Genomic DNA, 57,671 nt, shown 5'->3' on the forward strand with positions numbered 1-57,671 from the left:
AGCCGCGCCGGGCCTGGCCTGTTCCCCGCCATGATCAGCGGCATGCTGCTGGTGATCGGCGTGGCGACCGTGGTCCGGTCGTTCCTCGTGGAGGGCGTGCCGCTGGAGTTCAACTTCAGGAACATCGGGCTGATCCTGGCCAGCCTCTGCGGCTTCGCGGTGATCTCGATGTACCTGAACATGATCGCGGGCATCATCTTCATGGTCTTCTGCTCCGGCTTTGCCGCCTCGTCCTACTCGTGGGTACGCAACGCCAAGGTCTCCGCCGGCCTGATCGTCATGGCGCTGGCGCTGCAGAAACTGCTCGGCCTGAACCTGCCGCTCTACTGAGAAGAAGAAAAAGACCATGGAAGTCCTCAACAACCTGGCGTTCGGCTTCTCGCACGCCCTGACCATGCAGAACCTCCTGTTCTGCGCCATCGGCTGTACCGTGGGCACGCTGGTCGGGCTGCTGCCCGGCCTCGGCCCGCTGGCCACCATCAGCCTGCTGCTGCCGCTGACCTACTCCATTCCGACGACCGGCGCGCTCATCATGCTGGCCGGCATCTACTACGGCGCGCAGTACGGCGACAGCGTCAGCGCCATCACGATGAAGATCCCGCATGCGAGCAGCATCGTGGCCTGCATCGACGGCTATGCAATGACGCTCAAGGGCCAGACCGGGCTGGCGCTGTTCACGGCCGGCTTCTCGAGCTTCATCGGCGGCACGGTGGCGATCCTCGTGCTGTCGTTCCTGGCGCCCGTGCTCGGCGAGGTGGCATTCCTCTTCGGCCCCGCGGACTACGTGGCCATGATGCTGGTGGGCTTCGTGTGCGTGAGCTTCGTGACCACCGGCAGCCTGCTCAAYGGGCTGGCCATGTGCATGATCGGCGTGCTGCTCGGCACCATCGGCACCGACGTGAACAGCGGCGCGCAGCGCTTCACGCTCGACCTGCCCTTCCTCGTGGACGGYGTGGGCATCGTGAGCATCGCGCTGGGCTGCTTCGGCATCGCCGAGATCACCAAGAACCTCGACTCGCGCGAGGAGCGCTCGCCCTTCAACGGCAAGATCAACCTGATCCCGACCTGGGCGGAGTTCAAGCGGATCATTCCGAGCGCCCTGCGCGGCAGCGTGGTCGGCTCCTTCCTGGGCATCCTTCCCGGCGGCGGCCCGACCATYGCCCAGTTTGCGGCATACGCGATCGACAAGAAGGTCAGCAAGTACAAGCACGAGATCGGCACCGGCTGCATCGAGGGCGTGGCCGGCCAGGCCGCGGCCGACGAAGCGGCGGCGCGCACGAGCTTCATTCCGCTGATGAGCATCGGCATTCCGGAAAACGCCGTCATGGCGCTGATGCTGGCAGCCTTCATCATCAAGGGCATCCAGCCCGGCCCGAACATGATCGGCAGCCATCCCGAGCTGTTCTGGGGCCTGGTGGCCAGCATGTGGATCGGCAACGTGTTCCTGCTGGTGCTGAACGTGCCGCTGGTGCGCTACTGGCTGTCGGTGTTCAAGATCCCGTACGCCGTGCTGTTCCCGTCGATCCTGTTCTTCTGCTGCATCGGCACCTACAGCGTCAACAACAACCTGGAAGACGTCTTCATCACGGCGGCCTTCGGCTTCATGGGCTACATGTTCATGCGGCTGGAGCTGGATGCCGCACCGCTCATGCTCGGCTTCATCCTCGGCCCGATGCTGGAGGAGAACTTCCGCCGGGCGATGCTGCTGAGCCGCGGGAGCTTCGGCACCTTCGTCTCGCGGCCGATCAGCGGCACGCTGCTGGGCCTGATCGGGGCCGGCGAATGCATCTGCCGGTATTTGCGTGGCTATACTGCGCCCCGTCACGTCAAAAAGCGTGGTCGGGATTGGCCTCCCGTTGAAATCACTGCGACGTAGAAGCCGCAGTTTTTCCCCGCAGGGTCTGCGGCTTTGTCGTTCGTGCCTCCAGTTTTTGGCGGCTCGACGGGCGGGCGCGAGCCCGGCCGGTTTCACGCAAGTGGTTTCCCGGTAGGCCAACCCGTCGAGCTGCCGCCTCGGGTGCGTCGGTTTCAGCAAAACGAAACCCTTGGGAGGCCATCATGGCTGGAATCACTCGCGCATCCGCGCACGCCCCTTCATTTCCCGAATCTCCTGCAGCCACCAGCGTTGAATCGCTTGCGCTGCAGGCATGCGATGACATCGACAGCCTGCTGGGAGTGGAGCAGCTCGATGCGGGCCTGCGCGTGCTCGGCGCGGGCGACGGCATGCCGCGGCTGCCCGACCTGGCGTACTACCTCTACGTGCGTAGCCACATGGTGAATCCGGTCACGCGGCAGGTGTTCGAGACGCTGAAGAAGCACCTTCGGCTGCCGCGCACCGACATGCCGGCGTAGGGGCTGCGCGAATCGACTGGCTCGGGTTTATGCGCTGCAGGCGGCCATTTCCCTGAAAGCGTTGTGAGCGCCCCATTTCCTGTTCGGGAGGGCGTGAACAAGCCCTTGGAGGGCTCAGCCAAACGGCCTACTCAAAATGGGGGATGCCCGTCTGTAGGGCAGTGCGCGCAAACTCCCGCTCCTGTCGGCATCGAACCGAGACGTGGCGAAATCAAATCGCTAGAAGCAGAGCACCAAACAAGACCAATTGGCCAGCACTGGGAGGAAGAAATGAAAACTCCGACGCGCGCGTTCGCGGCTCGTCTAGCAAAGGCCTGCCGTGCCACGGCTGAATTCGTTGGCCGCCTTCTAGCCGCAATACTGCTGACGCATACCTTTCTGCTGGCAAGTGCCCAAGCCAATTTCCCCGCACAGGCGCTGTACACGGCGTACAGCATCAGGTATCCAACTCATGTGGCTTGGGGGCCCGGAGCCATGCCCGATGCCAATGCATGCATCGTCATGTACGCCGACTGGAACGCGGAGATTCAGTCAGATCCGGGGGCGTTCTATATCGTCGGGGTGGAGTACATCGGCTTCAGTGGCACCTACCCCTACATCTGCGCTCATAACGCGATCCGCCCTGATGGCAGCAAGGTTGAAGGGAGCGTGTGGCTTCAACAGACAACGAATGTCTGCCCCGCCTACAGCACTAACAACACACCCAACGGCGCATGGTGCAACTGCAACGCGGGATTCATCGAGCAGGCAAACAGCTGCGTCAAGCCTGACCTTGAGCCGAACTATTGCCCGGCCGATGGCCTATACAAGGGTCAACCCATCGTGCCCGCCACGGGCGAGAAGTTCAGTTTTCAGACGGACTGGACTGACACAGGACCCGCACCCCTCTCGTTTTCTCGGACCTACCGCAGCGGATGGACGTCTGATCCAGGCCGGCCGCAGGCGGGCCTGGGCTTTGTCTGGTCCCACAACCACTATGCCCGCCTCGACGCAACGCCGATCAGCAACCCCACCGACGTCTCGATCCTCAACTCCGATGGCACCGTTCGCAAATTCACGAAGGCCGTCAGTACGGGCCTCTGGACCGCCATCAACAGCAGCGACACTTTGAGTCAAACCGCTGGCGGCGCCTGGGCCTACGGTCACATTGAAGACGACACGATCTTCAACTTCAGCCCTGACGGCAAGGTCCTGTCCCGCCTGCAGCGCAATGGCTGGACGACAACCTACACATACAACACCGCGGGCCTGGTGGCGAGCATCACCAACCCCTTCGGGCGCAGCCTGGCGTTCACTTACAACGGCGCGGGGCAACTCGCCAGCGTGACTCTGCCCGATGCCAGAGCACTGCTCTACGCCTACGATTCCCAGAACCGCCTGGCCCAGGTGACCTATCCCGACGGGAAAAGCCGCAGCTATGTCTATGAGAACGCCGCCTTCCCGCAGGCACTGACAGGCGTCATCGATGAGTCAGGCACGCGATGGGCCACTTTTGCTTATGACAGCCTTGGCCGTGCGATCAGCACCGAACTGGCCGGCGCTGCCCAACGCTACCAAGTCAACTATGGCTCGACAGGATCGGCGACCGTCGTGGATCCGCTGAACAAGTGGCGAAGCTACACCTACGGATTCAACGCCGGCAAGCTCGCCGTCATCGGCAGCGGCTCAGGGCCATCGGAAACAAGAGAGCCCGATGCCGCAAGCCGTGTGCAGGATTCCAATGGCTTGATCACTTCTGAGACCGACTTCAAGGGCGCCGTCACCAACACGACCTGGGACACAGCCCGACGTTTTCCCATTGCGGTCACACGCGCTGTCGGGACGCCGGAAGCCCAGACCGTCACGACCCAGTGGCATGCCAGCTTCAGCCTGCCGACCCTGGTCACAGAATCAGGGCGCACCACTGCTTCGAGCTATGACGCCCAGGGAAATCTGCTGACGCGAACCGTCATCGATACGACGGTGTCGCCCAACGTCACCAAGATCTGGCAATGGACTTACAACGCCCAGGGTTTGGTTGCCACCCAGACCGCTCCGAATGGCGCGGTCATCAGCTACACATATGACCCCGCTGGGAATGTTCTGACGGCGACCAATGCGTTGGGACACGTCACCCAGTACGGCTACGACACGAGCAATCGTGTCGTAAGCCAGACGGAACCGAACGGTCTCGTCACGACCTTCACCTGGGATGCCCGTGATCGCCTGCTTACCCGTACTCTGGGTGGTCAGCAGACCACCGCGTTCACTTACAAAGCCACGGGCGTGCTCGAAACAGCGTCGCTTCCCGGTGGGCTTGCTTTCAGCTACACCTACGACGACGCACATCGCCTTGTGGCTTGGGCCCACAACCGGGGTGAGTCTGGCACTTACACACTCGACGGCATGGGCAATCGCACGGCCGAACAAGTCAAAGACAGTGCCAACAATGTGACGTGGAGCCTGGCACGCACCATCAACAACATCAACCGGGTATCGGGGAAAACCGAAGGCAGCAATCAGTCAAGTTACTTCAACTACGACGCCAATGGTGAGCTCTCGGATGAGTACAACGGTCTGAATCAGAGGGTCGCCGGATACGGCCTCGACAAATTGCGCCGCGTCACATCGGTGCTCAATGCCGCGTATTCCACGGCTACGCTGAAGTACAACGCCCTTAATGCCGTCACTGAAGCCAAAGATTTCAAGGGCGTCGTCACCAACTACACCCGGGACGCCCAGGGCAACGCCACCACCGAGGCCAGCGCCGACACGGGCGGTGCAAGCACCCAGTACGACAACCTCGGCCTGCCCAGCCGGATCACCGACGCCCTCGGCCAGGCCACCACCATCGCGCGCGACCTGCTCGGGCGGCCCACGAGCCTGGTCTTCGTCGACGGCAAGACCACCACCCTGCGCTACGACCTCACGGCCAACAGCAAGGGGTATCTGTCGGAGATCGTCGACCGCAGCGGCACCACCGAGTACACCCGCGATGCCTTCGGCCGCGTGATCCTCAAGAAGCAGACCCTGGCCAATGGAAGCATTCAGCAGGTCAGCTACGGCTACAACCCCAACGGCACCCTCGCGAGCATCGGCTATCCCGATGGAGGCACGCTCACCTATGCCTACGACAGCACCGGGCGCCTGACGGGCCTGAGCCTGAACGGCAACCCCCTCGTCAGCGGCATCACCTGGAACCCGCTGGGACAGCCCACCGCATGGACCTGGGCCTTCACCACCGGCAGTCCGCAGTTGGCGGCCAGCCGTGCCTACGACACCGCCGGGAGGCTGACCACTAGCGAGTTCAGCAGCTACGGTTATGACGCCGCAGGCCGCATCACCAGCGTCACACAGAACCTCTACCAGCCCGGCGACACTGACCCGACCCACAGCACCACCTCCAATGCCAACGTCACCTGGAGCGCGGGATATGACACCATGGGCCGCCTCACCAGCTTCAATGCAACAGGCAACACCGCAGGCTTCGGCTACGACGCCAACGGCAACCGATCGAGCAGTACCCGAGTCCTCAACGGCCAGACTACCAATCGCACCTATACGGTTGGCTCCACCAGCAACCGCCTCACCGGCTTTAGCCAGACCATCAACGGGTCGAGCAGCACCAGCGTCACCTACGGCTACAACGCCAACAGCGACATGCTCACGGATGGTCTGCGCAGCTACACCTACAACGCCGAGGGCCGTCTGGCGGCTGCCACCACCGGTGCCACCGATGTCAGCCCCACCACGCGCTATGCGCACAACGCGCTCGGCCAGCGGGTGTTCAAGACCGAGCCTCTGTACCCGCCGAGCCAGGGCGATGAGGCCGACCCAGGCTTCATGGCCAGCCTGATCGCATTCTTCACGAAGCTGTGGAGCCCGAGCACAAGCCAGGCAGAGCAACTGGGCTATGCCTACCTCTATGACGAGCAAGGCACGCTGATCGCCGAGGTGGGTAGCGGAGGTTCCTACAGTGCCGGGCAGAGCCAGTACATCTACCTGCCCACGGCCAATGGCCCGATGCCGATTGCGGCCGTCATCGATGGCACCACCTATGCCATCCACAGCGATCATCTGAACACACCGCGCAAACTGACCAACGCAGACGGCCAAGCCGCTTGGCAGTGGAGCTACAGCGCCTTCGGGGAAGACAAGCCCACCACCGCAAGGAACCGCTTCGGCAATACGGAGATCACACCCAATCCGGGCACGACCGGCGTCGCCGAGGTGAAGTTCAACCTGCGGTATCCGGGGCAGTATGCGGATGAGGAGTCGGGGCTGAGCTACAACTACTTCAGGAGCTATGACAGCAGAATGGGAAGGTACAGTCAACCGGATCCGATCGGACTCGATGGCGGATGGAACCGGTTTGGGTACGTGGATGGAAACCCAATGAGTTTTGAAGACCCCTTGGGGCTGCAACGGAGCGGATACGGCACCCCATACGGGCGACCGATGAGTCTGCCAAGCGCACGCGAAATCGCTCGAAGCGACGGCGCATTGCCCTCTGCGCCACCATCTATGGCCGAAAACGAAGGCATCGGGACACCTCGTTCCATCATGAACCAGTTCACCAACGAGCCAAATCCTTCGCCGCGACTGCCTGGTGACTATGTGGGAATCAATTTTCCGTGGAGCATGCCGAACTTGGCTTCAGTTTGCACGCGCTGGGAGCCCGTCCCTATATCGGTGACAGATGGGAAGATATGTCGTCGTAGTGATGAGGGTCCGCAACTCGTTCCTCTGAGATGCGTATCCTGGAAAACAGTTGAGGTGCGTTGATGAAACCAGGAAAAGCTCGACTCCTGATTCTTGCCGCGGCGATAGTGGTCGCCGGCCTGCTTCCTTGGCTCTTCGGTTATCTTCAACGAGATATACCGGGCCAACAACAAGTATGCACTCAAAAATGCGCAGCTTTTCAGAAAGACGGAGTCCTCGTCTATAGGGGCCCAGATACGCCCAAGGATGCCTACAAGAGCGTGGAAAGCGAGTGTGAGTGCCGCTGAATCAAGCTGTGCGTTCCTTTTGCTTCTCTGGCTGGATAGAGTGGGTTTCTTCGTTGTGCTCACTCTCGCCTGGCGAGCCCGGCGGATAGTGATACCAGTCTCTGTGCGGTGAGTACACATCGCAGAACAAGCATTGCGTGTGCTCCCAGTGGTGTCCGCAGCCTGGGCACACGCCGCGAGTCCAAAAAGTGTTCCAAGACGTGCCGCATCCTGGTTCGCAGTCCCAGCGATCCTCTGCCTGAGGCAAGTAGCCGCAAGCTGGGCAATGGATGCGAGGTTCTGAAGCCATATAAGACGTCACCGCTGCCAGCATTCTGCTTCAGACCCCACCTCGAGATCAATGCGCCCTTCGCGCAAGGCCAGCGCATCACTATCGGACTCGGGCACAAAGCGCAGACGCACAAGCGGAATGTCACGCCGCACCGCGGCGAGCAGCGGTGCCCTATATGTGAAACGCCGCCAGCCCACCCACCACAAGCCCCGCCGCCGCCACCCCGAACATCGCGCGCTCGAGCCATTTCTTCTTCGTCAGCAAGGCAATCGCAGCCAGCGCGATCGACACCTGCAGCACCGTGGTCGCCTGGGCCCAGCGATGGTGCTGGTGCATCTGCTCTTCAGACTGCGCGTCCCATTGGCTGGCCTCGGCCTCCAGCTTCTTCGCTGCCGTCTGGATGTCTGTCTTCTCCTGTTCGTAGCGCGCCACCTTGACCTGCCAGCCCTGCTTTCGGGCGTCGTCCGCCGCGGTGTCGCGTGCGAATTCGGCCAGCGCCTGCTTGGTGCTCTTCGACTGGAAGTAATTCCACTGGTTCGACGCCTCGGTCTTCTTGATCGCGGCGTTGTTCTTGTAGAGGCCGGCGTTGGCCTGCGTGGCACCCCCCATGTACGAGAAGATCGCGCCGAAGGTGGCGATCACGGCGGTGCACACCGCGATCTTGCTCGTCATGTTCATGCCGCCTGAATGAGCCGCGGCGCCGTCTTCGGGGCCGTGGCCATGGCCGCCGGTTGCGGCGTGTTCGAGTTCGTGATCGTGCGGGCCGTGCACGTGAAAGCCGTGTCCTGACATGGGGTCCTTGCTGTGAAGTGTTGGAATGTGGAGCGCGCGCGAGTATGCCCGGTCGCGCGGCACCCCAGGCGCCCCGCCGTCAGGTTCCGGTCCGCCACCCGTTGCCAGCATGGGGGCGGCCACAGCACACTTGCCCATGACCGAGGAAACGCCCCCAACCCCGATGCCCACGCCCACCCCTCGCCGCCCCGGCCTGGCCGACATCGTGGCGGGCGTCTCCATCGCAGGCCTGCTGCTGCCCGAGGCCGTGGCCTATTCGGGCATCGCGGGGCTGCCGCCGCAGGCCGGCGTGATCGCGCTGTTCGCGGGCCTTCTCGTCTACGGCCTCTTCGGCAGCAGCCGCTTCGCGATCGTCTCGGCCACCTCGTCTTCCGCCGCGGTGCTGTTCGCGGCCACCATGTCGGTGACGGGTGTCGATGCGGCCACGCGGCTCGCGATGGGCGCGGGCATCGTGCTGCTGGCCGGGGTGTTCTTCGTCATCGCCGGCATTGCCAGGCTCGGTGCGGTGTCCAGCCTGATCGCCAAGCCGGTGCTGCGTGGCTTCGCGCTGGGGCTTGCGCTGACCATCGTGGTCAAGCAGCTGCCCAAGGTGCTGGCGGTGCAGCCGGCGCACAGCGATTTCTTCCGGCTCGCCGCAGGGCTCGCGGTCCAATGGCGGCACTGGAGCCTTGCGGGGGCGGCCATGGCGCTGGTAGCGCTCGTGCTGCTGCGCGGCCTCGCGCGATGGCGCGCGGTGCCGGCGGCGCTGCTCGTGATCGTAGCCGGCATCGCGCTCGACGTGAGCGGGCTGTGCCATGCTTGGGGCGTGGCGTCGGTGGGGCCGATCTCGCTCGACTTCTCGCACCCGGGCGTTTCTCAGCTCGACCGCTCGCAATGGCAGAGCCTCGGCGGGCTGGCCTTTGCGATGGCGCTGATCCTCTATGCCGAGTCGTACGGCTCGATCCGCACCTTCGCGATGCGCCACGGCGACAACGTGTCGGCCAACCGCGACCTGCTGGCGCTCGGTGGCGCGAACCTGCTGTCGGCGCTGTTCCAGGGCATGCCGGTGGGCGCGGGCTACTCGGCCACGTCGGCCAACGAATCGGCCGGTGCGCAGAGCCGCGCGGCCGGCATCGTGGCGGGGCTGGTGGTGCTGGTGGCTGTGCTGACGCTGCTGCCGTGGATCGCGCACACACCGGAGCCGCTGCTGGCGGCCATCGTGATCCACGCGGTGAGTCACACGCTGAACCCGGCAGCACTGCGGCCGTACTTCCAGTGGCGGCGCGACCGGCTCGTGGCATTGGTGGCGGTGGCCGCGGTGCTGCTGCTGGGTGTGCTCGACGGCTTGCTGGTTGCCATTGGCGTGAGCCTGCTGCTGCTGCTGCGCGGCTTCTCGCGCACCACCGTCAGCTGGCTCGGGCGGCTGGGCGGGAGCCATGACTTTGTCGACACGGCACGCCACCCCGAGGCCGTGGTGCCGCCGGGCGTGCTCATCGCGCGACCCGAGGTGCCGCTGTTCTTCGGCAATGCGGATGCGGTATTTGCGTCGATCCGCGCGCGCATCGACGCGACGCCGGGCCTGCAACGCATGGTGCTGAGCCTGGAGGAGTCGCCGGACCTCGACGCGACCAGCATCGAGGCGCTGTGCGACTTTGCGGCCTATGTGCGCGTGCGTGGCGCGCGCCTGTCGCTGGCGCGCGTGAAGGACGGCGTGCGCGACCTGCTGGCCAAGGTGGATTCGCCCGACCTGAAGGCGCAGGTGTATGCGCCGTGGAGCGTGGACGACGCGGTGCAGTAGCCTTGGCGGGGCGGTACCCCAAAAGCATGCCGACTACTGAACATGGCGCTTCATGACAGTCAGATGTCCGCGGCGATCTCCCGCGTGATGCGCAGGAATTTCTCCACATCCGCGATGGAGTTGCAGTGCAGCGGCGACACCCGCACCGTGCCCGCGAGCCCGAAGGATTCGAGCATGCGCTTCGAGTAGATGCTGGTCGCCACGCGCTCGTAGACTGTCACGCCGCGCAAGCCGTACTCGACCACGGCTTGCGTGCAGTCGATGCGGTCGAAGCCGATGCCCAGGATCAGGTCGCGCTTGCTCAGGTCCTGGTAGTCGAGGAACACATTGACGCCCTCGAGCTTGCGCATGCCGGTGGTGTTTTCGTTGCCGTCCAGAAGCACTGCCAGCAGCGCGCGCTCGTGCAGTTCGATGTGCGTGATGCCTGCCGAGAACAACGCGCGCCGGTCTGTGGCGTCGACGAAGTGCCCGCCGAGCCAGCACACGTAGTCGACGATTTCCGTGAGCACCGCGAACTGCCACGGCGCGGCGCTGCCCAGGTCCCAGTAGCCAGGCTTCTTGCCTGCGAGCTTGTGGTGCGGCAGCACGGCCGCGCGCTCGGACATCCATGACAGCCCCGAGCCCCGGCAGCCGAAGAACTTGTAGGGCGCGAGGTTGATGCCGTCCACCGGCGTCTTCTGCAGGTCGATGAGGCCGTGCGGCGCATGCTGCACGGCGTCCACCAGGATGTACAGGTCGGGCTTGATCTCGCGCGCGCGGCGCACGATCTCGGCCATGTCGAGCTTGGCGCCCGAGATGTTCGACGCGTAGATCACGTTGAGCAGGCAGGTGTTCTCATCGACCAGCCGCACGATCTCGTCCACGTCGACGCCGCCGGTCACCGGGTTGCTCTTCGCCACGCGCAGCTCGCGGCCGAGGCGCTCGGCATACAGGCTCATCGCGTCGAAGGCCGAGGGGTGCTCGAGCACGGTGGTGACCATGTTCGTACCCGGCACGTTCTCGGCCACCGCGCGCACCATGTCGAACATGGCGCCCGATGCGGTGAGCGAGGCGTACACACTGCCGCCGGTGGCGTTGAGGATGGTGCGCAGGTCGGCGCTTCCCTTGGCCTGGATGTCCTGCAGCTCGACGGCCGTGGCGTGGATGCGCTCGGCGTTGTCGGGAATGGCGTCGACCTGCGCGAAGCGCTCGGCCGCGGCCTTGAGGCGGAAGGAGCCGCCCGCGTTGTCGAAGTACAGGCGTTCGCGGCCGTGGTGGTCGTGGTCGACCTGCAGGAAGCGGCTCTTCACCTCGCGCATGAGCGCGTCGGAAAAGGCCAGTCCGTGGGGGTGGTTCGAAGACAGCTTGGAATCCATCGCTCAGACGCCCTTGTTGTTGGGGTTCTTGTAGATCTCGCGCACCGCGTCCGACATCGGGAAGTTCAGGTTCGCGTTCTTCGGTGGAATCGGCGAGAGGAACCACTTGGTGTAGAGCTGCTCGATGGCGCCCGACTTCATCAGGCCGGTGACGGTCTCGTCGACCAGCGCCTTGAACTGCGGATCGTCCTTGCGCAGCATGATCCCGTAGGGCTCCTGGCGCAGCGACTCCTTCAGCAGCTTGTAGTCGCCGGGGTTGGTCGCGCTGGCGACCATGCCGGCGAGCTGCACGTCGTCGAGCACGTAGGCATCGGCGCGGCCGGTGGACAGCAGCAGGAAGCCGTCTGAGGTGTCCTTGCCGGCGATCTCGTTGACTTCGATGGCGCCGCTCTTGCGCGCGCCGCGCAGCAGTTGGATCGAGGTGCTGCCCGAGACGGTGGCCACGTTCTTGCCGTTGAGGTCGGCCAGCGCGTTGATGCCCGAGGACTTCTTCACGGCGGCGGTGATGTTGGTCACGAAGTGGCTGGGCGCGAAGTCGACCTGCTGCTGGCGCTGCGTGGTGTTGGTGGTGGTCGCGCAGTCGAGGTCGACGGTGCCGTTCTGCAGCAGCGGGATGCGGTTGGTCGAATTCAGCATGGTGTAGCGCACCTCGATCTTCGCGAGGCCCAACTTTGCCTTCACCGCGTCGACGATCTTCAGGCAGATGTCGTTGGTGAAGCCGATGGGTGCGCTGTCGGCGCTGAGCTTGTACGAGAACGGGATCTGGCTGTCGCGCGCGCCGATCTGGATCGTGCCGCTCTCCTTGATCTTCTGCAGGGTGCCGCCGTCCTGTGCGCTGGCGGCGCCGCAGGCGAAAGCGAGGATGAGGCCGAGTGCGAGAGGCAGTTTCCTGAGGTCCATGGTGGTTCCTTGAAGAAGAGTCGATGACGTTGGCTCGGGCGAATCTTCGGCTTCGCGATGAATTTCTAAAAGCGATTTTTTGTGATCGAATCGCATGAATAAAAGCGTTCTATCAATCACATATCGATGGAGCCGCGATCGTGATGACCTTCAAGCAACTCGAAGCCCTGTACTGGATCGCCCGCCTCGGCGGCTTTGCGCAGGCGGCCAACCAGCTCAACACCTCGCAGTCGGCCATTTCCAAGCGGGTGCACGAGCTGGAGCAGCTGTTCGACACCGAGCTGTTCGACCGCAGCCAGCGCACCGCGCGGCTCACCGAGAAGGGCGAGGAGATGTACGTGCTCGCACAGAAGCTGCTGGCGCAGCGCGACGCGGCCATCGAGCAGTTCGGCAAGCCCGGCGTGGTGGAGCGGCGCATCCGCATCGGGGTGACCGAGCTGACCGCGATGACGTGGCTGCCGCGGCTGGTCGGCCTGATCCAGCAGCACTACCCCAAGGTGATCCTCGAGCCCGACGTGGACGACAGCCTGCAGCTGCGCGACAAGCTGCTGGCCGACGAACTCGACCTCGTCATCGTGCCCGACACCTTCGCCGACTCGCGGCTGCAGCACAAGGCCATCGGCCAGGTGACGAGCGCATGGATGTGCAAGCCCGGCGTGGTGCCGGCCGGCGGCACCGTGCGGCTGCACGAGCTCGCGCGGCATCGCATGCTGGTGCAGGGCAACAACTCGGGCACCGGCCGCGCCTATGACGCCTGGATGAAGGAGCAGGGCGTGCAGCCCGCCAACGTGATCGTGGTGAGCAACCTGGTGGCGCTGACCGGGCTCACTGTGTCGGGACTGGGCGTGAGCTACCTGCCGCGCCAATGCCTGCAGCCGCTGGTGGCGGCCGGCATGCTGACGGTGATCGATGTGGCGCCGGCGCTGCCCGTGGTGCGCTACGTGGCGATGCACAAGGGCGAGCACCGCAGCGCGCTCACCTCGTCCATCGTGATGCTGGCGCAGGCGTGCTGCGATTTCACTCGCATGTTCCAGGCACAGGCGGAAGAGGAGCCGGCGCGGGACTGAGCTTGCCGATCTTGTGCGGCGCCTCAGCAGTCGTGGTCGACGGGGGAGAGGTCCGGATGCAGTTGCTGAAGTGCCAACGACAACCGGACCACCCGCTCTCGCGCGCCCGGCTCGCCCCGGGCCAGGGCGCCCAACGCGGCTTCGTAGTCGTCCGTGAGCTGCTGCCACAGCTCGAAATCAGCACCAAGGCCTTCAGCGTCCTTGTCCATCTTTGCTCCTGTCGGAATTCGACGGCCAATAAGATGTACAAGTTTGACTGATTTTTGCCGAGAGTGTTAGAACTTTAGAGGTCTTGAGGTTATTCCCGGCCAGATATGGCGCCCCGCCCCGCTCTTCAGGCCCCCCGCGCCAGCATCCGGCCCGCCCGCGCAAGCACCCGGGCTTCGGCCTCGCCGCCCCGATAGGCCAGCACGCCGTTCACGAACACCCGTTCCACGCCCAGGCTCACACCGTGCGGCTGCTCATAGGTGGCGGTGTCGGCGATGGTCTCGGGGTCGAATACCACCACGTCGGCCATGGCGCCCGGGCGCAGCAGGCCGCGCTCGGCAATGCGCAGGTTGCGCGCCGTCATGCCGGTCATCTTGTGCACTGCCTGTTCAAGTGTGAAAAGGCAGCGTTGGCGCCAATAGCGTGCAAAAACGCGCGGAAAGGCGCCCCAGAGGCGAGGATGCGGATGGCGGTCGTGCGGCAGGCCGTCGCTGCCGATCATGGTGAGCGGGTGCGCGATGACGCGCTCCACGTCTTCCTCCTGCATCTGGAAATAGCAGGCGCCGCCCGGTTTCAGGCGCAGGCAGGCCTCCTGCTCGGTGGTGCCCCATTCGCGCGCGATGTCGGAAATGAGCCGGCCCATCATCTCGGGATGCGGGTCGGACCAGGTGAGCAGCACGTCGATCACGCCGTCGACCAGGTCCTCGCGCAGCACGGTCGAGCCGGCCACATAGGGGTAGACGTCCATCGCGATCTTCTGGCGCTGCGCCAGCGACTCGATCAGCGGCAGGGTTTCCCTGGTACGGCCCCAGTTGGCCGGCCCGGCGCACTTGTGGTGCGAGATGACGAGCGGCACGCCGGCGCTGAAGGCCGAGTCGCCGGCCTCGTGCAGCGCCTCGATGATCTGCTGCATCTCGCTGCGCAGGTGCGTGGCGTAGACGCCGCCGTGGCGGGCCACGACGCGCGCCAACGCCGTCACCTCCTCGGCGGGCGCGGCAAAGGCTTCTTCGTAGAACAGGCCCGACGACATGCCGTGCGCTCCGTCGGCCATGCAACTGTCGAGCAGCGCTTCCATGCGCGCCAGTTCGTCGGCGCTGGCGGGACGGTCCAGCGCCTGCATGGTCGCGAAACGCAGCGTGGTGTGGCCGACCAGTGCGGCCACGTTGAGCGCGGGCTGCGTCGCATCGACGGCCGCGCGGTATTCCGCCATGGTCGCGTGCTTGAACGAATCGGCGCCCAGCAGCGTAAGAGGCGGTTTCGATTGCGGCGTGCGGTACGGTGCGAGCGAAATGCCGCAGTTGCCCGTCACCACCGTGGTGATGCCCTGCGACACCTTGGGCAGGCACAGCGGGTCGCGCAGCACGATGGCGTCGTCGTGCGTGTGCGCGTCGATGAAGCCGGGCGCGATGACCTTGGCGCGGCAGTCGACGATCTCGACGTCGGCCAGCGCGAGGCCGTCGGGCAGCCGCCCGCGCAGGCCTTCGCCGAGCGCGACGATGCGGTCGGCCTGCAGCAGCACGTCGCCGGGCCACGAGGGGCCGCCCGAGCCGTCGACCACGAGGCCGGCCTCGAGCAGGATGGCTTTGGAGTCCTGGCTCACGATGCTCGCCCTCCGCCGCTGATGCCGCCGCCATCCCAGCTCTGCAGCGGATGCGTGGTGGCGTCGATGCCATGGCGCTGGAAGGCCTCGCGCGCGCGCTGCAGGCGCTGCACTGCGGGCTCGCCGCGGCGCTGGGCCACGAGCACGGTGAGGATCTCGATGGCCGTGAGGTGCGTCAGGTAGGCGTCGATGCCCACGTGCATCACCGCGTCGTCCGGCACCGAGAGTCCGAGCAGAAAGTCGGCCTTGGCCGCCAGCGCCGTGCCGGGCCGGGTGATCGCGACCACCTTGGCACCCTGCCCGCGCGCGATGTCCACCGCGTCGAGCAGCGAGGGCATGCCGCCCACGTGCGAGATGGCGATGACCACGCCGCCCGGGCGCTGCGCCGCGCCGGCCACCTGCTGCAGGTGATAGTCGGCCCAGGCATTGGCCGACAGGCCGAGGCGGAATAGCCGGGCCTGCAGGTCGTTGGCCATGAACCATGAGGTGGCGCCCGCGCCATACAGGTCGACGTGCGGCGCGGCCGCGATGGCGGCCACTGCACCGTCGAGCACCTGCATGTCGAGCTGGCCGCGCACGCCCGAGACCGAGGCCGCCGCGCTGCGCGCGATCTTGCCCACCACTTCGTCGGCCGCATCCTCGATGTTGACGCGGCGGTGCAGCGGCGAGCCGCCCAGCGCCAGTTCCTGCGCGAGCGCGAGCTTGAACTCGCGCAGCCCGGCAAAACCGAGGTCGCGGCAGGTGCGCATGATGGTCGGCACCGAGCTGCGCGAGCGTTCGGCCAGCTGCTCGAAGCTTTCCTCGAGCACGCGGTCGGGGTCTTCGAGGATCAGGTCGAGAATCGCGCGCCGCGTCGCCGGGGCGTCGCTGCGGATCTCGCCGATTTTCTGAAGCAGGGAAGGAGTCATCGGTGCGTGTTCAGAAGTGCATGGCGACGGCGTCGCTCACACGGTAGTCCTGTTCGACGACAGGCATCCAGTGCCATTTGTCGAAGGTCGTGCAGGGGTGCGAAATGCCGAGGCCGACGCGGTCGCCGACCTTGGGCGCCTCGGCTTCCTCGCCCGCGTCCCAGCGCAGGTAGGCATGCTGGTCGTTGAGTGCGGTGATCTTCCAGCCGGCGGGCACGACGTGCGGCTGCAGCACGCCGCGCGCGGCACGCGCGATGGGCATGGGTAGCGACAGGTCGAAGGAGATGTCGCGCTTGCCCGCGGCAAGGATCGCGAGGCCGGGCTCGGGGCGCGACTGCACCGTGGCCCAGACCTCCATCGCCGGCACCAGGCTTTCGCCGCAGCCGCAGCCCAGGCGCTCGTCCACCGCGCTGACCATGCGCTTGTAGAAGCCGTGGTCGTGCGTGACGTAGCAGCCCGAGCGCAGCAGGCCGCGCACCGGCGCGCCGAGCGCGGGCTTGAGACGCCCGGCCACGAGGTCGAAGATGGCCGAGCCGCCTGCGGACACCAGCACCTCGTCGGTCTCGAAAAGTTTTTCGGTGTCGCAATGACGGGCGACGGCTTCCACGCGGTCCATCAACGTTTTGGCGTAGGCCGTGTCGGGCTCGCTGGCACCGGTCGCGCCCTGCCCTTCGTAGGTCTCGATGCCGACGAGCTTCGCGGCGCTGCTGGCGCGCAGCCGCGTGGCCAGCGTGACGGCTTCTTCATGCGTGCGGCAGCCGGTGCGTGCACCGTCGACGCCGATCTCGATCATCACCTCGAAAGGCTCGCTCGCGGGATGGCGCGATGACCAGTCCTCGATCAGCGCGAGCTGCGCCAGCGAATCGACCAGGAACACGATGCGCAGGTCGGCATGGTTGGCCAGCAGCAGCTGGATGCCCGCGAGGTCTTCGTCGCTCACCACCTGGTTGGCGATGAGCGTGCGGCGCGCGCCGGCCGCCACGCCCACGGCAAGCTGCGTGACGGTCGCGAAGGTCAGACCCCAGGCGCCGGCGTCGAGCTGGCGCTGGAACAGCTGCGGCGACATGGTGGTCTTGCCGTGCGGTGCGAGGTCGATGCCCCATTCGCGCACGCGCGACTGCATCCACGCGAGGTTGTGCTCGAGCGCCTCGCGCTTGAGCACGGCCAGCGGCAGCGGCAGGTCGCCGGCCAGCACGTTCCAGCCGGCGGCGCCGATCTCGCTGCGGCGGCGCGGCGGCTGCGTGCGCGGGTAGCCCTTGAAACTGCTGCTCAGCAGCGGGTCGTTGAAATCGGTGGTGGCGGTATCGGTCATGGTCGTGCGGCAATGTTGGAGAGCAATTCCTTGCGGATGCAGGCGCTGTAGTGTCCGGCGGAAATCTCGTCGAGCGGCGGCACCGTTTGCGCGCAGGCCTCGATGGCGTGCGGACAGCGCGTGCGGAACACGCAGCCCGAGGGCGGCGAGATGGGGCTGGGAATGTCGCCCTTCAGCGCGATGCGCCCGGTCGCGACCTCCGGGTCGGGCTTCGGGCTCGCGGCCAGCAGCGCCTGGGTGTAGGGGTGCGAGGGTCGGGCGAACAGCTCGTCGGTGGTGGCGACTTCCATCACCTTGCCGAGGTACAGCACCACCACGCGGTCGCACAGGTACTCGACCACGTCGAGGTCGTGCGAGATGAAGAGCATCGTCAGGCCCAGCCGCTCGCGCAGGTCGGCCAGCAGGTTGATGACCTGCGACTGGATCGACACGTCGAGCGCCGACAGCGGCTCGTCGGCCACGATGAATTCGGGCTCCACCGCGAGAGCGCGCGCCACGCCGATGCGCTGGCGCTGCCCACCCGAGAACTCGTGCGGAAAGCGGCTCGCATGCTCGGCGCGCAGGCCCACGGTTTCGAGCAGTTCGGCAATGCGCTTGTCGCGTGCGGCCGCACCCTTGTGCAGGCCGTGCGTGGACAGCGCCTCGCCGAGGATGGCGCTGATGCGCATCTTGGGGTTCAGGCTGGCATACGGGTCCTGGAAGATGATCTGCAGCTTGCTGCGCAGCTTGCGCATGCGTTCGCCCGTCAGCGTGCCGATGTCGTCGCCGCGGTACAGCACCTGGCCGCTCGTGCGTTCGAGCAGGCGCAGCACGGTGCGGCCGATGGTGCTCTTGCCCGAGCCCGATTCGCCGACGAGGCCCAGCGTCTCGCCGGGCCGGATCGCGAACGACACGTCGTCGACCGCGCGCACGGGGCGATCGCTGCTGCCGAAGTACTTCTTGAGTCCGCGGACTTCGATGAGGGGGACGGCGGTGGTCATCGTGGGTGTTTTGTATTGGCTCCCTCCCCTTCCGGGGGAGGGTTGGGGTGGGGGCACGACGGCACTGGATGAAGCACTGCGCCGAACAAACGCCGCTTGCCCCCATCCCAGCCTTCCCCCGGAAGGGGAAGGAGCAACACGCCAGGCAGTGCGCTTCTCATGCGACCCTCTTCAGGGGTTGCGCTGGCTGCACGCGGATGCAGCGGGCCTGGCGGCCGTGGTGTGTTTCGATCAGCGGCGGCATTGCGCTGCGGCATTCGGGCAGCGCGAGGTCGCAGCGCGGCTCGAAGGCGCAGCCGGGCGGCGGCGCGAGTGAGCTCGACACCTGCCCGCGAATCGCGAACAGCCGCTTCGGCTTGGGCTGCCCCGGCAGCCGCGCCTTGCCCGGCAGGCAGGCCAGCAGGCCCTGCGTGTACGGATGCTCGGGCTGCGCGAACAGCGGCCGCACGGGCGCGCTCTCGACCACGCGGCCCGCATACAGCACCACCACGTCGTCGGCATGGTGCGCGACCACGCCGAGGTTGTGCGTGATGAACAGGATGCTCATGCCCGTTTCGGCCTGCAGCCGGCGCATGAGTTCGAGGATCTGCGCCTGGATGGTCACGTCGAGCGCGGTGGTGGGCTCGTCGGCGATCAGCAGCGTCGGGTCGCAGGCCATGGCCAGCGCGATCATCACGCGCTGGCGCATGCCGCCCGAAAGCTGGTGCGGGTACTCGTGGATGCGCTGCGCTGCGGCCGGGATCTCGACCAATTCGAGCATGCGCAGCGCATGCGCCAAAGCAGCCTTGCGATCGAGGCCCTTGTGCAGGCGCACGCTCTCGGCGATCTGTTCGCCGATGGTGAACACCGGGTTCAGGCTGGTCATCGGCTCCTGGAAGATCATCGACAGCTGGTTGCCGCGCAGCGACCGCATCTCGCGTTCGCCGATCTGCAGCAGGTCGAGCGTCTTGCCTTCGCGCGTCACGAACGCGGCGCTGCCGCTGACCTGCGCGTTCGCGGTCTTGGGCAGAAGGCGCATCAGCGTGAGGCTGGTCACCGACTTGCCCGAGCCCGATTCGCCGACCAGCGCGGTGGTCTTGCCGGGCTGGATGGAGAAGCTCACGTCGGCCACCGAACGCACGAGGCCGTCTTCGGTGGGGAAGCTGGTGCTCAGGTTGCTGACCGTGAGACGTGGTGTTTGATTGGCGTTCGTCATCACGATGTCTTCTTGAGCTTCGGGTCGAGCAGGTCGCGCACACCGTCGCCCAGCAGTTGCAGCGACAGCGCCGTGAAGATGATCGCAAGCCCCGGGAACAGCACCACCCAGAAGGCTTGGTGCGCGTACTGCTGGCTGCCCGCGACCATCGTGCCCCAGGTCGGAATCTCGGGCGGCACGCCGACGCCGAGGAACGACAGACCCGCTTCGGCCAGGATGGCGTAGGCGAAGATGAACGACACCTGCACCAGGATCGGCGACATCAGGTTCGGCAAGATGTGCCGCCACAGGATGCGCGAGGTGCGCACACCCAGCGCACGCACCGCTTCGACAAACAGCAGTTCGCGCACCACCAGCGTCGAGGCCCGCACCACCCGCGCCACACGCGGCGTGTAGACCAGCACCAGCGCAAGCACCGTGTTGATGAGCGACGGCCCGAGGATCGCCACCAGCGCAATGGCCAGCAGGATGTCGGGGAAGGACATCATCGCGTCGACCACGCGCATCAGCGGCGCGTCGAGCCGGCGGAAGAAGCCGGCCATCAGGCCCAGCACCGTGCCGGCGATAACGGCACCCAGCGCCGTGAGCGCAGCGATGGCCAGCGAGTAGCGCGCGCCGTGCACGATGCGCGAATACAGGTCGCGGCCCAGTTCGTCGGTGCCGAGCAGGTGCTCGGCGCTCGGCGCCTTCAGGCGCTGCAGCACCGCCGTGTCGTTGGGATCGATGGAGGCGAACAGCGGAGCGCCGATCGCCAGGATGGCGATCACCAGCAGCACCAGAGCGGAAACCATCACGATGCGGCGATGCATCAGCTGGCGGAGCATTCGAGGCATGCGCATCGCTCAGACCTTCACGCGCGGATCGACCACTGCGTACAGCAGGTCGATCGAGAAATTGATGAGCACATAGATCGCGGCGATCACGAGCAATGCACCTTGAATGACGGGGTAGTCGCGCCGCAGCACGGCGCTGACCACCAGGTTGCCCACGCCGGGCAGGCCGAACACGGTCTCGGTGATGACGGCGCCGCCGATCATCAGCGCGACCGTGAGGCCGATCACCGTGACGATGGGCACCAGCGCATTGCGCAGCGCATGCTTGAGCACCACCGTGCTTTCGCTCAGGCCCTTGGAGCGCGCCGTGCGCACATAGTCTTCGCCGAGCACGTCGAGCATCGAGGCGCGCGTGAAGCGGATGATGAGCGCCGAGTTCAAGAGGCCCAGCACCGTGGCCGGCAGCACCAGCGCGTGCAGCCGCTCGGCCAGCGCCGCATCGGGCGCGCCGTAGCCCGACACCGGGAACCAGCCGAACGACACCGCGAAGATCTGGATCAGCACGATGCCCAGCCAGAAACTCGGAATGCTCGCGCCCAGCATCGCGATGCCGGTGAACAGCTGGTCGACCACGCGCCCGCGGAACACGGCCGAGACGATGCCGCACGGCACGCCGATCAGCGCGGCGATGGCCACGGCCATCAGCGCGAGCAGCGTGGTGGGTTCGGAGCGCTCCCACAGCGCCTGCGTCACGGGACGCTGCAGGAAGATCGAGGTGCCGAGATTGCCCTGCAGCACCTCGCGCAGCCAGTAGCCGAACTGCACGGGCAGCGGCTTGTCGAGGCCGTACTCCTTCTGCACGCGGGCGATGTCGGCCGCGGTGGCCTGGTCGCCCAGCAGCACCGAGACCGGGTCGCCCGATGCGGCGCGCGTGAGCACGAAGACGAGCACGGCCACGATGGCGAGCACGACGAGCATGCCTGCGGCGCGGGAAGCGATGTAGCGGATCATGGGGCGGTTATTGCTTCAACGGCCTCGTTACTTACTTGATCCGGGCATTCCAGAAGAACGGCCAGGTCGCGGGCTGGTAGTTGTCCAGCGCCGGGCTCTTTGCCGACAGGCCGTTGAACTTGCCAACATTGATGTACGGCACCTCGTCGTAGACCACCTGCTGCACCTTGCCCCACAGTGCGCCGCGCTTGGCAGGGTCGCTCTCGACGTTGAAGGCCTGCAGTGCCGTCTTCTTGGCGGGCGTGTCCCACCAGCCGGGTGCGCCGTCGCCGAGCTGCGGCGGCGAGAGCATCGGCTCGGGGAACTGGCCCGAATGCGTGACGTAGATGTCCCACAGCTTGGGGTCGTTGCGGCGCTGCACCAGCGTGGCCCAGTCGACCACGTTCAGGTCGACCTTGAAGCCGGCACGCTTGAGCTGCTCGGCCATCAGCAGCGCCATGTTGTAGTGGAAGTCGTACTGGCGGCTGGTGAGTACGCGGATCGGCTCGCCCTTGTAGCCGGCCTTGGCCGCGGCCTCCTTCGCCTTGGCGGCGTTGCGCTGGTTGTACTGGTCGGTACCGGCCGCCGAATAGAACGGCGAGCCCTTCGGGAAATGGTTGCCTTCGGCCACGAAGAAGCGCGTGTCGCCGAAGCCGGCCGCGAGCATCTCGCCTTCGCCGAGCGCGGTCTGGATCGCCTGGCGCACCGGCTGGCTGGCGGCCACGCCTTCCTTGGTGTTGAGCACGAGATACGGGAAGCCGAACGACGGCGTCATGATCGGCACCGTCTTGCCGCCCGACTTCTCCAGGCGCGGCAGCGCTTCCACCGGCAGCAGGTCGGCAAAGTCGTACTGGCCGGCCAGCGCGCCTTCGACACGCGTGCTGGCGTTGGGCACGGGCACGAAGCGCAGCTCCTCGATCGCCGCTTCGCGCTTGCCGCCATAGCCGCTCGCCGGTTCCTTGCGCGCGCTGTACTTGTCGAAGCGCGTGAGCAGCACGAACTGGTCGGGGCGGCGTTCCTTGAACTTGTAGGGGCCGGTGCCGACGAAGTCCTTCAGCGGCGAGGCGATGGAATCCTTGGCCATGATCGCGGCCATGCCGCTGGGCAGCGCGAGCTGCGACAGCAGCGGTGCATAAGGCTCCTTCAGCACGACTTCGACCGCCAGCGGGCCCTTGGCCTTGAGGCTGGCGACCTCCTTGCCCACGGCCTTGCCGCGCGGCGACTGGTCCATCCAGCGCTGCAGGCTGGCCACCACGTCGTCGGCGTTGAGTTCGCGCCCGTTGTGCAGCATCACGCCCTTGCGCAGGGTGATGGCGTAGGTCTTGCCGTCGGCCGAGATCTTCGGCATGCCTTCGGCCAGCATCGGAACCACGTTCCACTTGGCGTCGAAGGTGTAGAGCGTCTCGTACACGTGCTGCATGATGGTTCCGACCAGGTCGGCCGTGGAGGCCATCGGGTCGAGCGTCTGCGGCTCGGCCACCATCGCCAGCGTGGCGAAGTTGCGCGGGCCCTGGGCGTGGACCTGCTGATGGGGCAGCGCGGCGCACAGCATCGCGAGCAGGGAAGCTCCCAGCAGGCTGCGCTTCGACAGCTTGGGCAGGCGCTGGACAACAGGACCGACGTGGGGCATGGGGAACTCCTTCATGGGGCGTGCGAGTTTGTGAAAGAAAATTTCTCTTCGGCCTGGACTTTGAAGCAGTATTCATGCCAAATCATCCGTGTTAACCCTCGATCAAGAGTTATTCTGAAAGAGATTTTCAGATTGAGCGCGATACTCGCGGCTCTCCTTCCTTCACTACTCTTCACCTCTCAGGAGTCTCCATGCCCCTCGAATACCTCGGCGCCCCGCCCGTCGCGTCCGACCGCCAGGCCCGCCCCTTCTCCCCGGCCGTGCGCGCCGGCGACTTCATCTACGTGTCGGGCCAGGTGCCGGCGAACAAGGATGGCGAGATCGTGGTGGGCGGCATCGAGGCGCAGACGCGCCAGGTGATGGAAAACCTCAAGACCGTGCTCGCGCTGGCCGGCGCCACGCTCGACGACGTGTGCAAGAGCACTGTCTGGCTGCAGGACGCGCGCGACTTTGGTGCCTTCAACCGCATCTACATGGGCTACTTCGGCGAGAACAAGCCGGCGCGCTCGACCACCGAGGCGCGGCTGATGGTCGACGCCAAGGTCGAGATCGACGTGGTGGCCTACAAGCCGAAGGCCTGAGGACGCGGGAGCGGACTTCAGCCCTTCAACTCGGTCTTGCGCTGGATGATGCGCGAGACCAGGCCGTACTCCACGGCCTCCGCGGCCGACAGCCAGCGGTCGCGCTCGATGTCGGCCAGCACCACGTCGATGGGCTTGCCGGTCTCGCGCGCGATCTCGTGCGCGATGCGCTGGCGGGCCTTGATGATTTCCTGCGCCTGGATCGCGATGTCCGTTGCCTGCCCGCCCGCGCCGCCGCTGGGCTGGTGGATCAGGAAGCGCGTGTTGGGCAGGCACACGCGGCGCTCGCGCGGCACGGCCAGGAACAGGTGCGTGGCCGCGCTGCCGACCCAGCCGGTGCCGATCATGTTCACCGGCGCGCTGATGAAACGCACGATGTCGTGGATGGCATCGCCCGACTCCAGGTGGCCGCCGGGCGAGCTCACGAGGATGTCGATGGGCTTGTCGGCGCTGTCGGCATCGAGCGCAATGAGCCGGCGCGTCACATCGGCGGCCACCGAGTCGGTGACGGTGCCGAAGATCAGCAGCGTGCGCGACTTGAACGCCTTCTCCTCCAGGTAGGAGTTGCGCGGCTCGGCGGTGGCCGCGGGCTTGGTGTCGTCTTCGGATTCCATTGAGAACATGGGCAGCATGAAACGGGCTCCTGTGGTTTTGGACTTCGGCCCGTCCTGACGGACAGGCGCCCCCAGTTTCGCGAGATTGAGCCGGCCGTGCCAGGCCGGCCCGAATCACCCCGCCAGCCGCCCCGCCACCAACTGCAGCACCCGGTCGCAGCGCTTCGCCAGGTCCTGGTCGTGCGTGACCATCACGAACGCCGTGCGATGCCGGTGCGCGAGGTCGAGCATCAGCGCGAACACCGTGTCCGCCGTGCTGCGGTCGAGGTTGCCGGTGGGCTCGTCGGCCAGCACGCAGGCCGGCTGCGTGACCAGCGCACGCGCGATCGCCACGCGCTGGCGCTCTCCGCCCGACAGCTCGGCTGGACGGTGATGCAAACGCTGGCCCAGGCCCACGCTTTCGAGAATCTTCGCCGCCGACTGCGCGGCCGCATGCGGCTCCACGCGGCGGATCTTCAGCGGCATGGCCACGTTGTCGAGCGCGCTGAACTCGGGCAGCAGGTGATGGAACTGGTAGACGAAGCCCAGGTGCTGGTTGCGCAGCCGCCCCTGCTCGGCCGCGTCGGCGTGCGCGATGTCCTTGCCGAGCAGCTCGACCTTGCCCGTCGTGGGCGCATCGAGCCCGCCCATCAGGTGCAGCAGCGTGCTCTTACCGGAGCCCGATGCGCCGACGATGGCCAGTGTTTCGCCGGCGTGCACGTCGAGGTCCACGCCGTGCAGCACGGTCAGGTCCAGCCTGCCCTCGTGGAACCGCTTGGTGAGGCCGCGGGCCTTCAGAACGACACTGTTGGCGCCGGACCGCCCCAAGCCAATAGCGGCCCCCTCGGAGGGCAGCGAGGTCACGACAGTGCCGAGCGTGGGGGTCAGTTCACTCATAGCGCAGCGCCTCGGCCGGGTTCACGCGGCTGGCGCGCCAGCTCGGGTACAGCGTGGCGACGAAGGCCAGCACCAGGGAAATGATCGCGATCGGCACGATGTCGCTTTGCTGCGGATCGCTCGGCATCTTGCTGATCAGGTAGATGTCCTTCGGCAGGAAGCTCGCATGGAACAGCTGCTCCAGGAAGGGCACGATCACGTCGATGTTGTAGGCGATGCCCAGGCCCAGCAGCAGGCCGGCCACGGTGCCGATCACGCCCACCATCGCGCCCTGCACCACGAAGATGCCCATGATGCTGCGCGGCGAGCTGCCCAGCGTGCGCAGGATGGCGATGTCGGCGCGCTTGTCGGTCACGGTCATCACCAGCGTGGACACCAGGTTGAAGGCCGCCACCGCCACGATCAGCGTGAGGATGATGAACATCATGCGTTTTTCGACCTGCACGGCCGCGAACCAGGTCTTGTTCTGGCGCGTCCAGTCGCGGATGAGGAACTCGCCCGGCAGCGTCACGGCCAGCTGGTCGGCCACGTCGCGCGCCTCGTTGAGGTTCTTGAGCTTCAGTCGGATGCCCGTGGGCCCTTCTAGGCGGAACACCTTGGCAGCGTCCTGCTCGTGGACCATGGCGAGCGCCGAGTCGTATTCGTAGTGGCCCGAGTCGAAGGTGCCGACCACGGTGAACTGCTTCAGGCGCGGCACCACGCCCGCCGGCGTGACCTGCCCGCCCGGCGCCACCAGCGTGACCTGGTCGCCCGGCTGCACGAAGAGCGAACGCGCCAGCTCCGCGCCGAGCACGATGCCGAATTCGCCCGGCACCAGCTTGTCGAAGGTGCCCTTGGAGGCGATGCCGTTGATGTCGGTGACTTCGGGCTCGAGCTTGGGATCGATGCCGCGCACGATGGTGCCCTTCATGTCCTCGCCGCGCGCAATGAGCGCCTGCGTGTTGATGAAGGGCGCTGCGCCGACCACCTCGGGGTTCTTGCGGGCAGCGGCCGTGATCGTGTCGAGGCCCTGCAGCGCCTGGCCGTCGCGCGAGAAGATCTCGATGTGCGACACCACGCCGAGCATGCGGTCGCGCACTTCCTTCTGGAAGCCGTTCATCACACTGAGCACAATGATCAGCGCCGCCACGCCCAGCGCGATGCCGAGCATCGAGACACCGGAGATGAAGGAGATGAAGCCGTTGCGCCGCGTCGCCCGGCCTGCGCGCGTGTAGCGCCAGCCGAGCTGCAGTTCATAAGGAAGTCGCATCAAAATCCCCGCCGAGCCGCCTCAAGGGGAATTTGCCCACCCTCGGGGGGCAGCGAATACACGAAGTGAGGAGCGAGGGGGTAGGTCATCGGCGGAATTGTGGCATCCCGGATTCCCTTGGGGCTTCCCGGACAATAGGGAGATGGCCGAAACCCTCCCACGTCACCTGTTGATTCCCTTTGCCGGCCGCGGTTCCCCTGCATGCCGCGCTGCGCTGCCCACCTTGCGGCTCCCCAATCTCGAAACCTTGCTGACGCGGCTCACGCTTACCGATACCGACACGCAGGACGAAAGCACGCGCTCGCCTCCGCACGAACGCGCGCTGGCCCGGGCAGCGGGCATCGCCGCAAGCGACGGCTGCATTCCCTGGGCTGCGCTCGAAGCGCGGCAACTGGGCATCGCCGCGCCCAACGACCATGATGGCTGGGGCCTCGTCACGCTGTGCAACTGGCAGGTCGGCATCGACGACGTGGTGCTGGGCGATCCGTCCGCCATCGAGATCGACGCCGCCGAATCGGCCGCGCTGCTGCAAGCCGCGCGCCCCTTCTTCGAGGAAGACGGCATCGCGCTGCACCCCTCCCCCGTACCCGGCCGATGGCTGGCACGCGCCCCCATCTTCGACGGCCTGGCCACTGCCTCCCTCGACCGCGCAGTAGGCTACCCGATCTCGCAGTGGTCGCCGCTCGGCGACTCGGCGCGGCCGCTGCGCCGGCTGCAGAACGAAATGCAGATGCTGCTGTACACCCAGCGCGTGAACGACGACCGCGCCGCACGCGGCGTGCCGCCGATCAACTCCTTCTGGCTCAGCGGCACCGGCGCACTGAAGCACGAGGTTGCGCCCGCAGCCGTGCCGGCAGTGAGCGATGCACTGCGCGAAACCGCCCTGCGCGACGACGGCATGGGCTGGGCTGCCGCCTGGCATGCGCTGGACGCCGGCCCGGTCGCCTCGCTGCTGGCCGGCTACACGGGTGGCGCCGAGGTGTCCCTCACGCTGTGCGGCGACCGCGCGGCGCAGCGCTACACCGTGCAGCCGCGCGGCCTGGCTGGCTGGGCCAGGAGCCTGTTCGACCGCAAGCGCGCATCGGTCGTGCTGGAGTCGCTATGAAAATCATCGCCAGGGAGATCCCGCCACGCACCGTCTGGGCGCTGGAGCAAGCCGGCGTGCACCCGCTGCTCGCGCGGCTGTTCGCCGCCCGCGGCGTGCGTGCCAAGGAAGAACTCGATGACGGCCTCGCGCGCCTGCTGGCGCCCGACACGCTGCGCGGCACGCACGAGGCCGCGGTGCTGCTGGCAGACGCCATCGCGCAGGACAAGCGCCTGTGCATCGTCGCCGACTACGACTGCGACGGCGCCACCGCCTGCGCGGTCGGCGTGCGCGGCCTGCGCCTGCTGGGCGCGAAGCACGTGAGCTACCTCGTGCCCGACCGCGTGGTCGACGGCTACGGGCTCACGCCGCCCATCGCCGAGCGCGTGGCCGACAGCGGCGCCGACATGCTGATCACCGTCGACAACGGCATCGCCAGCGTCGAAGGCGTGGCCGCCGCCAAGGTGCGCGGCCTGCAGGTGCTGGTGACCGACCACCACCTGCCCGGCCCCGAGCTGCCGTCGGCCGACGTGCTGGTGAATCCGAACCAGCCCGGCTGCGAATTCGAGAGCAAGAGCATTGCTGGTGTCGGCGTGATGTTCTACGTGCTGCTCGCGCTGCGCTCCGAGTTGCGCAGGCGCGGTGTGTTCGACACGCCTGCGCCCGCCGCCGGGCCGCCCCAAGGCGGGCCAGCCTCCCCCTCGGGGGGTGGCGAAGCACACGAAGTGGCAAGCCGGGGGGCAGGCAAACCGCAACCCAAGCTCGACGCGCTGCTGCCGCTGGTCGCACTCGGCACCGTGGCCGACGTGGTGAAGCTCGACGCCAACAACCGCCGCCTCGTGGCACAGGGCCTGCGCCGCATCCGCGCCGGTGCGATGCCTGCGGGCGTTGCCGCCTTGTTCAAGGCCGCGGGCCGCAATGCCTGCGTCGCCACCACCTTCGACTTCGGCTTCGCACTCGGCCCGCGCATCAATGCCGCCGGCCGGCTGGCCGACATGACGCTGGGCATCGAATGCCTGCTGACCGACGACGCGGGCCGCGCCGAGGAACTCGCGCGCATGCTCGACGGCATCAACCGCGAGCGGCGCGACATCGAGGGCGGCATGCGCGACCAGGCGCTGCTGCTGGCAGAGTCGCTGTTCGCCACCGATGGCGAGGGCATCGAAGCGCCGCCGCCGGCCATCAGCGTGTTCGACGCGGGCTTCCACGAGGGCGTGGTGGGCATCGTGGCCTCGCGCATCAAGGACCGCTTCCACCGCCCGACCTTCGTCTTCGCCGCCAGCGGCGCGCCCGGCAAGGAGCAGGAGCTGAAAGGCTCGGGCCGATCGATTCCGGGCTTCCACCTGCGCGATGCGCTCGACCTCGTGGCCAAGCGCCATCCGGGCGTGCTGCTGCGCTTCGGCGGCCATGCGATGGCGGCCGGCTGCACGGTCGCGCGCGAGCACTTCGAGACCTTCGAGAAAGGCTTCGCGCAGGTCGCCGGCGAATGGCTGGCCGAAGCCGCGCTCACGCGGCAGATCGAGACCGACGGACCGATCTCGCGCGAGTACATGCGCATCGACCTCGTCGACACGCTGCACCGCGAGGTGTGGGGCCAGGGCTTCGCGCCGCCGACCTTCAGCGAAGAGGTGGAGGTGGTGTCGCAGCGGCTGGTGGGCGAGAAGCACCTGTCGCTGAAACTCAGGCACCAGGGCCAGCCGATCGACGCGATCTGGTTCAGCCACACCGAGCCGCTGCCGCCGCGCGTGAAGCTGGCGTTCCGGCTCGATGCCGACGAATGGCAGGGCGTGCGGCGGCTGCGGTTCCTGGTCGAAGGGGCGGAGTTCTAGGCGCTGTCCCTGGAAAAGCCTGCAATCGCATGCCATGGCGGGCGGGCAGTCGGGACGGATTCCTACGCGTGCGGCAAGCCGGCGTTCCTAGGGTGGTCCAAGAAGGTTCATTCACTTCATCAGGAGACCGACATGCAACCCAACGACATCCGCCCCCTTGCCGTGGTGACCGGCGCCTCGTCCGGCATCGGCTTCCAGCTCGCGCTGCTGGCCGCGCGCCGCGGCCACGACCTGTTGATCGGTGCCGACGAGCCGCTGGAACAGGCCGAGACCGAACTGCGCGTGCTCGGCGCCAATGTGGCCGCGGTGCGCGCCGACTTCGCCACCCGCGACGGCGTGGACACACTGCTCGCCGCCACCGAAGGCCGGCCGATCGCGGCACTGTTCGCCAACGCCGGGCACGGGCTGGGCCACGGCTTCCTCGATCAGGACTTCCACGACGTGCAGCATGTCATCAACACCAACATCACCGGCACCATCTACCTCGTGCAGTGCGTGGGCCGCGGCATGCGCGAGGCCGGGCAGGGGCGCATCCTGATCACCGGGTCGATCGCGGGGTTCCAGCCGGGCAGCTTCCAGGCCGTCTACAACGGCAGCAAGGCCTTCATCGACTCGTTCGCCATGGCCCTGCGCAACGAGCTCAAGGGCACCGGCGTCTCGGTCACCTGCCTGATGCCGGGCGTGACCGACACCCACTTCTTCGCGCGCGCCGACATGCTCGACACGCGCGTGGCCCAGCAGAGCGACAAGGCCGACCCGGCGGAGGTGGCGCGGGCCGGCTTCGAGGCGATGATGCGCGGCGAAAGCGGCGTGATCGCGGGATGGCGCAACAAGATGCAGGTGGCGCTGTCGCGCGTGATGCCGGCGCCCAGGCTGGCCGAGCAGCACCGGCGCATCGCCGAGCCCGGCAGCGCGGAGCAGCAGGCCAGGCCCTTCGTCTGATCTTTTCTTCCGGAGCGCGGCGCTCCGGCGGGCGCTGCTGCGGGGCCGCCATCGGCAACCCCGAAGCAGGTGAATATTTTTTTCGTATTCACCGACGCGCGAAGCGAAATCTTCTCGTTACTCGGGGCCGAGCTTTCACGCCGGCCCCTTATCCTCTGCGGCGAACATACAGGAGGATGTTTTTTCCATGCGCCGCTTTGAACTGATCGAGGGAACCGCCAGCAAATTCTGGGAAGTCGAGCAGGTAGACGCCGAACTCAACATCCGCTGGGGCCGCATCGGCACCGCGGGCCAGAGCCAGACCAAGTCGTTCGCCGACGCCACCAAGGCCGCCGCCGCGCTGACCAAGCTGGTGGCCGAGAAGACGGGCAAGGGCTACGCCGAAGTGGGCGTGGCCGCCGGCACGGCCATCGGCAAGACCGAGGCGAAGCCGAAGGCCGAGACGGCAACGGAAAAGACTGCGGCCCCGCCCGCCGCGAAGGCCGCCGCGAGCGCAGAGGCTGCCGCCCCCACCGAAGGCATCGACAGCCAGGCCGACCGCGTGTTCGAAACCGTGCGCGCTCAGATCGAGACCGGCACGCTGACCTCCAGCGACACGCTCTCCACCGCAACGCTCAAGCGCCAGCATGGCGTGAGCGAGCAAGGTGCGGCGCTCGCCTTCAAGCGGCTTCAGTCCACGGGCCTGCTGTACGGCTGGGGCACCAGCTGCACGCCGGCCAAGAACGCCCAGGCCATCGCCAAGGAGCTGGGCGCCAATGCATCGGCCGCGTCGTCCGTGGCCCTGGCAGCGCCCGCCGCCGAACTGCCGCCCGCGGACGGCGACGCGCCGCCCTGGCTCGCCGCCGGCAAGCCCATCCGGCTGTCGCCCGACATGCAGCGCGCAGCCTTCCCTTCGCGGCGCTTTCCGCCAAAGCCCTTCGACGAAACGCCGAGCCCCGCCGCAGCCTGGCTGCCTGTGCGGCGCAAGCTCGACCTCGACGTCGACACGAGCGCCACCGACGCGGCCTTGCGCGCGGTTGCCCAGCGCGTGATCGACCGCGGCACGCAGCCCACCCCCGCGGCCGACGCCGAGGCCGACACCCTGCTGCTGGCGTTCGCGCTGGGCACCGGCGGCAACTACAACGCGAACGAGATGGGCGAAGTGGTGGTGCACTACCTCGTCAAGCAGTACGGACTGCAGGACACCATCGACATCCTGCTGGCCGCCCAGCAGATCGAAGTGCAGTCCACCTACGACCGGGCGACGAAGAAGCGCCGGTACAGCTTCTGCGCCGCCGTCGCCCGCCAGATGGGCAGCTCCTACTACGGTCCGCTGGGAACGGGCGAACAGGCGCTGCGCGCGCATCTGTCACTGGCCGCCCCCGAGGTCTGGCAGGACTGCCGCGACCGCATCGAGGCCGGCCTTCCCAAGGTTCACCCGGCCCGCCAGCCCGCGCTGGCAATGCTGCTGCCCGACGCCCCCGAAATCTCCAACGCGCTCGTGCACACGCTGGCGGCCGACAAGAACACGCCCGAGACCATGCACTGGCTGCTGCTGACGGCCACCGACCCCGACGCCATCGCGCTGGCCGCGAAGGTCCGCCTGAGCTATTCGAGCGGCTTCTGGGGCAGCGGCTCCATGACGAGCACGCTGGTGCAGGAGCGCGGCGTGGATGCCGTGCCGGTGCTGGAGCGCGGCGCCGCGGACGACCACGCGGGCGACGCGCTGGCCTGCATCGGCACGCCCGAAGCCGTGCTGGCGCTGGCCCGCGTGGCAGGCAGTTCGAAGGGCGCGCTGGCGCGGCTGGCGCTGGCCGTCGACCGCTGGCCGATGGCGGCCATTCCCGCGCTGTCGCGGCTCGTGGCGGCCGGCGGCAAGGACGCCAACCTCGTCACGCCTGGACTCACGCGGCTGCTGCGCGCGCATGGCGCGTCCCTGCCGGCCTTGCGGCCCTGGCTCGATGCGGGTGCACAGGCGGTGATCGACCGGCAGCTGGCGCTCCTGGCCGGCCCCGCCGAGGTGGCCGATGCGAGCGAACTGCCCGGCGTGCTGGCCGCGCCGCCCTGGCTCGCCAAGGTGCAGAAGAAGGCGGCCGGCACGCTGGTGCTGGAGCCGCTGGCATTGGCACCGGTGGAGCGATGGGGCGAAGGCAAGCGCGAGAGCGCGCAGCGCATGAATTCATGGCAAACGGGTCGCCACGACGCCGCGCGCAAGAGCGTCGACGTGCTGCTCGACGAACTGGGCTTCGACAAGGGCAGGCACAGCCTTGTGCCATTCGCCAAGGCCGCCGCCGCGGCCGTTGCGGCCGGCGACGCCGGCGCGCTGGTCGCCAGCTGGCGCGAGATGGTGGCCGAGCGCAAGAAGGACCGCTACTACTGGTTCAGCTTCCACGCCAGCTTCGTTACGCTGCTGCCGGCGGCGATCGGCGTGCCGTTCTGGAACGCCGTCGCGGGCGAGGCCGAAAGCGACGGCATCGGCCTGATCCTGGCCACCCACGGCCTCGCGGTGCTGCCCGGCCTGGTGGCCATGGTGCGATCCAAGCCCACCGACAACCTCTCGTACGCCCTGAACTACGGCGCCGTCGAGCTGGCCGCGCCGGCCGCGCGCGCCTTCGCCAAGCTCAAGACGCTGCGCGCCGAAGGCCGCGAATGGCTGCTGAAGTATCCCGAGCACAGCGCAGCCGGCCTGATCGCGCCGGCGCTCGGCAAGGCCGGCGAGGCACGCGACTGCGCGGGTTCGGCGCTGCGCCTGCTGCAGGCCAACGGCCACGAGGCACTGCTGCTCGACGTGGCCGGCCGCTACGGCAAGCCCGAAGTGGTGGAAGCGCTGCGCGCCGTGCTCGACGAAAGCCCGCTCGACCGCTTTCCCACCCGGCGCGCGAAGCTGCCCGAGTTCTGGCAGCCGCGCGGTTGGCGCCGGCCCGTGCTGCGAAACGGCAAGGCGCTGCCCGACGACGCGCTCGACCATCTGGGCCAGATGCTGACCTTTCCGACCAACGAGGAAATCTACGGCGGCATCGCCGTGGCCAAGGACGCCTGCGATGCCGGCTCGCTGGCCGAGTTCGCCTGGGACGCCTTCACCGCCTGGCTCGAAGCCGGCGGCCCCAGCAAGGAAGGCTGGGCACTCACCACGCTCGGCCTGCTGGGCAACGACGACACCGCGCGCAAGCTCACGCCCTTCATCCGCGCCTGGCCCGGCGAGGCCGCGCATGCGCGCGCCGTGACCGGGCTCGACGTGCTGGCCGCCATCGGCAGCGACGTCGCGCTGATGCTGCTCAACGGCATCGCGCAGAAGGTCAAGTTCAAGGGCCTGCAGGACAAGGCGCGCGAGAAGATCGACGCCATCGCCGAGGCGCGCGGCCTCAGCACCGAGGAACTCGAGGACCGGCTCGCGCCCGACCTCGGCCTCGACGAACAGGGCACCATGCTGCTGGACTTCGGTCCGCGCGCCTTCAAGGTCGGCTTCGACGAGTCGCTCAAGCCTTATGTGCGCGAGACCGGCGCCGACGGCACCGACGGCGCGCGCCTGCCCGACCTGCCCAAGCCCAAGAAGACCGACGACGCCGAACTTGGCAAGGAAGCGGTCGAGCGCTTCAAGCTGCTGAAGAAGGACGTGCGCACCATCGCCAGCCAGCAGCTGCTGCGCCTCGAGGTGGCGATGTGCGCGCGCCGCCGCTGGACGCCCGAGGTGTTCCGCACCTTCCTGGTCGAGCACCCGCTGGTGCGCCACATCGTGCAGCGGCTGATCTGGGGCGTGTACGCGGTGGAAGGCGGTGCCAGCTATGGCGGCACGCTGCAGGCCTGCTTCCGCGTGGCGGAAGACGGCAGCTTCACCACGGCGGAAGACGATCCGTTCGAGCTGCCCGTGGGCGAGAACATCCGCATCGGCGTGCCGCACGCGCTGGAACTGCCCGCCGCCGATGCCGCCGCCTTCGGCCAGGTGTTCGCCGACTACGAGCTGCTGCAGCCCTTCGCGCAGATCGGCCGCGACGTCTACACGCTGTCCGACGAGGAGAAGAAGAGCCTGAAGCTGGAGCGCTGGAAAGACGTCAAGGTGCCCACCGGCCGCGTGCTGGGGCTGGCCAACAAGGGCTGGCGGCGCGGCCAGGCGCAGGACTCGGGCTGCATCTGGTACTTCAGCAAGCCGCTGGGCACGAGCCGCGTGATCGAGCTGAGCCTCGACCCCGGCATCATCGTCGGCATGGTGGACGAATACCCCGAGCAGAAGCTGGGCCAGGTGCAGGTGGGCCAGCCCTCGGGCTGGGGCGACATGCAGGATGCGGAGGCACTGCACCTGCTCGACCCGATCTCCGCCAGCGAACTCATCCGCGACATGGAAGGCCTGCGGGCCGCATAAGGTACACCCCCAGTCTTCGCGCACTTCGTGTCGCTTCGCCAACCCCCTTGCAGGGGGCAACACCTGCGGCCCGGCAAAGCCGGTTCCGCGGTGTTCCCCGAACTTGACCTGACCGAATCAAAGATGGCCATCAACAACACGACCAAGGACACCGGCACGGCGCAGCAGCAACTGCAGCGACCGCCGGCCGAGATCCTCTACGCCGAACAGCTCGCACGGCTGCAGGCGCAGGACACCGACCCGCGCCCGCCCGGCTGGGTGCTGGGCCTGAAGGCCGCGCGCTCGTTCATCCTCGGCGACGCGGCGCTCGGCATCGCACCCAAGATCGTCGCGCCCGTGGCCAGCATCGAACGCATGCTCGTCACCCTGGCCACCGGCCGCGGGCTGATGCTGGTGGGCGAGCCAGGCACGGCGAAGTCGATGCTGTCGGAGCTGCTGGCCACGGCCATCTCGGGCGTCTCGACGCTCACCATCCAGGGCGGCGCCTCGATCACCGAGGACCAGATCAAGTACGGCTGGAACTACGCTCTGCTCATCAACGAAGGCCCGAGCCCGCGCGCGATGGTGCCGGCGCCGCTGTACCTCGGCATGCAGCAGGGCCAGGTGGTGCGCTTCGAGGAAATCACACGCGCGCCGCTGGAGGTGCAGGACTGCCTGCTGGGCATGCTGTCGGACCGCGTGATGGCGGTGCCCGAGCTGTCGGGCGAGCACGGCATGCTCTATGCGCGCGAGGGCTTCAACATCATCGCCACCGCCAACACGCGCGACCGCGGCGTCAACGAGATGAGCGCGGCGCTGAAGCGGCGCTTCGACTTCGAGACGGTGTTCCCCATTCTCGACTTCGACCGCGAGCTGGCGCTGGTGCAGGAATCGTCCACGCGGCTGCTCGCGCAGAGCGGCATTCCGAAGACCGTGCCCGCTCCCGTGCTGGAGCTGCTGGTGTCCACCTTCCGCGACCTGCGCGGCGCACCCGTGAAGGGCGACAACGGCAACGCGGGCGACGCGGCGATGGACCGGCTCACCGCCGTGATGTCCACCGCCGAGGCGGTGAACGTGGCGCATGCGGTCGGCGTGCGCGCATGGTTCCTCGAACAGCGCGAGGGCTCGCCGGCCGACCTGGTCGACTGCATCGCCGGCACGGTGGTGAAGGACAACGCCGACGACCGCGCCAAGCTGCGGCGCTACTTCGAGCAGAAGGCGGCGAAGCGTAGCGGCTCGCACTGGCGCGCGTACTACGACGCCCGCCACCGCCTGCCCTGACATGAGCAAACCCCCAGGCTTCGCGCACTCCGTGTCGCTTCGCCAACCCCCTTGCAGGGGGCAACACCAGCGGCCCGGCAAAGCCGATTCCGCGGTGTTCCGCGAAGGGCCCTCGCTTCGCTTGGCGCGCCATCGGTGACGAGGATGAGCGAATCGCTTCACATCGTCGGCGTGCGCCACCACAGCCCCGCCTGCGCGCGGCTGGTGGCCGAGCGCATCCGCACGCTGCGCCCCGCGTACGTGCTGATCGAGGGCCCAGCCGACTTCAACGAACGCCTCGACGAGCTGTACCTGCCGCACCGGCTGCCGGTGGCGATCTACAGCTATCTCTCGGGCGATGACACGCACCGCGGTTCGTGGTCGCCCTTTGCCGAGCACTCGCCCGAGTGGCAGGCGCTGCAGGTCGCGCGCGAGGTCGGCGCCGCGGTGCGCTTCATCGACCTGCCGGCCTGGCACGACGCCTTCTCGCGCATGGAGAACCGCTATGCCGACGTGGCCGACCACGAGCACGAGGAACGCGCCGAAGCCTACGAGCGCGCACTGACGGAGAAGCTCTCGGTGCAGGGCCGTGATGCGCTGTGGGACCACCTGTTCGAGGACGGCTGCGATGCGGCCGAGCTGGCGCAGCGCCTCTCGACCTACTTCGACCACCTGCGCGGCGAAGACCGCGGCTCGCAGGGCAACCAGGCGCGCGAAGCCATGATGGCGCGCTGGATCGCCTGGGCGATGGCGCAGCCGGGCGAGCCGGGCCGCGCACAGGCGCTGGTGGTGTGCGGCGGCTATCACGCGCCTGCACTGGCGCGGGTGTGGCAAGGCATGCCCTCAGAGCTGCCCGCCACGCCGCAGCCTTCGCTCGAATCCACCGACGAAGAAGACACGCGCGACGCCGACACCGCGCTGCGATTCGGCTCCTACCTCGTGCCCTACACCTTCAAGCGCCTCGACGCCTTCGCAGGCTATGCCTCGGGCATGCCCTCCCCCGCCTACTACCAGTGGGTCTGGGACCACGGCCCCGAAGGCGCCGCGCACCGCGCGCTGCAGCACGTGATGCAGCGCCTGCGCGAGAAGAAACTCCCCGCCTCCACCGCCGACCTGATGGCCGTGCACCTGCGCGCACAGGGCCTCGCGCGCTTGCGCGGCCACGAGAAGCCGCTGCGCTCCGACTGGCTCGACGCACTGGCCGGTGCGCTCGTGAAGGACGCGCTCGACGCGCCGCTGCCCTGGACCTACCGCGGCGCGATCCGCCCCGGCACCGATCCCGTGCTGGTGCAGGCGATGGACGTGCTGGCCGGCGACACCGTCGGACAGTTGGCGCCCGGCACACCGCAGCCGCCGCTGGTGGCCGCGGTGCAGGCCGAACTCGCGGCGCACGGCATCGTGCTGCGCGGCCAGATCAAGCTCGACCTGCTGCTCGAAGCCGACCGCGCGAAAAGCCGCGTGCTGCACCGCCTGGCTATCCTGCGGCTGCCCGGCGTGCGCCGCACCCAAGGGCCGAAGCTCGCGATGTCGGGCGAGCGCACCGAACTGTGGTCGCTGAGCGAACCGCTCGAGCAGCAGGCCGCGATGATCGAGGCCGGCGCCTGGGGCGCAAGCCTGCACGACGCGGCGCGCGCCCGGCTCGAAGACGATCTGCGCCAGGCCCACGGCCGCATTGGCCCGCTCGCCGACGGCCTCAACCAGGCCGCGTGGGCGGGGCTGTCGGCGCTCAGCGATGCACTGCTGCGCGAACTGCAGGGCGCCGTTGCGAACGAGCCGCGCTTCGAGGCGCTCGGCCCCGCGCTGTCGGTGCTGCACACGCTGCTGCGGCACGGCCAGATGCTGGGCATGGCCGATGCGCCCGTGCTGCGCGTGGTGATCGAATCGGGTGTCGACCGCGCGCTGTGGCTGCTGGAGCCGCCCGCGGACATCGCACCGGCCGACATGCAGGCCCACCTCGAAGGCCATCTTGCGCTGCGGCGGATCGTGGCCGACGTGCTGGCCCACGCGCAGGACCATGCGCACAACGCGCACGCGCCGTCGCTGCTCGACGTGGAGCCGGCCCGCGCGCTCGCCGTGTGGCAGCGCAAGGCCGCCGACGCCAGCGCCGCTGCGGTGAGCCGCGGCGCGGCGCTCGGTGCCACGCTGAGCCTGGCCGGACGCGCCGCCAACGCGCAAACGCACGACGATCACGGCGTGGCCGAGGCGATGCAACTGCTGCACTCTCTCCCCGCCCCCGTGCTCGGCGATGCGCTCACCGGGCTGCTGGCGCTGGCGCGCGAAGTGCTCGCGTCCGAACCCGCTTTCGTCGCCGGAATGGACCGTACCGTGCAGGCCCTGGACAACGCCGACTTCGTGCGCGCCATGCCCAGCCTGCGCGCCGCCTTCGCCTGGCTGCCGCCGCAGGAACGCGGGCTGCTGGCCGACCAGGTGCTGGCGCTGCACGACGCCACGCACCTCTCGCGCCGCACGCTCACCGCCCACCATGCGGGAGAGGCTGCACCCGAACAGCTGGCCGAGGCACGCCGCGTGGAAGACGCGGTGCTTGCGCGCCTCGCGGCCTGGGGCGTGGCGCTCGAAGACACAGAGGAAGCCCCCCGCCCATGAGCCTCGACTTTCCCGATCCGCTGCAGCGCTGGCGCCTGCTGCTGGGCGACCCGGCCGAATCGGCCTGCGGGGGCCTGAGCGCCGAGGCGCAGGCCGCCGATGCCGCGCTCGACTGGCTCTACGGCCGCGACAGCGACCGCGCGAGCCGTGGCGAACGCAGCGCGGGCCTGGGCCCCTCGGCACTCAGCACGCCGGACTGGATCAACACCATCCACACGCTCTTTCCGAAGGAAGTGATCGAGCGGCTGGAGCGGGACGCGGTCGAGCGCTACGGCATCGACGAGGTGGTGACCAACCTCGAGGTGCTCGAGCGCATCGAGCCCTCCGAATCTCTGCTGCGCGCAGTGCTGCACACCAAGCACCTGATGAACCCCGAGGTGCTCGCGGCCGCGCGCAAGCTGGTGGCCGAGGTGGTGCGCCGCATCATGGAAAAGCTCGCCACCGAAGTGCGCCAGGCCTTCAGCGGCAGCCGCGACCGGCGCCGCCGCTCGCGCATGAAGGTCGCGCGCAACTTCGACTTCAGGCAGACGCTGGCCGCCAACCTGCACCGCTACGACCCGCAGCGCCGCAAGCTCTACGTGGAGCGGCCGGTGTTCATCAGCCGCACGAAGCGGCACGCCGAGCCGTGGGACATCATCCTGCTGATCGACCAGAGCGGCTCGATGGTCGACTCGGTGATCCACAGCGCAGTGATGGCCGCCTGCCTGTGGCAGTTGCCCGGCATGCGCACGCGGCTCGTGGCCTTCGACACGGCAGTGGTCGACCTGACCGCCGACGTGTCCGACCCGGTCGAGCTGCTGATGAAGGTACAGCTCGGCGGCGGCACCGACATCGCGAAGGCGGTGGCGTATGCGCAGACGCTCGTCGCCAATCCCTCGAAGAGCATCGTGGTGCTGGTGAGCGACTTCTACGAAGGCGGCAGCGAGCACGAGCTGGTGCGCCGCGTGAAGGCGCTGGTCGAGTCCGGCGCGAAGGTGCTGGGCCTGGCGGCGCTCGACTCCAAGGCCGAACCCAACTACGACCGCGAGATGGCCGCGCGGCTGGTACGCGAAGGCGCGCAGATCGGCGCGATGACGCCGGGCCAGCTGGCCGGCTGGCTGGCCGAGAAGGTGCAGGGATGAGCGGCACCACGGCATGGCGGGCCGACCTGCTGGAGCTGACGCCCGAGGCGCTGACGGCGCTGGCCAACGCGGGCTTCGTGAAGCGTGCGCAGAAGGACGTGGCGGCCGGCCTGCTGCCAAAGCTGGAGACCGGCGCCGACGGCGTGGTGCAGGCGCAGTTCGACGACGGCGTGCGCACCAGCCTGCCGCCGGGACGCACGCTGCGCGACGCGCAGTGCAGCTGCCCCGCCAGCGGCATGTGCCGGCATCGGGTGATGCTGGTGCTGGCCTACCAGGCGCAGGCAGCGTCGGCGCAGGCGGATGCGCCCGAAGACGCGCAGGAAGCCGCCGAGCCGGACGGCGCATGGAGCCCCGCGCAGTTCGACGATGCCGCACTGGCCGCCAGCCTCGCACCCTCCGTGCTCGAACAGGCGAACAAGCTCGCCGCCGCGCGTCCGGTGGTCGGCGTGCAGGCCTGGCGCAGCGCGAGCGCGCCGCCGGTGGCGCGGCTGCCGATGTGCAGCGTGCGCTTCTTCTCGCGCAGCTCGCTGGTTCATGCGCGCTGCGATTGCAAGCAGGGCAGCGGCTGTGCGCACGTGGTGATCGCGGTGTGGGCATTCCGGCAGGCCGGGCCGCTGGCGCCCGGTTCGGCGGAGGTGCTGCTCGAGGTGTCGCCGCCCGCTTCGGCAGGCGCGACCGCCTCGGACCCGGCACCGCAACCGGCGGCGATGCAGGGCGAAGCCGCCGTTGCGCTGCGAGCGCAGATCGATGCCCTGCTGCTGTCGCTCTGGCTCGACGGTTCGAGCCAGCCGCTGATGGCGCTCGCGGCCCGCTTCGAGGCCGTGCGCGACCAGGCGCGCGCGCTGGCCTGGAGCTGGGTGGACGATGCGCTCGACGAACTCTGGCAACTGCTGCAGGCCCAGCATGCGCGCAGCAGCCGCTTCGAGCCGCTGCGGCTGGTGCGCATGCTGGCCGAGCTGTGGGCGCGATTGCAGGCGGCGGCGCATGCCGCGCGGCCACAGGCGCGACCCGCGCTGCCGGCCAGCCGGATCCTCGGCATCGGCGTCAAGGGCGAGGTCGCGCTCGATCACCTGCGGCTGGTGTCGCTCGGGGCCGAGCTCTGGTCCGACGACGCCGCCGAGGGCGCGAGCGTTTTGTTCGCGGACCCCGACACGCAGAACGTGACCGTGCTGGAGCGCCAGTGGTCGCGCGCGGCCGATGCCGCCGCGGGCGGCACCGCGCAGGCCCTGATGAACCGGCGCGTCGCGGGCTTTCCGCTGCGGCAACTGGCGAGCGGGCAGGTCATCACCAAGACCGCGACACGGCGCGCCAACGGGCTCGTCGACATCACGGCCGGCGCGCGGCAGACGGGCGTGCTGCCGCTGTCGCCCAAGTCGTGGGACGACCTCGTCGCACCACTGCGGCAGGACAGCGTGGCCGCGCTGGTGGCACATCTGCGCGAGGCAGCACCCGACTTCGTGCGGCCGCGGCAGGCCGCGGGCGGCGCGTCGGCGGGTGCGTCGGGGCAGCTGCATGTGGTGGCGTTCGAACGCATGGAGGTGGTGTCGTGCCACTGGGATGCGGCGGCGCAGGTGCTGCATGCGCGGCTGAAGCAGGCAGCACCGGAAGGATCGGACGAAGCCCCGGCCGAAGACGACAACAACGAACGAGACTGGCTGCACCTGGCCTTGCCGCATCGCGCGGTCGCGCCCGGCGCGGTCGATGCGCTGGCCCGCGCGCTTGCCGGCGAATACGGCCCGCTGCGCGCCGTGGCCGGCACCGTGCATCTGCAGGGCGATCGGGCGGTGATGCAGCCGCTGAGCCTGCTGACGGCGCAACGTGCCGTGGTGCTCCAGGTCGAGGCGGTGGCGCCACAGCCGCTGGGCCTTCGCAGCGATGCCGAGGACGTGCCCGCCTTGAACGCGCTGGCCGGCGACACGCTGGAACTGCTGGCGCTGTGGCTGCGCCAGGGCCTGCGCCATCAAGGCGGCGGCGCGCTGTCGCGAGCGCAGGCGCAGGTGCTGCGGCTGAAGCAGGCCGGTCTGGGGCGAAGTGCGGGCTTGCTGGAGGCCGTGCTCGAGAACCTGCGGTCGGCGCAACGGCCGGCGCTGGTGGCGCAACTGGCGATGCTGGGTCTGCTGATGCAGGGTGTGGCGCAGTCGGGATGAGAATCCCAAGGGACAGATACGCCGCAAAGGCTCTCACATCGTACTGTTGAGTACCGTGTCCTCGAACTCAAGCTGTTCGAAGTTGCTGCCCAGGAAGTCAACCTGTTCGCCACGCAATCCGCGTGCCCTGACGCTCCTGCCTGTGCATCCGTGCATCTTGAGTGCGGACCAGCTGCCTTGCTCGAAGTTGACCTCGTTCAACTTGCAATCCGTCAATCGGCTGCCGCTGATGTTGCCCAGCCTGAACCTGGCCTTTTCGAAGGTGCAGTTCACGAAAGTGCACCCCATGATGGTGATGCTGTCGAAGCTGCAGGCGCTGAAGATGCAGTTGGAGAAATGGCAAGCCGACCACTGCGCCTCATTGAACTTCGTTTCGGTGAAGCTGCTGCCGGTAAAAGTGGAATCCGCGAACTGCGCCAGCCCGAGGTCCAGGCCGGCGTAGGCATTGCCGTCGGTCTGCCCGGCAAGGCCGGCCGGGGCGCCGCCCGCCCCCTTTCGCCAAAGGTCGTGCGCAAGAATGATCTCTTGCGCGCTCATGCTTCGCCCCAGTCCGCCGCATGCCGGGCTACCCGCAAGGGCGCAACGGGCCGCCACAGCTTGTTCGCGGGCTCCTGCGTAACGGCTCGCGCAGCCTGCGCTGAGGGCAAACAAGAAAAGGGCAACGCGACCGCCAGCCCGATTGTCTGCAAGGCACGTCGACGGGCAAGGGTCACCGTTGGCATATTTTTCATCGCATGCTTTCCTATTTGATCGCCACCGCGTCGGCCGGCGCGCCCGGCACCGCCACGCGGAACTTGAGGCCGTCGAGCAACTTGTCCCACAGCGCAATGGCTTCCTCGTCGTTGAGCGAGGAGGCCGCGGCGGCCCCCACGCGGTCCGACTCCACCTTGGTGTACATCATCACGTCCAGACGCGCGGGGCGCGCCACATTGCCGGACTCCCCGATGAACAGCCATTCGAAATCGTGCCAGCCCCCCTGCATGCGTGCCAACGATTCCTCGCCGTCCCAGCCGTGGACCTTCTTCTTGCCTTCGCGCAAGGTGGTGAGCTTGGGGTAACTGCTGCCGGCTTCGCGTTTGCGATCCGCGATCAGCTTGAGCAGGCTGTAGCCGTCGCTGCCCTTGGTGGTCTGGGCCTGGTTGCTGCTGACGCTGAACACCACATCGGGCAGTGCGTCCATGTGCAGGCCGACCTGCGTGAGAACCATCCCTTTCGCGCCATCACGCTGCGTAAAGCCGTACTGATGGCACAGGCCTTGTTCGGTGGGGACTTCATCGGGCTCGCGTGCGCGCAGATTCTGGGCAAGCTCGACCGTATCGCGAAGAATCGATTCGGCGGTCGCCCCATTGTCCGTCCCTCGCCCATTCACGAAGATGTGCGGGCCAACTACGTGATATATGCGAAAGCCTTCCAACTCGAGTTCCTTAGCTGACACGCTCTTGAATGAGCGAATCAGCCAAGTATTCGGAGCTGGCCCCTTGCCGAAGTAGGTGATTTCCGCCGTGTTGTTTGCCGCCAGGATCTTCGCCCGATCGGCCTGCATCACCTTCTCGATGTCCTTGGCCTGGTTGGGCAAGGTGGGGAAGTCACGCCCGAACGCCAGGTGCGAATCGACCGGGACGGTCAACACATAGCGCCCGAAGCACAGCAGCTTGGTGTGCTCGAACAATGTCTCGATACGCGGATTCATGTCAGAGGTCCTTCATCATCATTGTTTCGCGGGGTAATCCCACTCCTTGGCGGCCCACCATGCGGGATCGTAGGCGGCCGCGATGCGCACGATGCCGTACAGCGTCGCCGCATTGGCATTCGCGTGGCCGTAGCTGCCCTGATGGTCATAGCCGGTCTGCACGAACTTGACTTTCGCGCGCACCTTGTTGGCGCTGCGCTCCACGGGCACCGTGCCGTCGCCGGGCGACATGGCCGGCTGGAGCCTGAGCCGGAGCACCGTGCCATTGTTTCCTTGCACGCGCAGCGTGCCCTTGGCATCGTCGCCGCGCTCCCCCTTGATCAGCACCCACGTCAAGGGATCGCCCGCCGCAGCCGGATCGCCTTCGATCACCCGCCACACGAAGTCGTTCCAGGCCGGCTGCCCTGGGTCACTGCCGTAGTGAGCGTAGGTGCGGTCGTGGAAGGTGTCCTGGATCGCGTTGGCGAATCTCATGGCTTCCTTGATCCGCTCTATCGTCGCTTTGACGCCGATTCGCTCTTCGGGCTTACCCCCCTCGTTGGGTGGCATCTTCGCCTGCTCCGCTGGATCGATCCAATCCGGATTGATCAACCTCCACCACTTGTCCTGGTCCAGCGTGTAGATCTCGCTCACCGCGTCGCCCTGCGGCAGCTTCTTCAGGAACGCACCGTTGTCGTCCTGCACCTGAAGCCATTCCGTGCCATAGGCGGCAGCGGGCAGCAGTTCCAGGCCGCCTTGCGCATTGGCCAGCACCGCCGTCACCTCCAGGCCGTTGTCGCCCAGCACGCCCTGCGTGATGCTTCCCACCACATTGGTCCTGACATGCCAAAAGGACTTGTTGCTGCCCTCGAAGCCCGCGCGCATGCGCTTGTACGCCGCCGCTGCGCCCGTGGTGGGCATCACCCCATGCACCACTCCGAGTATCTTGTCCTTGATGTTGCCGTAGTCCGGGTGCATCAAGGCGCGGGTCAGGATGCCGCCCATGCTGTGGGTGACGACGATCACGCCTGGGCAGTTGAAGCCGTTCTCGTTGTAGGTTTCGATGAGCTTGGTGATCTTCGGTGCCAGGGTCTTGGCTTCCTCACCGTTGCTATTGAGCCAGTTGTAGCCAAAGGCATGCACCGGATACCAGCAATCGCCGATCTTCTTGAGGTCGTCCTGCGTCAGCGGCTCTCCACCCTGGCCACCGAAGCTGGCCGTCGCTCGCCCCACCAGTGCTTCGCGGCTGTCCTTGTTCGACCAGAAGGCCGAAACCTTCACTTTGTCTCCATTCCCTTGCAACATGTCGTTGAGTTGTCTCTCCATCAACTGGAGGATCTCGCCGTAGGAGCCGAACATCACCTCGCTCCAGCCCCTTGCGCGCGCCTTCTGCGCAGCCGTAAAGCTTTGCTGGTTGGAGGCCAGGGGGTGGCTCGGGTCTGCCTTTGGATCGCTCACAAGCAGCTTGCTGACGTTGCCCAGGTTGTCAGGCACGTTGTCGTGGCGCTGATCGGAGCTGACGGTTTCATCACCGGTGGCATCGAAACGATCACCGCCGTGGTCGCTCACCTTGTAGCGATCCACCTCGACTTCGTCCGGGTCCAGGCGCATCTGGCGGTCCGCCGCGCTCGCATTGCGCCGCGCAAACGCATCGCCCGTGTTGTCGGGCCACCATGAGATGTTGTTCTTACGCCTGATCTGAGCCTGCCGGGCCTTGGACAGGCGCAGGTTGCTGCCCATGATGCCGGGCAGGAAGACGATGGGAATAAGCTTGCCTGGCGGCACGCGAACATGCACCTTTCTCTTGTCCGCCGCGGGTGTTGTTGCCACTGCGACTTCCGCAAATCCTCCAATGCCCAGGCTGAAGTCCAGCCATGCATCCTCGTCCTCCCCCTGTACGGCCATTATTTCTTCCTTCCCATCCAGCGCACCTTGTAGATTTCCGGGCCATCCGAGCGTTGCAGACGCGTGGTGCCGTTGGTGCTTGTGATATCGCCGCTTTTCCTGTTCGGTTTCAGCAGATCGTGAGATGGTTCTTCGGGCGGCGGTGCCGGCTGCCCATCGCGCACGAGCTTGAACACCTGTTTCGCCGCCGGCGTGTCGTGGTCGTCAAGGTGGTGAAAGATCAGTTCTTGATCGAAGGGCGCCTTCACATCCCGGTTCATCTTTTCCGGGCTGCGGCTGTCCGGCCCCATGAGGCTGTGGGTGGCTGCGTGCTCGCGCCAAATACCCTTGGTCCCGTGCACGATGCCCGAGGCATTCCAGCGGGTGTAGCTGGAGCCGCCATTGATAACGACCTCTTCCACGGCCGTGATCGTGATCCGGTTGGCTTCCTGCTTGATGTTCATCTTGGCCAGCACGTTGATGCTGTCCTTCAAGGCCGTGATGTCGATGTCCGCATTCGCGGCCACCAGTTTCATACCGGCCTTGTAGGCGAACATGCGCACCGCGTTCCTGGCGGTCACGAGGAAACTTCTTGCCGCACTGACGCTGGTGTGTCCGCCGCTGGTGATCGCGTTGTGCTCGGTGCTGGCGATGTGGGTGGAGCCCTGTGCCGAGTTCTGGATGCCCACAGGGCTGGCCAGGGTCAGATGCGGTTGCTGGAACTCGGGGAACTCACCCTGGCCTGGATTACCGCCTTTACCCTTGATCGCATCGTTTTGATCCTTCAGGGCCTTCGTCACTTCATCCTGGTCGCCACGTTCGAGCGCCTTGGCTTCGATCGCGGCCTGGGACATGCCCTCGTGGATCTCGCGCGCCTGGGTGAGCCGCACCACGGTCTCGTCCATGTCGGTGGTGTGGGCCCGGGCATTGAATCGCGCCTCGGTACTCAGAAGCAGACCACTGGCCGCACGCACGGCGCCACGGCCATCGGTGCGCAGTTCGAAACCCTGGCCGCGCAGATCCTTGCGCCCGGCGGTGTCATCGATGCGCGCGATGTGCCCCAGGCTCAGGCTGGAACTGTCGTGATCGCTCTTGAGCTGGCTTTGGATCTTGCCGGCGAAGTCGTCGAGCACCAGGTGGTTGGAACGTCCACCGCCGCCGAGTTCGCGGCTGCGAATACCCGTGAGGTGCTTCTGGTCGGGCAACGCCCATGCCGGCATCTCGTCGGCGTTGTGCACGCGGCCCACCACCATCGGAAAATCCGGATCCCCGTTGAGGAAGTCCACGATGACCTCTTGGCCGATGCGCGGCAGCGCCGCCATGCCGAATGTCGAACCGGCCAGGCCCAGCCCCACGCGCAGCCAGCACGAGGAATGCTCGTCATTCTTTCCGAGCCGGTCCCAGTGGAACTGCACTTTGATGCGGCCATACTGGTCGGTCCATATTTCTTCGCCCGCGGGACCGACCACGACGGCGGTCTGTGGGCCGCGAGTGCGCGGCTTTGCCGTCGTACGCGGGGGGCGCCAGGCAAAGGCGGTGGGCTGCACGTCGAACGCGAAACGCTGCACGGAGCCCTCGGCACCCCTTGTACCCTCGCTGGCCTGCAGGTTCTCCTGCAGGTGGTAGCTGACAGCGAGCAGAAGGTATTGCCGGTTCTGGTCCTCGCGCGGATGGCCGGCCAGGTTCATTGTGTAGCCCGGTGCCAGAGCGCGCAGGTTGGAGCGCCCCGAGGCACGGGCGCGCGCACTCAATTGCCCCTCGTTGCGAACCTGCGCGTAGGTGTCCCCGTCGCCACTCAAGACGTAGTGTCCTGGCCACTCGTAGACCTCGAACTCGTCGTGGGCGTGGCCGGGTGGTGCCTGCCGCTGGCTCTTCAGGTCGGCTTTGGGCTTCTCAAAATCGAAGTCACTGGTGTAGTGGCGGCCGGAGCGAACATCCTCGGCGCTCTCCCAGGCGTAGATGCGCTCGCTGGGCTCGGTGCCTCCGGTCATGCCGGCATGTTCGAAGGGGTGATAACGCACGATCTCGGCGCCAGGCAACGGTTTGTGCGAGCTGGCGATGTCGTCGGCGAAGACCAGCACATGCCGCTCGGCTTCGTGCCGGAAGAAGTAATAGATGCCCTCGTGCTCGCACAGGCGCGAAACGAAATCAAAGTCGCTCTCGCCATGCTGCACGCAATAGTTCCAGGCCCGATAGCTGCGCGCAAGCTTCTGTTCGACGGGGTAGCCATAGCGCCCGAGCGCTTCCATGAGGATCTCGGGAACGGTCTTGTCCTGGAAGATGCGAAAGTCCGAACGCCGGGTCGCCAGCCATAGCCAGGGGCGCAGCCTCATGGCGTAGAAAGACTGCCGCGCATCTTCTTGAGCCAGGCCGAAGCGCGTGACGATGCCAGCTAGGTAGCGGGTGCCCCCGCTTTCTGTTTGCACCGACACCGTGGCCGTCTCGCCCAGCAGGGCCTTGGCATCTATCGTGTTGCCGTGACCCAGCAGATCGACATCGAAGGCGTAGGCCTGGCTCAGGACTTCACGGCCGACCAGGCGATGAAACTGCAATGCATCGCCCAGCGGCGTCGAGATGGTGACGCGGCGTTTCACGGTGCCGCCGAAGGCGCGAACGCGCACGCGACGCAACCGTGCTGACACGCAACGCCATTGAAAATGGACATGGATCCTCCCCGCAATATTGGCTTGCTCAATCGAGCAGCGATTTTTGTGGGGATTGTGTGAGTTCCACGAATCCGTGCACAGCAGGCGAAAGTACCACTTCGCACGAAATGCACACGCAATGCGTGAACGATCGCACGCGGACGGTTTCTGCCCTCGATCCTTGCCCGCGGACAAAGAAAAAGCCCGGACATCCTTGGATGCCGGGCTTTGATTTGGTGCCGCTTGTCGGAATCGAACTGACGACCTTCCGCTTACAAGGCGGGTGCTCTACCAATTGAGCTAAAGCGGCGAAATTCCAATGCGTGATTCTAGTGGCGCCAGCCGGGGTGGCCGGCCGCTGCTACTTGATGCGCTTGAGCGACGGCCGGGCGCCGCCACCGGCCGGCGGGCGCGGCGGCTCGTCGTCGGGATCGGCGGGCAAGCCGGTGTCGATGGCTTCGTCGGCGTCCTCGCCCGTCACCAGATGGACGATCTTGCCGGCATCGCCTTCGGTGCCGCGCGAGGCGTCACGCAAGGGCATGCGGGCCTGGCCCTGGGACGACGGCGATGCGGCGGACGACGGCACATCGCCTTGCTCGGTGCCGAGCGATGGCGCCGGCGCCGGAAACGCCATGCCCTGCCCGTTCTCGCGCGCGTAGATCGCGATCACGCGCCCCACCGGCACGCTGATTTCGCGCGCACTGCCCGCAAAACGGGCCTTGAACTCGATGAAATCGTTGCCGAGTTTGAGCGAGCTGGTCGCGTCGAAGCTGATGTTGAGCACGATCTCGCCGTTCTTCACGTACTCGCGCGGCACCTGGACGGTCTCGTCGACCTGCACCGCGACATAGGGCGTGAACCCGTTGTCGGTGCACCATTCGTACAGCGCCCGGATGAGGTACGGGCGGGTGGAGGACGACTCGAGCGCGTTGATCATGAAATTGGTACCGTGCAATCGCGAAATCGCGGCCTCGAATTGGCCACTGTCTCTTCGCGGAACACCGCGGAACCGGCTCTGCCGGGCCGCTGGTGTTGCCCCCGGAAGGGGGTTGGCGAAGCGACACGAAGTGCGCGAAGCCTGGGGGCGATCTTACTTACTTGCGCATGACCTTTTCGGAAGGCGTCAATGCTTCGATGTAAGCCGGGCGCGAGAAGATGCGCTCGGCGTACTTCAGCAGCGGTGCCGCGTTCTTGCTGAGGTCGATGCCGTAGTAGTCCAGGCGCCACAGCAGCGGAGCGATGGCCACGTCGAGCATCGAGAAGTTGTCGCCCAGCATGTACTTGTTCTTGAGGAACACGGGGGCCAGCTGCGTGAGGCGGTCGCGGATGTGCGAGCGGGCCTTTTCCAGCGCCTTCTCGTTGCCCTTGGTGGTGCGGTTCTCGAGCGTCGAGACGTGCACGAAGAGTTCCTTCTCGAAGTTGAGCAGGAACAGGCGCACGCGGGCGCGGTCGACCGGGTCGCCGGGCATCAGCTGGGGATGCGGGAAGCGCTCGTCGATGTACTCGTTGATGATGTTCGACTCGTACAGGATCAGGTCGCGCTCGACCAGGATCGGCACCTGGCCGTACGGGTTCATCACGCTGATGTCTTCGGGCTTGTTGTAGAGATCGACGTCGCGGATCTCGAAGTCCATGCCCTTTTCGAACAACACGAAGCGGCAGCGGTGGGAAAAGGGGCAGGTCGTTCCTGAATACAAGACCATCATGGCGAGAGACTCCTAAAAATCAAAAAGAGTGGGTCGCGTTGGCAACCCACTCTGTGGGACCGGATGCACGAGGCGCCCGGTCGGCGTGGACGGAACTACTTGACGTCTTTCCAGTACGAGGCGTTCAGTCGCCACACGAAAACCACCGACATGGCCAGGAACAGCAGCACCCACACGCCGATGCGGATGCGGGTGTTCTGTGCCGGTTCGGCCATCCATTGCAGGTAACTCACCAGGTCGCCGACCGCATGGTCGTACTGCACGGGCGTCAGGGTGCCGGGAGTGACTTGCTCCCAGCCCTTGAACACTTCGGCCTCATGGCCGTGCTGTTCGATCTTGGTGTAGACCGGTCGGCGCTCGCCCTGCAGTTCCCACAGGGGGTTCGGCATGGCGACGCTCGGGAACACGAGGTTGTTCCAGCCGGTGGCCTTGGTGTCGTCGCGGTAGTAGGTGCGAAGGTACGTATAGAGGTAGTCGGCGCCGGTGCCGCCGTGGCCGGCGCGCGAGCGGGCGACCAGGGTCAGGTCAGGGGGCGTGGTGCCGAACCATTCCTTGGCCTGGCGGGCATCGATGTTCGCCTTCATGGTCTCGCCGACCTTGTCGGTCGAGAACAGTAGGTTGTCCTTGATCTGCTGCTCGGTGATGCCGAGGTCCTGCAGGCGGTTGTAGCGCATGAAGGCAGCCGAGTGGCAGTTCAGGCAGTAGTTGACGAACAGCTTGGCGCCGTTCTGCAATGCGGCCACGTCGGTCGTCTTGTTGGGTGCCTTGTCCCACGCAATGCCCTCGGACTCGGCCGATGCCGCCGCGGAGAAGGTCAGGCCCAGTGCAAGACCCAGGACCGCGAGCCAGCCGGAAATGCTTTTCTTCTTCATCGTGTTTCTCTCAGCTCTCTTGGCGCTTGTGGTTCTCAATGGGCGGCGAAGACCACGCGCTGGGGCACGGTCTTGAACTCGCCCTTGCTGCTCCACCACGGCATCAGCAGGAAGAAGCCGAAGTACACGAGCGTGCCGATCTGCGAGATCGTCTGCGCGATGTCCAGCTTGAACGAGCCGATGGCCAGCTCACCCCAGACGCCGGGCGGCTGGATGCCCAGGTAGCCCAGGATCAGGAAGAAGAAGACGAACAGGCCATACACATACTTGTGCCAGCCCGGACGGTAGCGGATCGACTTGACTTCGCTGTGGTCGAGCCAGGGCAGGAAGAACAGGATGATGACCGAGCCGCCCATGATGACCACGCCCCAGAACTTGGCATCGAAGTTCTTGAGCAGGAAGATCACGACAGCCGCAACGACGACGCCGGCGATCTTCAGGCCCATGCCCGACTTGCCCTTGACGAAGTTCCAGATGGCGGCTGCAGCGATGATCAGCGCGAACACGTTGACCATGTCGTCGGTGGTCGCGCGCAGCATCGAATAGAACGGCGTGAAGTACCAGACCGGGGCAATGTGGTTCGGCGTCTTCAGCGAATCGGCCGGAATGAAGTTGTTGTACTCGAGGAAGTACCCGCCGGCTTCAGGGGCGAAGAAGATCACCGCCGAGAAGATCGTGAGGAACACCACCACGCCGAAGATGTCGTGCACCGTGTAGTACGGATGCGACGGGATGCCGTCCAGCGGATGTCCATCGGGGCCGCGGTTGGCCTTGATCTCGATGCCGTCGGGGTTGTTCGAACCCACTTCGTGCAGTGCGATCAGGTGGGCCACCACCAGGCCGAGCAGCACCAGGGGCACGGCGATCACGTGGAAGCTGAAGAAGCGGTTCAGCGTGGCGTCGCTGACCACGTAGTCGCCGCGGATCAGCAGGGCCAGGTCAGGGCCGACGAAGGGAATGGCGGCGAACAGGTTCACGATCACCTGGGCGCCCCAATAGGACATCTGGCCCCAGGGCAGCAGGTAGCCCATGAAGGCCTCGGCCATCAGGCACAGGAAGATCGCGCAGCCGAACACCCAGATCAGCTCGCGCGGCTTGCGGTAGCTGCCGTACATGAGGCCGCGGAACATGTGCAGGTACACCACGATGAAGAACGCCGACGCGCCCGTCGAGTGGATGTAGCGGATGAGCCAGCCCCACGGCACGTCGCGCATGATGTACTCGACCGATGCGAACGCCTGGTTCGCGTCGGGCTTGTAGTGCATGACGAGGAAGATGCCGGTGACGATCTGGATCACCAGGACCAGCATCGCCAGCGAGCCGAAGATGTACCAGAAGTTGAAGTTCTTCGGCGCGTAGTACTTGCCCCACTGGTCGTTCCAGAGCTTGGTGAGGGGGAAGCGGTTGTCGACCCAGTTCAGCAGCTTCTCGCCGGCGGGTGCGTTGGGGGAAATCTCGTGGAATTCAGCCATGTTCTTGTTCCGCCTCAGGCCTTCTTGGAGTCTTCACCGATCAGGAGCTTGGTGTCCGACAGGTACATGTGCGGCGGCACCGGCAGGTTGTCGGGCGCAGGCTTGTTCTTGAAGACCCGGCCGGCCAGGTCGAACGTGGAACCGTGGCAAGGGCAGAGGAAGCCGCCTTCCCAGTCGGCGGGCAGCGAGGGCTGCGGGCCGGCCTGGAAGCGGTCGCTCGGCGAGCAGCCCAGGTGGGTGCAGATGCCGACCACGACCAGCACTTCGGGCTTGATCGAGCGGTGCTCGTTCTGCGCGTACTTGGGGGTGAATTCGTCGGGGTGGCGCTTGGAGAGGGGATCGGCCAGCTGGCCATCCAGCTTGGGGAGTTCCGCGACCTGCGCGGGGGTGCGCTTGAGGATCCAGACCGGCTTGCCCCGCCATTCGACGGTCATTTTCTCGCCGACCTTGAGTGCCGAGATATCGACCTCGACCGCAGCACCCGCAGCCTTGGCCTTCTCGGAAGGCTGGAAAGTGCTCACAAAGGGAATGGCGGTGGCCACGCCGCCCGCTACGCCGGCACAGCTGGATGCGATCAACCACGTCCGCTTGCTTGTGTCGATCCGGGGCGAGCCGGAGGTCATGTCACTCATGGGGATCCTCTTGTCTTCTTCGCTGGAGCAGGGCCAACCTTAACCGTAGCAAGGTCAACCAAGGATTGTAGCGGGGCGCCGGATGGATTTTCAACGGGCCCCAACCCGCGGAAGCGGCGCACAGGCGCGCGACCGGGCATTGCGCGCCATGGCGTGGACCGGCCGCCGCCCGCAAGCAGGCGGCACGAGCGCACCGGCCTCAGTTCAGAAGGCCGTGCTGCGTCGCCTCGTGAACCGCCTGGGTCCGGGATTTCACCGAGAGCTTGCGGTAGATGCTCTTGGCATGAAACTCGACCGTGTTGACCGACAGGAAGACCGACTCTGCGATCTGCCGGTTGCTCCACCCTTGCGCGATCAACCGCAGCACGTTGAGTTCGCGCGGCGACAACAAACCGGACACGGGCTGCGGCCGGGGCCGCGGTTGCGGTTGCGGAGGCGAAATGGCCGCGAATGGAGCAATGCCCTTCGTCCTGGCCGATGCCGCGATCGTGCCCAGGAGACGGCGTGCGACGCGCGAGTCCATCGGTGCACCGCCACGTTCGATCGAGCGCAGTTGAAAGGCCAGTTCGGCGTCGTCTGCCTCCGTCAGCAAGTAGCCCACGGCTCCCGCGGCAATGGCGGCATCCACCAGTTCGCGGTCGTCGGCCGCCGACATGGCGACACTCTCGATCCAGGGATAGGACTGGCGGGCATGTTGAATCAACGACACCCCGTCGCGAGCCGGCAGATTCATGTCGACCAGCATCAGGTCATAGGGCAACGCTGCCAGCAGGTTGCGGGCTTCCGCCTGAGTGGACGCGACCACCACGCGCCGACCTGGCGCAAGTCCGCCCAGGATGCGCCGCATGCGCTCGGCCATGGCGATGTCTTCCTCAACGATCAAGGCACTGCGAAAAGTGCCGCCGTAGGAATTCCTGGGCGCTTCGAGCTCCAGCATCGACTGTGAAGACAACGGATGACAAGCAACACTCATGGCGACAACTCCGAACTAGAAATGCTCACTTTCGTTTCAGACACTGCAGGAACAATGCCTACGCAGAGCACTTTGAGTTGCAAATACCTCCGCCACGTCGAATGCCTTGATTTCATTGAGGAATGCGATGCTGCCAATGTGAATTTCAAGCGGCGACCGGCAGCAGCCTGCTTGTCGCGCCATCGCCGTTACGTCCGGCGCATCGAATGCGTTACGTAGCACCGCGAAACACGCCCGGGCGAAAGTCACGACTGCGTCCGTCCCCCGCTGTAGCAGGCGGGGGAATTTGTTGCGGCACATTTATGATGCTGTTAACCTCTTTGCGATAAACACCGAATTTCAAGGGATCAGCATGACGATTTTCAAGCTCTCCGCAGCCGTGGCCCTCGCCGTTCTGGCAGCTTCTTCTGCTTTTGCTCAATCCACCGGTGCGAGCGATAGAGCCCTGATTATCCAGGGCGCGGCCGGCGCTGGTGGTGCCACCAATGCCGCAGTCGGACGAGTGAGCCCAACAGTGGTCGGTGGCGTTGCCGCCGGCGTGGCGCTCGCTGCCGCCCTGGGCAGCAGCAACGGCGGCAATTCGGGCGGCGGCTTCGGCATTGGCCCTGGCGGCACGACAGGCACCGGCACCACTGGTACCACCGGCACGCGTTAATGCTGCGTGCCCTCCCCTTGGGAGGGCATTCGCTGAAAAGTCCGCGCGTAGGTTCCGCCACGCGATTCTTGAAACGTTGCCTTTGGGCAACGTTTTGTTTGGGCGTTGGCGGTTGCTCCTCCGGATCTTCTGCCATGTTGGATACGGCTCGCCTCCTCTATCGAGGTGCACCCGAATCGGCGCAACCCAACTTCAATCCCAACTACCGCTACCTGAAAACCGTCATTGACGGCCGAACCATTTTCATGGTCCTCGGCTATGTCGACAGGCGCGCCGAAGGGCCGGTGGAAGTCTGGTACAGCAGCTCCGGCGAGGTCATCAAGCTCCTGAACGGCCACTTGGCAGGGACCACCGGCCTCAGCATCGACTGGCGCACCGTGCGCTTCTCTTCACTTCCTTCATGGCAAGCCGACCCGGGCACTTCTGCTTCGCAAGAGCAGCGGTACAGGCGCGAGCGGGATCTCATGCCGGGCTATCGCTTCGGCATTCGCGATGAAGTCGTTCGCACACCGATCGCACCGCCCGGCGACAGCGCCCTCTCCGGGACTGCCGCCAACTCCTTGCAATGGTACGAAGAGCGCAGCGTGTCGTTGCCCGCAAATTCTTCGCTGCCGAACGCGCGCTTTGCCGTCTCGCTTCTTTCAGGTACGCCTCAAGTCGTGTACTCGGAGCAATGCATTTCCAATGACTTCTGCATGAGCTTCGAGCGGTGGACACCTCCCGCGCCAGCAGCCGGCTCTCCGGCGAGCGCCGGGACATGAGAGCCCCGTTCCGCACGCGCAGCAAACACCACTGGCCCCGTCACGTGGCCGTCGCCTGCGCGTTGGCGGCGAATTTCAGTGCGCTGGCACAGACTTGGGACAAGACCGCAGCCAACGCGCCGGCCAGCGATGCCGACGTGCGCCCCGGCGAACGCCTGAGCACCTGGTTGCTGCGCCAGCCCGAGGGTGCCGCTGCGCCCGGCCTCGCATGGCGGGTCCCGCAGGAGCGACTCGCGCAGCAATTCCTCAAGAACACCTTGCTGGTTCGCATCGAAGCAGCGAACCGGCTCGCGGCGCGGGCCGATCAGGTCGAGCGGCTGAAGCTGATCACCTGGCTGCAGCAAATGCCAGTCACCGGCCGGGTGGCGCTCGGCGTGGTCGACCCGCGATGGCTGCAGGCCCATCCGGAAGAAGACCCAGTCCTGAGCGCCGGCCAGCAACTCGTCGCGCCGCCGGCCGACCTGAAGACTGTTGCCGTCGTCCGACCGAACGGCGAGCTTTGCCACGTGGCGCACGAAGCCGGCCGGTCCGCATGGGACTACGTCACGGCATGCGAACCCGTGGGCTCCTACGACTGGGCATGGGTTGCCCAGCCCGACGGCCGCACCGCTCGCGTGGGCGTTGCGCCATGGAACAGCCAACCCTCCGATGAGCCGGCCCCGGGCGCGTGGATCTGGGCCGCGTCGCGCGACATGGCCGACCTGGTCGCCGCATCCGAGGGAATCATCAAGTTCCTGGCAACGCAGGGACCTGCGCCACAAGGCAATGACAGCCTCGCGGCGGCATCGCCCGCGCGGATGGATCCGCAGGCTGCGGCAGCCCCTTCAACCACGGCATCCGTGCGCCCGCAGCCCGTTCCGCAATACCAGCCCTACCGCGCCAGCGGCAACGACTGGGGCGAAACCGGCTTGCTGCAGACGCCCACAGCCCGAATGGGCCAGGCCGGCGACTTCCGGACCTCCCTGACCAACGTGCACCCGTATTCGCGGCTCAACGTGATGTTCCAGCCGCTGGACTGGCTGGAGGCCGGCTTTCGCTACACGTCCATCAGCAATCGCGCCTACGAAGCCAGCACAACCGGCCAGAGCAACAAGGACAAGAGCATCGACCTGAAGGTGCGGCTCCTGAGCGAATCCGCCTATGTGCCAGAACTCGCGCTGGGCTTTCGAGACCTTGGTGGTACCGGCCTGTTTTCTTCCGAATACCTGGTTGCCAACAAGCGCCACGGCGACCTGGATTTCAGCCTTGGCATCGGCTGGGGATACCTGGGCAGCAGCGGCAACATCCGCAACCCGCTGATCGCGCTGAGCAGCCGATTCAGAACGCGCCCCGGTCGTTCATCATCGACAGGGGGCGAGGCGAACTTAGGCTCCTATTTCCGCGGCCCCGCGGCCCTGTTCGGCGGCGTGGCGTGGCGCACACCCTGGGAGCCGCTGACCGTCAAGCTCGAGTACGAAGGCAACGACTACCAGCACGAGCCGCAGAACAACAACCAGCGGCAACGCTCCCCCTTCAACATCGGCCTCGAGTACCGCTACTCGCCGAACGTGGCCTTCAGCGCCGGCTTCGAGCGCGGCAACAAGGTGATGCTTGGTATCACCTTGTCGACCAACGTCGCATCGATGCGATCCAGCAAGGTCGCCGATCCGCCCCAGCCACGCTTTACACCGGAAGCACCCGCGAATCCGCCCGGGTGGGCATCCACGGCTGCCGAGATCGAGTCCCGTACCGAATGGACGGTCCAGCGCATCGCGCCGCAAGGCAGCGGCCTGCACGTCTGGATCACCGAGAGCAACACCGTCTATCGCGAAGCGCGCGTGCAGCAGATCATTGCGGTGCTGCATCGCGATGCACCGGCATCGGCAAAGACGTTCATCCTGCACTACAACGAACGCGGCCTGGCCATGCACGCACAGGTCGTCGACAGAGCCGAATGGGTGACGGCGCACTACCAGGCGCAAACGCCCGCCGAGAAACGGGCCGTCAGCCAACGCGAGTACGCACCGCCGCAGGACAACAGCGAAGACCGGCTCCTCGAGTTTCCGTCGAAGAACGCGGCCACAACCGGAGCAACGAGCACCTCGCAGCCCGCCGAACCCGCGATGACTGCCTGGGAGCATCACCCCCAGAAATTCTTCTTCGGGCTGACCCCCAGCTTCTCGCAGATCCTGGGCGGGCCCGATGCTTTCGTGCTCTACCAGCTCGGGGTTCAGGCAACGGCCGAGTACCGCTTTACGCGGAGCACCTGGGTGAATGCCGCGCTGAACTGGCGCCTGGTGGACAACTTCGACAAGTTCACCTACACCGCGCCCAGCAACCTGCCGCGCGTGCGAACCTTCCAGCGGGAGTACGTCACGTCGAAGCGCTTGACCATGCCGGTGCTTCAGCTGACCCACGTGGGCCGGTTGAACGAAGACCAGTACTACAGCGTGTATGGCGGTGCGCTCGAACCCATGTTCGCGGGCGTCGGCGCCGAATGGCTGTACCGGCCATGGCGCAGCAAGTTTGCCCTGGGCGTCGACATCAACCATGTGCGGCAGCGCGACTTTGCGCAGGACTTCGGCCTGCGCGACTACAAGGTCAACACCGGCCATGCCACCCTGTACTGGGACACCGGCTGGAACGGCGTGCAAGCCAGGGTCAGCGTGGGCCAGTACCTGGCCGGCGATCGCGGCGTGTCCAT

Annotated in this window: 42 protein-coding genes, 1 tRNA gene and 1 pseudogene (1 of these 44 running past the window's edge); 18 read left to right on the plus strand and 26 right to left on the minus strand. The window is 66.7% G+C overall.

The window, feature by feature from the left end:
- From AC1DFC_RS14845 to AC1DFC_RS14860, 4 genes and pseudogenes are all read left to right on the plus strand, one after another.
- The coding region (locus tag AC1DFC_RS14845) for a tripartite tricarboxylate transporter TctB family protein (RefSeq protein WP_478179491.1) at positions 1–330 on the plus strand (330 nt) is incomplete at its 5' end.
- Positions 331–346: 16 nt separating this feature from the next.
- Positions 347–1,876 (plus strand): tripartite tricarboxylate transporter permease, encoded by a 1,530-nt coding sequence (locus tag AC1DFC_RS14850; RefSeq protein ID WP_478179492.1) that lies wholly within the window; start codon positions 347–349, stop codon positions 1,874–1,876.
- A gap of 296 nt (positions 1,877–2,172) precedes the next feature.
- Positions 2,173–2,352 (plus strand): annotated as a pseudogene (locus AC1DFC_RS14855) (LysR substrate-binding domain-containing protein); the annotation flags it as partial.
- A 270-nt stretch (positions 2,353–2,622) separates the two neighbouring features.
- A complete protein-coding gene (locus AC1DFC_RS14860; RefSeq protein WP_413336132.1) occupies positions 2,623–7,116 on the plus strand; it encodes an RHS repeat-associated core domain-containing protein in 4,494 nt (1,497 codons plus the stop codon).
- Positions 7,117–7,782: 666 nt separating this feature from the next.
- Here the strand turns inward: AC1DFC_RS14860 and AC1DFC_RS14865 are convergent.
- Positions 7,783–8,403: a DUF4337 domain-containing protein gene (locus AC1DFC_RS14865; protein ID WP_007837458.1), complete on the minus strand. Its 621-nt coding sequence runs from the start codon at positions 8,401–8,403 to the stop codon at positions 7,783–7,785.
- A gap of 136 nt (positions 8,404–8,539) precedes the next feature.
- Here AC1DFC_RS14865 and AC1DFC_RS14870 point away from each other — a divergent pair, with 136 nt between their 5' ends.
- The gene (locus AC1DFC_RS14870; RefSeq protein ID WP_007837459.1) at positions 8,540–10,180 is read left to right on the plus strand and encodes a SulP family inorganic anion transporter; all 1,641 of its coding nucleotides are present in this window, start codon (positions 8,540–8,542) and stop codon (positions 10,178–10,180) included.
- 59 nt (positions 10,181–10,239) lie between these two features.
- Here AC1DFC_RS14870 and AC1DFC_RS14875 read toward each other — a convergent pair whose 3' ends face one another.
- A complete protein-coding gene (locus tag AC1DFC_RS14875; RefSeq protein WP_007837460.1) occupies positions 10,240–11,535 on the minus strand; it encodes an aminotransferase class V-fold PLP-dependent enzyme in 1,296 nt (431 codons plus the stop codon).
- Between the two features lie 3 nt (positions 11,536–11,538).
- On the minus strand, positions 11,539–12,435 hold the full coding sequence (locus tag AC1DFC_RS14880) for a transporter substrate-binding domain-containing protein (RefSeq protein WP_007837461.1): 897 nt from the start codon (positions 12,433–12,435) through the stop codon (positions 11,539–11,541).
- A gap of 143 nt (positions 12,436–12,578) precedes the next feature.
- Between AC1DFC_RS14880 and AC1DFC_RS14885 the strand changes: the two genes are divergently transcribed.
- The gene (locus tag AC1DFC_RS14885; RefSeq protein WP_007837462.1) at positions 12,579–13,502 is read left to right on the plus strand and encodes a LysR family transcriptional regulator; all 924 of its coding nucleotides are present in this window, start codon (positions 12,579–12,581) and stop codon (positions 13,500–13,502) included.
- Between the two features lie 23 nt (positions 13,503–13,525).
- Here the strand turns inward: AC1DFC_RS14885 and AC1DFC_RS14890 are convergent, their stop codons facing one another.
- From AC1DFC_RS14890 to AC1DFC_RS14930, 9 genes are all read right to left on the minus strand, one after another.
- A complete protein-coding gene (locus tag AC1DFC_RS14890) occupies positions 13,526–13,711 on the minus strand; it encodes a hypothetical protein (protein ID WP_007837463.1) in 186 nt (61 codons plus the stop codon).
- Between the two features lie 125 nt (positions 13,712–13,836).
- Positions 13,837–15,309, minus strand: coding sequence for an N-acyl-D-amino-acid deacylase family protein (locus AC1DFC_RS14895; RefSeq protein ID WP_478179493.1), 1,473 nt, complete (start codon positions 15,307–15,309; stop codon positions 13,837–13,839).
- The gene (locus AC1DFC_RS14900) at positions 15,306–16,217 is read right to left on the minus strand and encodes a MurR/RpiR family transcriptional regulator (RefSeq protein WP_007837465.1); all 912 of its coding nucleotides are present in this window, start codon (positions 16,215–16,217) and stop codon (positions 15,306–15,308) included. The genes AC1DFC_RS14895 and AC1DFC_RS14900 overlap by 4 nt, the downstream gene beginning before the upstream one ends.
- A gap of 10 nt (positions 16,218–16,227) precedes the next feature.
- Positions 16,228–17,529 (minus strand): amino acid deaminase, encoded by a 1,302-nt coding sequence (locus AC1DFC_RS14905; RefSeq protein WP_478179494.1) that lies wholly within the window; start codon positions 17,527–17,529, stop codon positions 16,228–16,230.
- Positions 17,526–18,509, minus strand: a complete 984-nt coding sequence (locus tag AC1DFC_RS14910; protein WP_007837467.1) for an ABC transporter ATP-binding protein — start codon at positions 18,507–18,509, stop codon at positions 17,526–17,528. The genes AC1DFC_RS14905 and AC1DFC_RS14910 overlap by 4 nt, the downstream gene beginning before the upstream one ends.
- Positions 18,510–18,666: 157 nt before the next feature.
- Positions 18,667–19,704 carry an ABC transporter ATP-binding protein gene (locus AC1DFC_RS14915; RefSeq protein ID WP_478179495.1) on the minus strand — a complete coding sequence of 346 codons (1,038 nt, stop codon included), beginning with the start codon at positions 19,702–19,704 and terminating at the stop codon, positions 18,667–18,669.
- Positions 19,704–20,543: an ABC transporter permease gene (locus AC1DFC_RS14920; protein ID WP_007837472.1), complete on the minus strand. Its 840-nt coding sequence runs from the start codon at positions 20,541–20,543 to the stop codon at positions 19,704–19,706. Before AC1DFC_RS14920 ends, AC1DFC_RS14915 begins: the two co-directional genes overlap by 1 nt.
- Before the next feature lie 3 nt (positions 20,544–20,546).
- Positions 20,547–21,488 carry an ABC transporter permease gene (locus tag AC1DFC_RS14925; RefSeq protein WP_056586187.1) on the minus strand — a complete coding sequence of 314 codons (942 nt, stop codon included), beginning with the start codon at positions 21,486–21,488 and terminating at the stop codon, positions 20,547–20,549.
- 31 nt (positions 21,489–21,519) lie between these two features.
- A complete protein-coding gene (locus AC1DFC_RS14930) occupies positions 21,520–23,097 on the minus strand; it encodes an ABC transporter substrate-binding protein (protein WP_007837474.1) in 1,578 nt (525 codons plus the stop codon).
- 191 nt (positions 23,098–23,288) lie between these two features.
- Between AC1DFC_RS14930 and AC1DFC_RS14935 the strand changes: the two genes are divergently transcribed.
- Positions 23,289–23,678, plus strand: a complete 390-nt coding sequence (locus AC1DFC_RS14935) for a RidA family protein (protein WP_007837475.1) — start codon at positions 23,289–23,291, stop codon at positions 23,676–23,678.
- A 17-nt stretch (positions 23,679–23,695) separates the two neighbouring features.
- Here AC1DFC_RS14935 and AC1DFC_RS14940 read toward each other — a convergent pair whose 3' ends face one another.
- From AC1DFC_RS14940 to AC1DFC_RS14950, 3 genes are all read right to left on the minus strand, one after another.
- Positions 23,696–24,310: an ATP-dependent Clp protease proteolytic subunit gene (locus tag AC1DFC_RS14940; RefSeq protein ID WP_413313781.1), complete on the minus strand. Its 615-nt coding sequence runs from the start codon at positions 24,308–24,310 to the stop codon at positions 23,696–23,698.
- Between the two features lie 96 nt (positions 24,311–24,406).
- Positions 24,407–25,168 (minus strand): lipoprotein-releasing ABC transporter ATP-binding protein LolD, encoded by a 762-nt coding sequence (gene lolD / locus AC1DFC_RS14945; RefSeq protein ID WP_007837479.1) that lies wholly within the window; start codon positions 25,166–25,168, stop codon positions 24,407–24,409.
- Positions 25,161–26,417, minus strand: coding sequence for a lipoprotein-releasing ABC transporter permease subunit (locus AC1DFC_RS14950; RefSeq protein WP_007837493.1), 1,257 nt, complete (start codon positions 26,415–26,417; stop codon positions 25,161–25,163). The genes lolD and AC1DFC_RS14950 overlap by 8 nt, the downstream gene beginning before the upstream one ends.
- A gap of 142 nt (positions 26,418–26,559) precedes the next feature.
- Here AC1DFC_RS14950 and AC1DFC_RS14955 point away from each other — a divergent pair, with 142 nt between their 5' ends.
- From AC1DFC_RS14955 to AC1DFC_RS14990, 8 genes are all read left to right on the plus strand, one after another.
- Entirely contained in the window at positions 26,560–27,522 is a 963-nt protein-coding gene (locus tag AC1DFC_RS14955; RefSeq protein ID WP_478179496.1) for a hypothetical protein, read from the plus strand.
- On the plus strand, positions 27,519–29,330 hold the full coding sequence (gene recJ, locus AC1DFC_RS14960; protein WP_413333557.1) for a single-stranded-DNA-specific exonuclease RecJ: 1,812 nt from the start codon (positions 27,519–27,521) through the stop codon (positions 29,328–29,330). The genes AC1DFC_RS14955 and recJ overlap by 4 nt, the downstream gene beginning before the upstream one ends.
- 132 nt (positions 29,331–29,462) lie before the next feature.
- A complete protein-coding gene (locus tag AC1DFC_RS14965; protein WP_413313785.1) occupies positions 29,463–30,272 on the plus strand; it encodes an SDR family NAD(P)-dependent oxidoreductase in 810 nt (269 codons plus the stop codon).
- A 187-nt stretch (positions 30,273–30,459) separates the two neighbouring features.
- The gene (locus AC1DFC_RS14970; RefSeq protein WP_478179497.1) at positions 30,460–34,608 is read left to right on the plus strand and encodes a WGR and DUF4132 domain-containing protein; all 4,149 of its coding nucleotides are present in this window, start codon (positions 30,460–30,462) and stop codon (positions 34,606–34,608) included.
- 123 nt (positions 34,609–34,731) lie between these two features.
- Positions 34,732–35,868 (plus strand): ATP-binding protein, encoded by a 1,137-nt coding sequence (locus AC1DFC_RS14975; RefSeq protein WP_478179544.1) that lies wholly within the window; start codon positions 34,732–34,734, stop codon positions 35,866–35,868.
- A 144-nt stretch (positions 35,869–36,012) separates the two neighbouring features.
- Positions 36,013–38,451 carry a DUF5682 family protein gene (locus AC1DFC_RS14980; protein WP_413333561.1) on the plus strand — a complete coding sequence of 813 codons (2,439 nt, stop codon included), beginning with the start codon at positions 36,013–36,015 and terminating at the stop codon, positions 38,449–38,451.
- Positions 38,448–39,572: a VWA domain-containing protein gene (locus AC1DFC_RS14985; RefSeq protein WP_413333563.1), complete on the plus strand. Its 1,125-nt coding sequence runs from the start codon at positions 38,448–38,450 to the stop codon at positions 39,570–39,572. Before AC1DFC_RS14980 ends, AC1DFC_RS14985 begins: the two co-directional genes overlap by 4 nt.
- Positions 39,569–41,719 (plus strand): SWIM zinc finger family protein, encoded by a 2,151-nt coding sequence (locus tag AC1DFC_RS14990; protein ID WP_413333564.1) that lies wholly within the window; start codon positions 39,569–39,571, stop codon positions 41,717–41,719. Before AC1DFC_RS14985 ends, AC1DFC_RS14990 begins: the two co-directional genes overlap by 4 nt.
- A 33-nt stretch (positions 41,720–41,752) precedes the next feature.
- Here AC1DFC_RS14990 and AC1DFC_RS14995 read toward each other — a convergent pair whose 3' ends face one another.
- From AC1DFC_RS14995 to AC1DFC_RS15045, 11 genes are all read right to left on the minus strand, one after another.
- Positions 41,753–42,370 (minus strand): pentapeptide repeat-containing protein, encoded by a 618-nt coding sequence (locus tag AC1DFC_RS14995; protein WP_413333566.1) that lies wholly within the window; start codon positions 42,368–42,370, stop codon positions 41,753–41,755.
- Positions 42,371–42,461: 91 nt separating this feature from the next.
- The gene (locus tag AC1DFC_RS15000; protein WP_007836763.1) at positions 42,462–43,409 is read right to left on the minus strand and encodes a T6SS immunity protein Tli4 family protein; all 948 of its coding nucleotides are present in this window, start codon (positions 43,407–43,409) and stop codon (positions 42,462–42,464) included.
- A gap of 18 nt (positions 43,410–43,427) precedes the next feature.
- A complete protein-coding gene (locus AC1DFC_RS15005; RefSeq protein ID WP_007836765.1) occupies positions 43,428–45,293 on the minus strand; it encodes an esterase/lipase family protein in 1,866 nt (621 codons plus the stop codon).
- On the minus strand, positions 45,293–47,866 hold the full coding sequence (locus AC1DFC_RS15010; RefSeq protein ID WP_042673983.1) for a type VI secretion system Vgr family protein: 2,574 nt from the start codon (positions 47,864–47,866) through the stop codon (positions 45,293–45,295). Before AC1DFC_RS15010 ends, AC1DFC_RS15005 begins: the two co-directional genes overlap by 1 nt.
- 285 nt (positions 47,867–48,151) lie before the next feature.
- Positions 48,152–48,227: transfer RNA gene (locus AC1DFC_RS15015), tRNA-Thr, on the minus strand.
- A gap of 51 nt (positions 48,228–48,278) precedes the next feature.
- Positions 48,279–48,854 (minus strand): ClpXP protease specificity-enhancing factor, encoded by a 576-nt coding sequence (locus AC1DFC_RS15020; RefSeq protein WP_042673981.1) that lies wholly within the window; start codon positions 48,852–48,854, stop codon positions 48,279–48,281.
- A 157-nt stretch (positions 48,855–49,011) separates the two neighbouring features.
- Positions 49,012–49,623: a glutathione S-transferase N-terminal domain-containing protein gene (locus AC1DFC_RS15025; protein WP_007835362.1), complete on the minus strand. Its 612-nt coding sequence runs from the start codon at positions 49,621–49,623 to the stop codon at positions 49,012–49,014.
- Between the two features lie 95 nt (positions 49,624–49,718).
- Positions 49,719–50,495 (minus strand): cytochrome c1, encoded by a 777-nt coding sequence (locus tag AC1DFC_RS15030; RefSeq protein ID WP_007835359.1) that lies wholly within the window; start codon positions 50,493–50,495, stop codon positions 49,719–49,721.
- Between the two features lie 35 nt (positions 50,496–50,530).
- On the minus strand, positions 50,531–51,967 hold the full coding sequence (locus tag AC1DFC_RS15035) for a cytochrome b (protein WP_007835358.1): 1,437 nt from the start codon (positions 51,965–51,967) through the stop codon (positions 50,531–50,533).
- Between the two features lie 14 nt (positions 51,968–51,981).
- Positions 51,982–52,599 (minus strand): ubiquinol-cytochrome c reductase iron-sulfur subunit, encoded by a 618-nt coding sequence (petA, locus tag AC1DFC_RS15040; RefSeq protein ID WP_056509624.1) that lies wholly within the window; start codon positions 52,597–52,599, stop codon positions 51,982–51,984.
- A gap of 199 nt (positions 52,600–52,798) precedes the next feature.
- Entirely contained in the window at positions 52,799–53,572 is a 774-nt protein-coding gene (locus AC1DFC_RS15045; protein WP_478179498.1) for a LuxR C-terminal-related transcriptional regulator, read from the minus strand.
- A gap of 352 nt (positions 53,573–53,924) precedes the next feature.
- Between AC1DFC_RS15045 and AC1DFC_RS15050 the strand changes: the two genes are divergently transcribed.
- The 3 genes from AC1DFC_RS15050 to AC1DFC_RS15060 form a co-directional block, all read left to right on the plus strand.
- Positions 53,925–54,227: a hypothetical protein gene (locus AC1DFC_RS15050; protein ID WP_478179499.1), complete on the plus strand. Its 303-nt coding sequence runs from the start codon at positions 53,925–53,927 to the stop codon at positions 54,225–54,227.
- A gap of 134 nt (positions 54,228–54,361) precedes the next feature.
- Positions 54,362–54,988 (plus strand): YjbF family lipoprotein, encoded by a 627-nt coding sequence (locus AC1DFC_RS15055; RefSeq protein WP_478179500.1) that lies wholly within the window; start codon positions 54,362–54,364, stop codon positions 54,986–54,988.
- On the plus strand, positions 54,985–57,671 hold the 5' portion of the coding sequence (locus AC1DFC_RS15060; RefSeq protein ID WP_478179501.1) for a YjbH domain-containing protein. It continues 331 nt past the right edge of the window; 2,687 of the gene's 3,018 nt are visible here — the first part of the coding sequence; the start codon lies at positions 54,985–54,987; its stop codon lies off the right edge, out of view. The genes AC1DFC_RS15055 and AC1DFC_RS15060 overlap by 4 nt, the downstream gene beginning before the upstream one ends.

It is taken from the genome of Variovorax sp. 10L421 (genome assembly GCF_056395365.1).

Coding starts and splice junctions, on each gene's coding strand:
- AC1DFC_RS14940 (WP_413313781.1), bottom strand. CDS start 24,310: ATGCTGCCCATGTTCTCAATGGAATCCGAAGACGACACCAAGCCCGCG.
- petA (WP_056509624.1), bottom strand. CDS start 52,599: ATGAGTGACATGACCTCCGGCTCGCCCCGGATCGACACAAGCAAGCGG.
- AC1DFC_RS14980 (WP_413333561.1), top strand. CDS start 36,013: ATGAGCGAATCGCTTCACATCGTCGGCGTGCGCCACCACAGCCCCGCC.
- recJ (WP_413333557.1), top strand. CDS start 27,519: ATGAAAATCATCGCCAGGGAGATCCCGCCACGCACCGTCTGGGCGCTG.
- AC1DFC_RS15005 (WP_007836765.1), bottom strand. CDS start 45,293: ATGGCCGTACAGGGGGAGGACGAGGATGCATGGCTGGACTTCAGCCTG.
- AC1DFC_RS14880 (WP_007837461.1), bottom strand. CDS start 12,435: ATGGACCTCAGGAAACTGCCTCTCGCACTCGGCCTCATCCTCGCTTTC.
- AC1DFC_RS14900 (WP_007837465.1), bottom strand. CDS start 16,217: ATGACTCCTTCCCTGCTTCAGAAAATCGGCGAGATCCGCAGCGACGCC.
- AC1DFC_RS14985 (WP_413333563.1), top strand. CDS start 38,448: ATGAGCCTCGACTTTCCCGATCCGCTGCAGCGCTGGCGCCTGCTGCTG.
- AC1DFC_RS15030 (WP_007835359.1), bottom strand. CDS start 50,495: ATGAAGAAGAAAAGCATTTCCGGCTGGCTCGCGGTCCTGGGTCTTGCA.
- lolD (WP_007837479.1), bottom strand. CDS start 25,168: ATGAGTGAACTGACCCCCACGCTCGGCACTGTCGTGACCTCGCTGCCC.
- AC1DFC_RS14905 (WP_478179494.1), bottom strand. CDS start 17,529: ATGACCGATACCGCCACCACCGATTTCAACGACCCGCTGCTGAGCAGC.
- AC1DFC_RS14870 (WP_007837459.1), top strand. CDS start 8,540: ATGACCGAGGAAACGCCCCCAACCCCGATGCCCACGCCCACCCCTCGC.
- AC1DFC_RS14965 (WP_413313785.1), top strand. CDS start 29,463: ATGCAACCCAACGACATCCGCCCCCTTGCCGTGGTGACCGGCGCCTCG.
- AC1DFC_RS14920 (WP_007837472.1), bottom strand. CDS start 20,543: ATGCGCATGCCTCGAATGCTCCGCCAGCTGATGCATCGCCGCATCGTG.
- AC1DFC_RS15045 (WP_478179498.1), bottom strand. CDS start 53,572: ATGAGTGTTGCTTGTCATCCGTTGTCTTCACAGTCGATGCTGGAGCTC.
- AC1DFC_RS14970 (WP_478179497.1), top strand. CDS start 30,460: ATGCGCCGCTTTGAACTGATCGAGGGAACCGCCAGCAAATTCTGGGAA.
- AC1DFC_RS14975 (WP_478179544.1), top strand. CDS start 34,732: ATGGCCATCAACAACACGACCAAGGACACCGGCACGGCGCAGCAGCAA.
- AC1DFC_RS14875 (WP_007837460.1), bottom strand. CDS start 11,535: ATGGATTCCAAGCTGTCTTCGAACCACCCCCACGGACTGGCCTTTTCC.
- AC1DFC_RS14950 (WP_007837493.1), bottom strand. CDS start 26,417: ATGCGACTTCCTTATGAACTGCAGCTCGGCTGGCGCTACACGCGCGCA.
- AC1DFC_RS15035 (WP_007835358.1), bottom strand. CDS start 51,967: ATGGCTGAATTCCACGAGATTTCCCCCAACGCACCCGCCGGCGAGAAG.
- AC1DFC_RS15050 (WP_478179499.1), top strand. CDS start 53,925: ATGACGATTTTCAAGCTCTCCGCAGCCGTGGCCCTCGCCGTTCTGGCA.
- AC1DFC_RS14865 (WP_007837458.1), bottom strand. CDS start 8,403: ATGTCAGGACACGGCTTTCACGTGCACGGCCCGCACGATCACGAACTC.
- AC1DFC_RS14890 (WP_007837463.1), bottom strand. CDS start 13,711: ATGGACAAGGACGCTGAAGGCCTTGGTGCTGATTTCGAGCTGTGGCAG.
- AC1DFC_RS14955 (WP_478179496.1), top strand. CDS start 26,560: ATGGCCGAAACCCTCCCACGTCACCTGTTGATTCCCTTTGCCGGCCGC.
- AC1DFC_RS14885 (WP_007837462.1), top strand. CDS start 12,579: ATGACCTTCAAGCAACTCGAAGCCCTGTACTGGATCGCCCGCCTCGGC.
- AC1DFC_RS15000 (WP_007836763.1), bottom strand. CDS start 43,409: ATGAATCCGCGTATCGAGACATTGTTCGAGCACACCAAGCTGCTGTGC.
- AC1DFC_RS14925 (WP_056586187.1), bottom strand. CDS start 21,488: ATGATCCGCTACATCGCTTCCCGCGCCGCAGGCATGCTCGTCGTGCTC.
- AC1DFC_RS14915 (WP_478179495.1), bottom strand. CDS start 19,704: ATGACGAACGCCAATCAAACACCACGTCTCACGGTCAGCAACCTGAGC.
- AC1DFC_RS14930 (WP_007837474.1), bottom strand. CDS start 23,097: ATGCCCCACGTCGGTCCTGTTGTCCAGCGCCTGCCCAAGCTGTCGAAG.
- AC1DFC_RS15025 (WP_007835362.1), bottom strand. CDS start 49,623: ATGATGGTCTTGTATTCAGGAACGACCTGCCCCTTTTCCCACCGCTGC.
- AC1DFC_RS14935 (WP_007837475.1), top strand. CDS start 23,289: ATGCCCCTCGAATACCTCGGCGCCCCGCCCGTCGCGTCCGACCGCCAG.
- AC1DFC_RS14910 (WP_007837467.1), bottom strand. CDS start 18,509: ATGACCACCGCCGTCCCCCTCATCGAAGTCCGCGGACTCAAGAAGTAC.
- AC1DFC_RS15055 (WP_478179500.1), top strand. CDS start 54,362: ATGTTGGATACGGCTCGCCTCCTCTATCGAGGTGCACCCGAATCGGCG.
- AC1DFC_RS15020 (WP_042673981.1), bottom strand. CDS start 48,854: ATGATCAACGCGCTCGAGTCGTCCTCCACCCGCCCGTACCTCATCCGG.
- AC1DFC_RS14860 (WP_413336132.1), top strand. CDS start 2,623: ATGAAAACTCCGACGCGCGCGTTCGCGGCTCGTCTAGCAAAGGCCTGC.
- AC1DFC_RS14990 (WP_413333564.1), top strand. CDS start 39,569: ATGAGCGGCACCACGGCATGGCGGGCCGACCTGCTGGAGCTGACGCCC.